The 57,671-nt window shown below is 43.5% G+C and carries 55 protein-coding genes (1 of these 55 running past the window's edge); 41 read left to right on the top strand and 14 right to left on the bottom strand.

Annotated elements, in window-relative coordinates; all coding sequences use genetic code 11:
• The first annotated feature begins 175 nt into the window (after positions 1-175).
• Genes EV207_RS04325 through EV207_RS04350 form a run of 6 tightly spaced genes read left to right on the top strand, consistent with a single transcriptional unit; the run spans position 176 to position 6,856 of the window.
• Entirely contained in the window at positions 176-1,555 is a 1,380-nt protein-coding gene (locus EV207_RS04325; protein ID WP_132744028.1) for an alpha-L-fucosidase, read from the top strand.
• Between the two features lie 58 nt (positions 1,556-1,613).
• On the top strand, positions 1,614-2,576 hold the full coding sequence (locus EV207_RS04330; RefSeq protein WP_165886830.1) for a Gfo/Idh/MocA family protein: 963 nt from the start codon (positions 1,614-1,616) through the stop codon (positions 2,574-2,576).
• A complete protein-coding gene (locus EV207_RS04335) occupies positions 2,573-3,559 on the top strand; it encodes a Gfo/Idh/MocA family protein (RefSeq protein WP_132744031.1) in 987 nt (328 codons plus the stop codon). The genes EV207_RS04330 and EV207_RS04335 overlap by 4 nt, the downstream gene beginning before the upstream one ends.
• Positions 3,560-3,578: 19 nt before the next feature.
• Positions 3,579-4,457, top strand: a complete 879-nt coding sequence (locus EV207_RS04340) for a sugar phosphate isomerase/epimerase family protein (RefSeq protein WP_132744033.1) — start codon at positions 3,579-3,581, stop codon at positions 4,455-4,457.
• Entirely contained in the window at positions 4,457-5,557 is a 1,101-nt protein-coding gene (locus EV207_RS04345; RefSeq protein ID WP_132744343.1) for a Gfo/Idh/MocA family protein, read from the top strand. The genes EV207_RS04340 and EV207_RS04345 overlap by 1 nt, the downstream gene beginning before the upstream one ends.
• A gap of 24 nt (positions 5,558-5,581) precedes the next feature.
• Positions 5,582-6,856, top strand: a complete 1,275-nt coding sequence (locus EV207_RS04350) for an alpha-L-fucosidase (RefSeq protein WP_132744035.1) — start codon at positions 5,582-5,584, stop codon at positions 6,854-6,856.
• A 22-nt stretch (positions 6,857-6,878) separates the two neighbouring features.
• Here the strand turns inward: EV207_RS04350 and EV207_RS04355 are convergent, their stop codons facing one another.
• On the bottom strand, positions 6,879-8,105 hold the full coding sequence (locus EV207_RS04355; RefSeq protein WP_132744037.1) for a CynX/NimT family MFS transporter: 1,227 nt from the start codon (positions 8,103-8,105) through the stop codon (positions 6,879-6,881).
• A gap of 17 nt (positions 8,106-8,122) precedes the next feature.
• On the bottom strand, positions 8,123-8,797 hold the full coding sequence (locus EV207_RS04360; RefSeq protein WP_132744039.1) for a FadR/GntR family transcriptional regulator: 675 nt from the start codon (positions 8,795-8,797) through the stop codon (positions 8,123-8,125).
• A gap of 342 nt (positions 8,798-9,139) precedes the next feature.
• On the opposite strand from EV207_RS04360, the gene EV207_RS04365 reads away from it, so the two are divergent.
• From EV207_RS04365 to EV207_RS04390, 6 genes are all read left to right on the top strand, one after another.
• The gene (locus EV207_RS04365; RefSeq protein ID WP_424511346.1) at positions 9,140-9,967 is read left to right on the top strand and encodes a 5'-nucleotidase, lipoprotein e(P4) family; all 828 of its coding nucleotides are present in this window, start codon (positions 9,140-9,142) and stop codon (positions 9,965-9,967) included.
• A gap of 62 nt (positions 9,968-10,029) precedes the next feature.
• The gene (locus EV207_RS04370) at positions 10,030-11,211 is read left to right on the top strand and encodes a NupC/NupG family nucleoside CNT transporter (protein WP_132744041.1); all 1,182 of its coding nucleotides are present in this window, start codon (positions 10,030-10,032) and stop codon (positions 11,209-11,211) included.
• A gap of 253 nt (positions 11,212-11,464) precedes the next feature.
• Positions 11,465-12,841 (top strand): ABC transporter substrate-binding protein, encoded by a 1,377-nt coding sequence (locus EV207_RS04375; RefSeq protein WP_132744043.1) that lies wholly within the window; start codon positions 11,465-11,467, stop codon positions 12,839-12,841.
• A gap of 87 nt (positions 12,842-12,928) precedes the next feature.
• Positions 12,929-13,846 (top strand): carbohydrate ABC transporter permease, encoded by a 918-nt coding sequence (locus EV207_RS04380; protein WP_132744045.1) that lies wholly within the window; start codon positions 12,929-12,931, stop codon positions 13,844-13,846.
• A gap of 17 nt (positions 13,847-13,863) precedes the next feature.
• Positions 13,864-14,688 (top strand): carbohydrate ABC transporter permease, encoded by an 825-nt coding sequence (locus tag EV207_RS04385; RefSeq protein WP_132744047.1) that lies wholly within the window; start codon positions 13,864-13,866, stop codon positions 14,686-14,688.
• A gap of 242 nt (positions 14,689-14,930) precedes the next feature.
• The gene (locus tag EV207_RS04390; protein ID WP_132744049.1) at positions 14,931-16,034 is read left to right on the top strand and encodes a GntR family transcriptional regulator; all 1,104 of its coding nucleotides are present in this window, start codon (positions 14,931-14,933) and stop codon (positions 16,032-16,034) included.
• A gap of 156 nt (positions 16,035-16,190) precedes the next feature.
• On the opposite strand, the gene EV207_RS04395 is transcribed toward EV207_RS04390, so the two are convergent.
• Positions 16,191-17,222, bottom strand: coding sequence for a HoxN/HupN/NixA family nickel/cobalt transporter (locus EV207_RS04395; protein ID WP_132744051.1), 1,032 nt, complete (start codon positions 17,220-17,222; stop codon positions 16,191-16,193).
• A gap of 29 nt (positions 17,223-17,251) precedes the next feature.
• A complete protein-coding gene (locus EV207_RS04400) occupies positions 17,252-17,893 on the bottom strand; it encodes an AmiS/UreI family transporter (RefSeq protein ID WP_243646945.1) in 642 nt (213 codons plus the stop codon).
• Positions 17,894-18,091: 198 nt separating this feature from the next.
• Here EV207_RS04400 and EV207_RS04405 point away from each other — a divergent pair, with 198 nt between their 5' ends.
• From EV207_RS04405 to EV207_RS04445, 9 genes are all read left to right on the top strand, one after another.
• A complete protein-coding gene (locus tag EV207_RS04405) occupies positions 18,092-18,301 on the top strand; it encodes a hypothetical protein (protein ID WP_132744053.1) in 210 nt (69 codons plus the stop codon).
• A gap of 251 nt (positions 18,302-18,552) precedes the next feature.
• Positions 18,553-18,855 (top strand): urease subunit gamma, encoded by a 303-nt coding sequence (locus tag EV207_RS04410; RefSeq protein WP_132744055.1) that lies wholly within the window; start codon positions 18,553-18,555, stop codon positions 18,853-18,855.
• 21 nt (positions 18,856-18,876) lie between these two features.
• Complete coding sequence (locus EV207_RS04415) at positions 18,877-19,200, top strand: urease subunit beta (RefSeq protein WP_132744057.1); 324 nt, start codon at positions 18,877-18,879, stop codon at positions 19,198-19,200.
• Positions 19,197-20,909 carry an urease subunit alpha gene (gene ureC / locus EV207_RS04420; protein ID WP_132744059.1) on the top strand — a complete coding sequence of 571 codons (1,713 nt, stop codon included), beginning with the start codon at positions 19,197-19,199 and terminating at the stop codon, positions 20,907-20,909. Before EV207_RS04415 ends, ureC begins: the two co-directional genes overlap by 4 nt.
• 12 nt (positions 20,910-20,921) lie before the next feature.
• Positions 20,922-21,377: an urease accessory protein UreE gene (gene ureE, locus EV207_RS04425; protein ID WP_132744061.1), complete on the top strand. Its 456-nt coding sequence runs from the start codon at positions 20,922-20,924 to the stop codon at positions 21,375-21,377.
• The gene (locus tag EV207_RS04430; protein WP_132744063.1) at positions 21,370-22,059 is read left to right on the top strand and encodes an urease accessory protein UreF; all 690 of its coding nucleotides are present in this window, start codon (positions 21,370-21,372) and stop codon (positions 22,057-22,059) included. Before ureE ends, EV207_RS04430 begins: the two co-directional genes overlap by 8 nt.
• Positions 22,060-22,079: 20 nt before the next feature.
• Positions 22,080-22,691 (top strand): urease accessory protein UreG, encoded by a 612-nt coding sequence (ureG, locus tag EV207_RS04435; protein ID WP_132744065.1) that lies wholly within the window; start codon positions 22,080-22,082, stop codon positions 22,689-22,691.
• 1 nt (position 22,692) lies between these two features.
• Positions 22,693-23,517: an urease accessory protein UreD gene (locus tag EV207_RS04440; RefSeq protein WP_132744067.1), complete on the top strand. Its 825-nt coding sequence runs from the start codon at positions 22,693-22,695 to the stop codon at positions 23,515-23,517.
• A 185-nt stretch (positions 23,518-23,702) separates the two neighbouring features.
• Positions 23,703-24,311 carry a PadR family transcriptional regulator gene (locus tag EV207_RS04445; protein WP_132744069.1) on the top strand — a complete coding sequence of 203 codons (609 nt, stop codon included), beginning with the start codon at positions 23,703-23,705 and terminating at the stop codon, positions 24,309-24,311.
• A gap of 141 nt (positions 24,312-24,452) precedes the next feature.
• On the opposite strand, the gene EV207_RS04450 is transcribed toward EV207_RS04445, so the two are convergent.
• The 6 genes from EV207_RS04450 to EV207_RS04475 all read right to left on the bottom strand — a co-directional run bounded on the left by EV207_RS04450 (position 24,453) and on the right by EV207_RS04475 (position 31,005).
• Positions 24,453-25,316 carry a LysR family transcriptional regulator gene (locus EV207_RS04450; protein WP_243646946.1) on the bottom strand — a complete coding sequence of 288 codons (864 nt, stop codon included), beginning with the start codon at positions 25,314-25,316 and terminating at the stop codon, positions 24,453-24,455.
• Positions 25,317-25,546: 230 nt separating this feature from the next.
• A complete protein-coding gene (locus EV207_RS04455) occupies positions 25,547-26,755 on the bottom strand; it encodes a M20 metallopeptidase family protein (RefSeq protein WP_132744071.1) in 1,209 nt (402 codons plus the stop codon).
• A 21-nt stretch (positions 26,756-26,776) separates the two neighbouring features.
• On the bottom strand, positions 26,777-28,258 hold the full coding sequence (locus EV207_RS04460) for a sodium:solute symporter family protein (RefSeq protein ID WP_132744073.1): 1,482 nt from the start codon (positions 28,256-28,258) through the stop codon (positions 26,777-26,779).
• Positions 28,255-28,464, bottom strand: coding sequence for a DUF3311 domain-containing protein (locus EV207_RS04465; protein ID WP_132744075.1), 210 nt, complete (start codon positions 28,462-28,464; stop codon positions 28,255-28,257). The genes EV207_RS04460 and EV207_RS04465 overlap by 4 nt, the downstream gene beginning before the upstream one ends.
• 473 nt (positions 28,465-28,937) lie before the next feature.
• On the bottom strand, positions 28,938-30,044 hold the full coding sequence (locus EV207_RS04470; RefSeq protein WP_132744077.1) for a M24 family metallopeptidase: 1,107 nt from the start codon (positions 30,042-30,044) through the stop codon (positions 28,938-28,940).
• A 70-nt stretch (positions 30,045-30,114) separates the two neighbouring features.
• A complete protein-coding gene (locus tag EV207_RS04475) occupies positions 30,115-31,005 on the bottom strand; it encodes a LysR family transcriptional regulator (protein WP_132744079.1) in 891 nt (296 codons plus the stop codon).
• 166 nt (positions 31,006-31,171) lie between these two features.
• Here EV207_RS04475 and hpaI point away from each other — a divergent pair, with 166 nt between their 5' ends.
• The 12 genes from hpaI to EV207_RS04535 all read left to right on the top strand — a co-directional run bounded on the left by hpaI (position 31,172) and on the right by EV207_RS04535 (position 44,411).
• Entirely contained in the window at positions 31,172-32,095 is a 924-nt protein-coding gene (gene hpaI / locus EV207_RS04480) for a 2,4-dihydroxyhept-2-ene-1,7-dioic acid aldolase (protein WP_132744081.1), read from the top strand.
• Between the two features lie 41 nt (positions 32,096-32,136).
• Positions 32,137-33,612 carry a 5-carboxymethyl-2-hydroxymuconate semialdehyde dehydrogenase gene (hpaE, locus tag EV207_RS04485; protein WP_132744083.1) on the top strand — a complete coding sequence of 492 codons (1,476 nt, stop codon included), beginning with the start codon at positions 32,137-32,139 and terminating at the stop codon, positions 33,610-33,612.
• A gap of 20 nt (positions 33,613-33,632) precedes the next feature.
• Positions 33,633-35,108, top strand: a complete 1,476-nt coding sequence (hpaB, locus tag EV207_RS04490) for a 4-hydroxyphenylacetate 3-monooxygenase, oxygenase component (protein WP_132744085.1) — start codon at positions 33,633-33,635, stop codon at positions 35,106-35,108.
• Between the two features lie 18 nt (positions 35,109-35,126).
• Positions 35,127-36,110, top strand: coding sequence for a 3,4-dihydroxyphenylacetate 2,3-dioxygenase (gene hpaD, locus EV207_RS04495; RefSeq protein WP_132744087.1), 984 nt, complete (start codon positions 35,127-35,129; stop codon positions 36,108-36,110).
• Between the two features lie 81 nt (positions 36,111-36,191).
• Complete coding sequence (locus EV207_RS04500; RefSeq protein ID WP_132744089.1) at positions 36,192-37,634, top strand: aldehyde dehydrogenase family protein; 1,443 nt, start codon at positions 36,192-36,194, stop codon at positions 37,632-37,634.
• Positions 37,635-37,665: 31 nt separating this feature from the next.
• Complete coding sequence (locus tag EV207_RS04505; protein ID WP_132744091.1) at positions 37,666-38,349, top strand: fumarylacetoacetate hydrolase family protein; 684 nt, start codon at positions 37,666-37,668, stop codon at positions 38,347-38,349.
• On the top strand, positions 38,346-39,107 hold the full coding sequence (locus EV207_RS04510) for a fumarylacetoacetate hydrolase family protein (RefSeq protein WP_132744093.1): 762 nt from the start codon (positions 38,346-38,348) through the stop codon (positions 39,105-39,107). Before EV207_RS04505 ends, EV207_RS04510 begins: the two co-directional genes overlap by 4 nt.
• Positions 39,108-39,121: 14 nt before the next feature.
• Positions 39,122-39,505: a 5-carboxymethyl-2-hydroxymuconate Delta-isomerase gene (locus tag EV207_RS04515; RefSeq protein WP_132744095.1), complete on the top strand. Its 384-nt coding sequence runs from the start codon at positions 39,122-39,124 to the stop codon at positions 39,503-39,505.
• Between the two features lie 19 nt (positions 39,506-39,524).
• On the top strand, positions 39,525-39,983 hold the full coding sequence (locus EV207_RS04520) for a flavin reductase family protein (protein WP_132744097.1): 459 nt from the start codon (positions 39,525-39,527) through the stop codon (positions 39,981-39,983).
• A gap of 23 nt (positions 39,984-40,006) precedes the next feature.
• Positions 40,007-40,840, top strand: coding sequence for an adenylyltransferase/cytidyltransferase family protein (locus EV207_RS04525; RefSeq protein WP_165886831.1), 834 nt, complete (start codon positions 40,007-40,009; stop codon positions 40,838-40,840).
• A gap of 75 nt (positions 40,841-40,915) precedes the next feature.
• Positions 40,916-42,748: a XylR N-terminal domain-containing protein gene (locus EV207_RS04530; RefSeq protein ID WP_132744101.1), complete on the top strand. Its 1,833-nt coding sequence runs from the start codon at positions 40,916-40,918 to the stop codon at positions 42,746-42,748.
• 142 nt (positions 42,749-42,890) lie between these two features.
• Positions 42,891-44,411: a 4-hydroxyphenylacetate 3-hydroxylase family protein gene (locus EV207_RS04535; RefSeq protein ID WP_132744351.1), complete on the top strand. Its 1,521-nt coding sequence runs from the start codon at positions 42,891-42,893 to the stop codon at positions 44,409-44,411.
• Positions 44,412-44,497: 86 nt separating this feature from the next.
• On the opposite strand, the gene EV207_RS04540 is transcribed toward EV207_RS04535, so the two are convergent.
• From EV207_RS04540 to EV207_RS04550, 3 genes are all read right to left on the bottom strand, one after another.
• Entirely contained in the window at positions 44,498-45,973 is a 1,476-nt protein-coding gene (locus EV207_RS04540) for a sodium:solute symporter family protein (protein ID WP_132744103.1), read from the bottom strand.
• Positions 45,970-46,170 (bottom strand): DUF3311 domain-containing protein, encoded by a 201-nt coding sequence (locus EV207_RS04545; RefSeq protein ID WP_132744353.1) that lies wholly within the window; start codon positions 46,168-46,170, stop codon positions 45,970-45,972. Before EV207_RS04545 ends, EV207_RS04540 begins: the two co-directional genes overlap by 4 nt.
• A 64-nt stretch (positions 46,171-46,234) precedes the next feature.
• Positions 46,235-47,365, bottom strand: coding sequence for a M42 family metallopeptidase (locus tag EV207_RS04550; RefSeq protein ID WP_132744105.1), 1,131 nt, complete (start codon positions 47,363-47,365; stop codon positions 46,235-46,237).
• A 255-nt stretch (positions 47,366-47,620) separates the two neighbouring features.
• Between EV207_RS04550 and EV207_RS04555 the strand changes: the two genes are divergently transcribed.
• The 7 genes from EV207_RS04555 to EV207_RS04585 all read left to right on the top strand — a co-directional run bounded on the left by EV207_RS04555 (position 47,621) and on the right by EV207_RS04585 (position 54,504).
• Positions 47,621-48,271: a GntR family transcriptional regulator gene (locus EV207_RS04555; protein ID WP_132744107.1), complete on the top strand. Its 651-nt coding sequence runs from the start codon at positions 47,621-47,623 to the stop codon at positions 48,269-48,271.
• 103 nt (positions 48,272-48,374) lie between these two features.
• Positions 48,375-49,310 carry a malonate decarboxylase subunit epsilon gene (gene mdcH, locus EV207_RS04560; protein WP_132744109.1) on the top strand — a complete coding sequence of 312 codons (936 nt, stop codon included), beginning with the start codon at positions 48,375-48,377 and terminating at the stop codon, positions 49,308-49,310.
• 38 nt (positions 49,311-49,348) lie between these two features.
• Positions 49,349-51,010 (top strand): malonate decarboxylase subunit alpha, encoded by a 1,662-nt coding sequence (gene mdcA, locus EV207_RS04565; RefSeq protein WP_132744111.1) that lies wholly within the window; start codon positions 49,349-49,351, stop codon positions 51,008-51,010.
• Positions 51,011-51,012: 2 nt separating this feature from the next.
• A complete protein-coding gene (locus tag EV207_RS04570; RefSeq protein WP_132744113.1) occupies positions 51,013-51,858 on the top strand; it encodes a triphosphoribosyl-dephospho-CoA synthase in 846 nt (281 codons plus the stop codon).
• Positions 51,859-51,888: 30 nt separating this feature from the next.
• Positions 51,889-52,200, top strand: a complete 312-nt coding sequence (locus EV207_RS04575; RefSeq protein ID WP_132744115.1) for a malonate decarboxylase subunit delta — start codon at positions 51,889-51,891, stop codon at positions 52,198-52,200.
• Positions 52,181-53,887 carry a biotin-independent malonate decarboxylase subunit beta gene (mdcD, locus tag EV207_RS04580; RefSeq protein WP_132744117.1) on the top strand — a complete coding sequence of 569 codons (1,707 nt, stop codon included), beginning with the start codon at positions 52,181-52,183 and terminating at the stop codon, positions 53,885-53,887. Before EV207_RS04575 ends, mdcD begins: the two co-directional genes overlap by 20 nt.
• Positions 53,878-54,504, top strand: a complete 627-nt coding sequence (locus EV207_RS04585; protein ID WP_132744119.1) for a malonate decarboxylase holo-ACP synthase — start codon at positions 53,878-53,880, stop codon at positions 54,502-54,504. Before mdcD ends, EV207_RS04585 begins: the two co-directional genes overlap by 10 nt.
• Positions 54,505-54,555: 51 nt before the next feature.
• Here the strand turns inward: EV207_RS04585 and EV207_RS04590 are convergent, their stop codons facing one another.
• The gene (locus EV207_RS04590) at positions 54,556-57,381 is read right to left on the bottom strand and encodes an AfsR/SARP family transcriptional regulator (protein WP_132744121.1); all 2,826 of its coding nucleotides are present in this window, start codon (positions 57,379-57,381) and stop codon (positions 54,556-54,558) included.
• 213 nt (positions 57,382-57,594) lie between these two features.
• Here EV207_RS04590 and EV207_RS04595 point away from each other — a divergent pair, with 213 nt between their 5' ends.
• Positions 57,595-57,671, top strand: the 5' portion of a protein-coding gene (locus tag EV207_RS04595) for an aldehyde dehydrogenase family protein (RefSeq protein WP_132744123.1). 1,396 nt of this gene lie beyond the right edge of the window; only the first 77 of its 1,473 coding nucleotides appear in the window; it begins with the start codon at positions 57,595-57,597; the stop codon falls past the right edge of the window.

The following is a 57,671-nucleotide window of genomic DNA, read 5'->3' on the forward strand; positions in this document are numbered from 1 at the left end:
AAGGACAATTTGGCATAAATGGAAGGGATAGATGTAGGACACAAATACACAAATGTGTGCGTTTTTAAAGTGTCTACTTGACAGGGGCATGTTCATACGAAGAGGACGCAGTCGTCGCCCAAAAGGACGCAGTATTCAAAACTTCAACCGCAAATCTCTAAAATTGGAAGGAGTGATGAAAATGACAAAAGATTCACAGGAACTTGCAGTCGAACAGGGTGTGCATAATTACAGCGCGGAGGAAAACTGGGTAAAACCTGATGAACCGCTGCTGTTGGAACGTCTTGAATGGTTTAGGGACCAAAAATTAGGCTTAATGATGCATTGGGGGCCCTATTCCCAACTTGGTGTAGTAGAGTCATGGGCGTTAAGTGATGAAGATGCCGATTGGTCTCGGGAGGGCATTGACTGGGAAGAAGATGGCGAAGAGTTGAAGCGTCAGTATTTTAATCTTAACAAAACGTTCAACCCGGTACGATTTCAGCCGGATGTTTGGGCTGATTTGGCTGCTGAGGGTGGATTTAAATATTTAATTTTCACGACGAAACACCATGACGGCTTCAGTATGTGGGATACCCATGCGACCGATTATCGTGTAACAGGTGCGGAATGCCCTTTTCACACCCACAAGTATGCTGATATATGTAAGCATCTTTTTGACACTTTCCGCAGTAAGGGATTGGGCATTGCGGCTTACTTTTCCAAAGCGGACTGGCATTCTTCTTATTATTGGACTCCTGGTATGGCGCGGGGCAGGCAAGCGTGGCGCGGCCCCTCTTATGATCCGATAGAATATCCATGGTTGTGGAATAAGTTTGTACAGTTTACCCATGAGCAGATTATGGAATTGATGACACGATATGGCCGTATTGATGTGTTGTGGTTAGACGCCGGTTGGGTCGGCAAAAGGGAACAAGATATTCAACTCGGGGAAGTCGTGGCGAAAGCCCGTGAATGCCAGCCATGGTTGATTACGGCTGATCGAACTATAGGAGGGCCGTATGAAAATTATGTGACACCCGAGCAGACAATTCCTGAGCACCCGATGAGTGTCCCGTGGGAGAGCTGCATCACACTCGGAACGTCGTTTTCATTCAAGTTTGGGGATAAATATAAGTCTGCGCGCCAAATCATACACACATTGATTGAAGTGATTTCGAAAGGCGGAAATTTGGCTCTTAATGTTGGACCACAGCCTGATGGGCGTTTGCCTGAAGAAGCCATTGCCAGAATGAAGGAACTTGGCGCTTGGTTGAAAGTAAACGGTGAAGCTGTATATGGGACACGCATTTGTGCCCCTTACTTCAATGGGGATTTCGCTTTTACACAAAAGGAGGAAACGGCTTATTGTTTTCGCTTGTACAAAAGTGATGAAGAACATTGTAGAAATGAGTGGGTTACGATTCCGTATTCCGAAACAATCAATCGTGTTGATTTATTAGGTATCGAAGAAGAGCTAGTGTATAGACAAACAGACGAAGGATTATCCGTAAAGTTACCCCAGTCGCTATTAGATGAAAAAGAGCCAATCGCCCATGTCTTTCGATTAACGTAAAGGCCAATATTAAACTATTAAACTTTCGTTCACTTGCAGCAAAGGCGGGATGAGAAAAATGATCAATGTTGTGATTGTCGGTACAGGCAGACTTGGATTGGAGCATCTTAATGCTTGGTCGGCGATTAGCCAAGCAAGAACAGTCGGGGTCGTCTCCGCGGACCATAATCAATTAAAAGAGATAAGAAAGCGGCATGAAGTTCTGACTGCATCAGACTTGAATGACTTATGCCGTCAAGTGGACGTAGATGTGGTGGATTTCTGCGTTCCTGTCCATCTGCATTTGAATGATGTGGAGCTAGCTGCACATGCTAAGAAGTATATTATTTTCAGCGGACCATTAGGGATGGATATGAAAGACTACGAGACGATAATTGACAGATGCCAGGAAAATCATATCCAGCTTCATGTCTGCCAGTCGCTTCGATTTTCTCCTGAATATGTTGATGCCCGGGAACGGGTCCTAAATGGCGCAATCGGAAATCCAGGAGTGATTCGCCTTAGCCATCGTGGCCCAAGATTGTTAAAGGAAAAGAGAGGCATTTTCTTCGATTTGGGCATTTACGAGTTTGATTGGTTAAGGTGGACATTTGGTGATGTCAAACGAGTGATGGCAAAGCGGGTGAGTCGATCGGGAAGGGGTGAGCTCGAGTATGCTCTTGTGACCCTAAGGATGGAAAATGGCGTGATCGCACATGTTGAATTGTCGCAAACAGAAGACTCACTTTTTGAAACATCCTTTGAGTTGGCAGGTGATCAGGGCATGATCACAAATGACAGCAAGTCCAGCTCTCCCATAAGTTTACAGTCTATGGGAGTGGCTTCCGCAGTTGGGGAAGATATTCTAGTTAAAACACCCTGCCAACTTCATTTAGAATACGTTGTGGATAGTGTCTTAGCTCATGATCAGGATAGATCCATTTATGATGTCAAACAGGCGGCAATAATTGCCGATGCTGCTAAGCAATCTGCCGAAACAGGTCAACCAGTCCAAGTCAAACAAAGCGGGGGTGTGCTATGAAGACCGGGATGATTAGTTTTGCTCATATGCATGCCCATACCTATGCTGACTTTTTGAGCCAACGCTCTGATGTAGAACTCACTGCCATTTGGGATGATGATGTTGCAAGGGGAAAAGAAATGGCACAACGCTACAACTGTCAGTATTATTCTGCATTGGAACAGTTTTTACAAACAGATATTTCTTCAGTTATTATTTGCTCCGAAAATGCCAAACACAGGGACCACGTCATCGCGTCGGCAAAAGCAAAAAAACACATTTTATGTGAGAAGCCGATTGCTACTGAAATTGAAGATGCGAAAGACATGATCAAGGCTTGTCAGGAAGAAAACGTTATTCTTCAAGTGGCATACCCTGTTCGATTTGCACCCGCCATGGTAAGGGCAAAAGAAATGATACAAGCGGGGACTATTGGGGAAGTGGTCGCTATTAACGGAACGAACCATGGCCAAATGCCGGGCGGATGGTTTGTTAAGAAGGAATTGTCCGGAGGAGGCTGTGCGGTCGACCACATTGTTCATGTCATGGATCTCATTCGCTGGATTGTAAAGGATGAAGTGAAAAGTGTATATGCTGAACTTGACACAAGATTTTATGATATCGATGTTGAGGACTGCGGGATTGTGACGTTGGAACTAACCTCCGGCGTGATTGTGACAATCGATCCCAGCTGGTCCCGGCCGAAGACATTTTCGACTTGGGGGGATGTCACGATGACAATAACCGGAACGAAAGGCACCTTGTCAGTGGATGCTTTCAAACAACATGCCTTATATTACAATGATCGAGAAAATCGAGTGCAGCAATTGCCTTGGGCTGAAAATATGGATCAGCAGTTGATAGATGACTTTGTGCAATGTGTTCTAGAGGGAAGAGCCCCATCTATTAGCGGTGAGGACGGGCTGCGGACATTGGAAGTCGTCAAAGCTGCCTACAGGTCTAATCTATTAAAAAAGCCTGTTTTACTCCACGACCCTAGGTGATATTGAGGAGGGGATTATTTTGAAAATAGGTTTAAGCTCCTACAGTTTGCTTTCGGCGCTTCAATCAGGCGAGATAACGATCTTGGATGCGATACAGTGGACAGCTGATCAGGGCGGAGAGCACATTGAATTGGTCCCGATGGGTTTCAGCCTTGAGGAAGACCCGAGTTTGATTGATGCGATTCGTCAAAAGGCGGAAGAGGCGGACATTGATATATCGAATTATGCCATTAGCGCGGATTTTATTAAAAATGGAGAAGGATTCGAAAATGAAATCAGCCGGGTAAAAAAACAGGTGGACATCGCGCATCAGCTTGGTGTTAAGCTGATGCGCCATGATGTCGCTTGGCGTTCGCCAAACGAAGCGACGGCCAGTCAATTTGAATCGGATTTACCGAAATTAGGTGATGCCTGCGGACAAATTGCCGATTATGCCAAACAATATGGGATAACGACAAGCATTGAAAATCACGGTTTTTATATACAGGCTAGCAGAAGGGTTCAGCGTTTGATTGACGAGGTGGACCGCAGCAATTTTAAAACGACCTTGGATGTCGGGAATTTTATGTGTGTCGATGAAGATTCAGTCGCTGCGGTAAAAAGAAATATATCCTATGCATCAATGGTTCACTTAAAGGACTTTTACCTTCGGGCAGCATCCAGAAATCCAGGAGAAGGGTGGTTTCAAACGGCGGCTGGGAATCATTTAAGAGGCGCGATTGTCGGCCATGGGGATATTGATATGCGGAAAGTCATTAGCGCGGTCAAGGCATCGGGCTATGATGGGTATATATCAGTAGAGTTTGAAGGCCTGGAAGACTGCCGTAAAGGATCAAGGATTGGCATGAATAATGCACGAAGACTATGGGAAGAAGCAACACTCGAGGAGGGGAAATGATGGTTGCATTAAAAGTAGGCATCATAGGTGCCGGGTCTATATCAGATATGCACCTGCAGTCATATCAAAAAAATGAGCGGGTGACGATTGAGGCGATATGTGACTATAATGAGGCCCGTGCCAAAGAGCAGGCTGTTAAATATGGCGCGGCGAAAGTGTATAACAGCTATCAAAGACTTTTGGAAGACAAAGAAATCGATGCTGTCAGCATTTGCACTTGGAACAACACGCATGCGGAAATTGCCATCGCCGCACTGAATTCGGGAAAGCATGTTTTAGTCGAGAAGCCGTTAACGACAAGTGTTGAAAAGGCCCAAAAAATTAAGGAGGCAGTTAACGCAAGCGGCAAACAGCTCCAGGTTGGATTTGTCAGAAGATATGATGCGAACGTGCAAATGCTGAAGCGGTTTATTGATTCGGGTGAATTAGGCGGCATCTATTATGCTAAAGCTTCTTATTTGCGCAGGTTTGGAAACCCTGGGGGATGGTTTGCGGATAAAGAACGGTCAGGCGGCGGCCCTTTAATTGATATCGGTGTTCATGTCATTGATGTGTGCTGGTATTTAATGGGGTGTCCAAAAGTTGCATCTGTGAGCGGAAATACCTATCACAAACTTGGAAACCGCTCCAATGTAAAAAATCTCTCAAGTTATAAGTCAGCGGATTATGACCCAGATAAAAATAATGTTGAAGATATGGCTAATGCCCTGATTCGTTTTGAAAATGGTGCCTCCTTAGTGGTAGATGTCAGTTTTACACTCCACGCAAAAAATGATGAAACGTCCGTAAAAATTTATGGGGATAAAGGCGGTGCGGAAGTAGAGCCTGAGCTAGCTATCATTACGGAAAAACATGACACAATTTTAAATGCCACCCCGCAGATCGATCATCATTCATTTGATTTTGTTAAAGGCTTTCAAAATGAAATTGATCATTTTGTTGCTTGCTGCTTTGGTGAGAAGGCAACATTAAGCCCAGTTGAAGACGGCGTAGAGATGATGAAGATGCTGTCGGGAATTTATGAATCCGCAGAAAAGGGAACAGAGATCCAATTTAATCATGAAGTAACAACGACATTTGGCGATTTGGAAAAACATTAAATTGGGCAGAAGAGGTGGAAAAGAATGAAAAGCAGAGAAGAAAGAACGAAGTGGTTCTTGGATGATCGTTTCGGCTTGTTTATTCATTGGGGATTATATGCGATTCCGGCAAGGGGAGAATGGGTAAGAAGCCGTGAAAGGCTCAGTATTGAAGATTACCAGCCTTTCTTTGACGAATTTAACCCGATTCATTACGATCCCCGTGCTTGGGCAAAAGCGGCAAAAGCAGCCGGGCAGAAGTATGCGGTATTGACGACAAAGCATCACGATGGTTTCTGCTTGTTTGACAGCAAATTGACGGATTATAAGGCAACAAACACTCCTGCAAAACGGGATTTAATCGAGGAATATGTCGAAGCTTTCCGTTCAGAAGGACTTAAAGTGGGTTTCTATTATTCGATCATAGACTGGCACCATGACCATTATCCAAAGTACGGAGACCGCCAGCATCCTATGAGGGATAACGAGCATTACCGGGGTGAGAAGATCGATTTTAACCAATATCTCGAATATATGCACGGCCAAGTAAGGGAGCTGCTTACAAACTACGGAAAAATTGATGTCATATGGTTTGACTTTTCATATGACGAGATGACCGGAGAGAAATGGAAGGCAACGGAGCTGATTGAAATGATCCGCTCTCTTCAGCCGGATATTCTGATAGATAATCGGCTCGGGGGCAACATTATGGCAAATGAGCCGGAAATTTACGCAGGTGATTTTTATTCTCCAGAACAAATCGTTCCGCCTCAAGGGATTTTAAATGAAAAGAATGAGCAAGTGCCTTGGGAAGCCTGCATTACCTTGAATGATAATTGGGGGTATGCGGCCCATGATAATAACTATAAATCTCCAAAACAGGTTATCCATGCATTGGTAGAGTGTGTCAGTAAGAACGGAAACATGCTGTTAAATGTCGGACCTAATGCGAAGGGTGACATCCCCGAGGAATCGTTAGATATCTTAGAGGCAGTTGGGAAATGGATGCGGCAAAACGGGGAAAGCATTTATGGCTGCGGGGCATCTTTCCTGTCAAAACCTGAATGGGGCCGCTATACTCAAAAGGGGAACTATCTTTATGCACACGTCTATGACCGCGGTATAGGACCGATATACTTCCAAGGGTTAAAAGGAAAAATCAAGAGGGCTCGTCTATTGGCTGATGGATCCGAGTTAAAAGTACAAACACCATGGATGGCCGAGCAATATTCTGATATTGCAAACGGCGCATTTATTGATTTACCCGGAGCAGAACTTCCTGACGAATGGGACACGGTTATTGAATTAGAATTGTTATAGGAAAGAGGGGCATTGCCCCTCTTCAAGACGATACATATTTCTTTTTCCCTGCACCGTAACCAAAAACTAGAATAAGAATGGAAGCGATGATGAGCATCCAGAGCGGCAGAGTCCAGTTGTGTGTGAGATCATGCAGGGCACCGAATAAAATCGGACCGATGGCAGCCAGCAGATAACCGAAAGATTGCGCCATACCGGATAGTTCCGCCGCTTCATGTGTTGTTTGTGTCCGCAGGTTGAAAAACATCATGGCGACGCTGAAGGCTGAACCTGCGCCGATACCAATCATAATCACCCATAATGGCATGAGGACAGTTCCGCCATAAATAATGCCTGTTGTTCCAACAACTAATAGGATCGCGGTAATAACAACCAAGAGGCGTTGATCCCTCATGCGCCCGGCTAGAATCGGCACAATAAATGTAAAAGGGAGAACTGCGAATTGGATCAATGACAGCATCCAGCCGGCAACATTCGAGCTAACGCCTTGCTGCTGAAGGATCTCGGGGAGCCACGCGACAACTGTATAAAAGATCAGCGATTGCAAGCCCATAAAGAAGGTCACTTGCCAAGCTAACCTGGATCGCCACATGCTAACGGATTTTTGCGCCGCTGATGTTTGGGATACGGTTGGTTTATGACGGAACCGGATTTGCGGGATCCAAAAGAGAACCGCGATCATAGCGAAAATACTCCAGTAACCGAGAGAACCATGCCAGCCAAATTTTGATAAAGAGGCGACAGGAACACTTAAGCCGGAGGCGATGGCTCCGCATAAGTTCATAGAAACCGAATAGACGCCGGTCATGATGCCAAGATTTTGTGGGAAACTTTGTTTTATTACGCTGGGTAATAAAACATTGCAAACAGCGATTGCTAAACCCACAAGGATGGTTCCTGTAAATAACGTCCCGACACCAGCGAGCGGCCGCAGCACGATCCCAATAGTTAATAAGATCAGTGAGAGAAGCAGCACCATTTCCATCCCAAACCGCCGTGCGAATGTCGATGCAAAGGGAGACAGCAGAGCAAAAGCGATGAGCGGCACCGTTGTCAGCGTCCCGGCTGTTGCATTCGATATCCCTAGGCTGTCACGAATGGAAGCGATGAGCGGGCCGACGGATGTTATGGGAGCCCTAAGGTTGGCGCCAATAAAAATGATTCCGATAATAAGCAGCACAATACCTGATTTTGTTTGTAACTCTGACTGGTTTTTTCCTTGATGTGTTGAAGTTTGTTGTAATCCCATGTTATTTCCTCCGTATCTTACTCTAAAATCCTCTTGAATTGTGCAATGTAGTCATTAACTGCTTCTGCAGCCCGATCTGTCTTCTGTTCCGAAATGGCCTCGACCAATTTCCGGTGAACATGATGATGCCAACAACTAGGAGCATCTTCGACAAGGTTATGGACAGAATCTTGTAAAGAAGCGGACATATGTTCATACAAATCAATCAATATACTATTATGTGATGCCGCAACAATCGTTTGATGCAGCTTGAGATCCGCATTCACATAAGCTGCACTGTCATTTTTCCGGATCGCCGACTGACATGCTTCAAGCAGTAATTGTAATTCACGGATATCTTCCTCATTGCGTCTAATTGCAGCCAATTGTGCCGCTTCCCGCTCCAAGGCATGCCGAACCTCCAATGTTTCTAAAAGGTTAGCCTTCTGAATCCGGCGCTTAAGCGCAGCGCCAAGAACACTCGACGAACTGACATACGTCCCGCTGCCTTGCCGGGTCTGCAGGAGTCCAGCATGGACAAGCGCACGAATCGCTTCTCGTAATGTATTACGGCTGACATCAAATTGTGTCATCAAATCAAATTCTGGCGGAATACGGCCGCCAACCGGCCATGTTCCGGATTCAATAAGGGATTCCATTTGTGCCACGATTTGTTCAACAAGAGATAAACGGTTTGTTTTTAATATTTCCATATTATATGCCCGCCTTAAAATTTGTAGGATGATTGGTCCATTGGTTAATATACCATATTTATATGAAAGGGTAAATTCATGATTTCATATCAAATGCTTACGAAGACGCTATTGTGGGGTTGGGTGAATAATTAGAATTATCAATAAAAAATGCTGATTTTTTGTTGACAAATATTAAGGAATAGATGTATTCTGAAAAAGGTTACTTATAAAGTAGTAACTAAAGCAATGCAATCATAGGCCCAAATATGTAACCGGTTACTTAACCAAAGGGAGGGGAAGATTTTTTGATATAAGATGGGACCGCTTTTAAAAAATAGTTTACAGGAGGAGAAAATTAAAATGAAAAAAATTGCAGGAGTAGGTGCTTTGATTTTATCTTTTTCCTTAGTCGGATGCAGCAGTCAAACGACAACAAGTCAAGATGTTAAGCATTCAACTAAGGCTGCGGCTGCGAAAACGATAGGTGAAGAAGCTATTATGGCTGATGATTGGTATCAGACATCAGGTGAGGCCGAGGCATTATACTATCAGGGCTATAATATTGGAAAAATGAAGTTGGATGAAGCTTTAAAAAAGGGTACAGGGAAAAAACCTGCTATTATTCTCGATTTGGATGAAACGGTAATTGATAACAGCCCGTGGGACGCGTATGTCGCTAAAGAGGGAAAATCTTTCCCATACAAATGGGATGAATGGGTAAATGCAGCAAAAGCAAAAGCTGTTCCGGGAGCGGTGGATTTCCTGAACTATGCAGATAAGAAAGGTGTAGATATATACTATGTTTCCGACCGTTCGACTGATCAATTAGATGCGACAATTAAAAACTTAAAGCGTGATCATATTCCACAGGCAAACAAGGACCACGTATTTTTAAAAGATCATAATGAGCATGGTAAGCAAGCCAGACGAGATAGAGTTGCCAAAAGCCATGACATTTTATTATACTTCGGTGATAATTTGTCGGATTTCCCAGGGTTCGATATGAAATCTTTGAAGGGCAGAAATAAAGCAGTAGAGGATGAAGGAAATAAGTTTGGCGATAAATTTGTTGTTTTTCCAAATCCAATGTACGGCAATTGGGAAGATGCGCTATACGGTTTTAAAGATAAGAGTGCTAAAGAAAAAATCAAAGACCGTAAAGACCATCTAAACTATTTTCAACCATAACTTATGTGCAATACTTAGCTGTTAGATGCGATGGGGAATATTTTATATAGGGGGGTTTTTTTATGAAAATAGTAATGTTTATCGTAGGTTTGTTAGTTGTATACTTGCTTGCGCTTCTTGTAAGCAGTGATCGAAAAAGAATTAAATATAGACCTATTATTATCATGATTGTCATTGAATTAATTCTTTGTTTTATTTTATTAAATACGACATTCGGAGCATTTATAGCAAAGAGCTTATCTGATTTCTTTGCAAGTTTGTTAGCAGCTGCGGGTGAAGGGATTAATTTTGTTTTCGGCGGATTGGCTAACAAAGGACAAGCACCATTTTTCTTGAATGTTTTACTGCCAATTATTTTCATAGCGATCCTCATTGGGATTTTACAATATTTTAAGATTTTGCCGATGATTATTAAGGGAATTGGTTATTTATTGAGTAAGGTGAATGGATTAGGAAAATTAGAATCATATAATGCTGTAGCAGCTGCGATCGTTGGTCAAGGTGAAGTATTTATTACTGTAAAGGATCAATTAAGTAAGCTCCCCAAAAAACGTTTATACACGCTTTGTGCCTCATCAATGTCAACCGTTTCCATGTCAATTGTCGGTTCCTATATGAAAATGATTGAACCAAAATATGTTGTCACTGCGATTGTTCTTAACTTGTTCAGTGGTTTTATCATTGTTCATATTATTAATCCATATTCTGTGAGTGAAAAGGATGATATTTTAGAAATTAATGAAGCTGAAAAACAATCATTCTTTGAAATGTTAACGGAATATATTTTATTGGGCTTTAAAATGGCGGTTATAATTGCTGCGATGCTTATTGGATTCGTGGCATTAATGGCAGCTGTAAATAATATTTTTTCGATTATCTTTGGCATCTCATTTCAATCCATTTTGGGCTATGTCTTTTCGCCAATTGCATTTATTATGGGGATTCCAGCTTCAGAAATTGTACAAGCGGGAAATATTATGGCTACGAAGCTAGTGACCAATGAATTTGTTGCCATGCTTGACCTTACGAAAATACAGGATAATTTATCCCCGCGGACCGTTGGGATTGTCTCCGTATTTCTAGTTTCGTTTGCGAACTTCTCATCCATTGGTAATATTGCTGGTGCGACAAAGGGAATTAGCGACAAACAGGGAAACCAAGTGGCACAGTTTGGCTTGAAATTACTATACGGCGCAACATTAGTCAGTGTGTTATCTGCGATCATTGCAGCTGTTATTATATAAGGAAAATAAGGGGCCAAGACTGGGCTTTTAGTCCCAGGATTGACCCTTGTTCATTCCGAATATTTATAAAATTTAGTAAAACATATTGACATATAACATATATATCAACTAGAGTGATTTATATAACATCATGGTTAAGGGGGTTGGTATGATTGACGAATGGGTAATAGGAAGGGAAGACTCTGGTTTTTCTAGTTAATGTAATCGATTACAAAAAAGCTTCAACCAATTTTATGGAACTGGAGGGACTTAAATGGGTATAGGCCGTTTGAAGAAACTGGCAGCAGCATCACTCGTTGCCGGGTGCATGCTAATCAGTACAGCATGTTCCGATGGAAGCTCTGGCACGAGTGATGGCAATGATAAAGTCATAAGCATCACTTTCCGCTCAAGCGGGGGGACAAATACCGGTTTAACAGATTGGTTAAAACAAGATATCATTCCTCAATTCAAGAAAAAGCATCCGGATGCAGAGGTGAAGTTAACCCCCATTCAAGCTTCAGAAGGTAATTATTTTGCAAAAGTAGCTCTAATGTTGAAGTCAAAAAATACCGCGCCCGATATCGTGACGGAAGATACCTTTATGATTAATTCCGATGCTAGCGCGGGTTACCTTGAACCGCTGGACAATAAGGTTAAAGGGTGGAGTGACTGGGATAAGTTTAACGAAAAAATAAAGCAAGGGGTCATTGCTCAAAATGGCAAGGTATATGGCGTTCCTTATAATACAGATTCCCGCGGGCTTTGGTATAACAAAGACCTGTTTAAAAAAGCAGGGCTTCCAATACCTTGGGAACCAAAAAATTGGGAGGATATCTTGCAAGCAGCAAAAACAATTAAGGAAAAATTCCCTAAAGATGTTGTTCCGCTTTGGATGAATTCAGGGAAAGCGACAGGAGAAGCGACCTCGATGCAAACCTTCGAAATGCTTCTATATGGGACAAAGGATCCGCTCTACGATAAAAAGTCGAAAAAGTGGATTGTCAAAAGTGATGGACTTCTGGACACGTTTAAATTCATTGATAAGGTATACGAGCAAAAATTAGGGCCGAGCCTCTCCAAAGTTTTAAATGGTCAGGGCGGGCAAATCGCTTATCAGCAACTCATGCCAAAAGGAAAGCTTGCTATCGGCCTTGACGGCATTTGGCAAACTGGGACATGGCGTAAAGGCGGCCCCGCACCGTGGCCTGAGGCATTTAATGTAGTAGGGTTTGCGCCAATGCCAACCCAGCATGGAGAAGCTCCAGGCAAAACGACAATGTCTGGCGGTTGGGCTTGGTCCATTCCTAAAAAATCGGACAATAAAAAATTAGCATGGGAATTTATTGAATTCGCATCAAGCAAGGAAAACAATCTCAAACAACTTTTAAAAGAGCGAAGCTTGACCCCGCGTGAAGATGTGGCAAAGGACCCTGAATATAAAAAGATACCAATGTTTAAAGAGGCGACTGAACTTTTGAAATATGCACACTTCCGACCTGCCGTAGACAAATATCCGTCTGTTTCCACACAAATTCAATCACTTGTTGAAGGTGTCGTCACAGGGAAGTTAAGTCCGGAACAAGCTGCGAAACAGTACCAAAAAAATGTAACAAGAATTGTCGGTAAAGATAATGTAACGACAAGATAAGGTGACTTGCTTCCTTTCAGTAGATTTGAAAGGAAGCGATTCCTTTAAATATGAATGGCTTGGATTAAAAACTGAGGAGGGTGTTTTGTGAAAACAAACACTGCCGTTTCAACGTCTGTCGCACTTAGCAGATCTAAGAGAGACCACAAATTTTTAAGATCTATACTCTTTTTGCTTCCATCATGGATATTGCTCCTAATCTTTTTTGTAGGGCCCGTCATTTTAACCTTTTATTTTTCATTCACCAACCTTTCATTAACGGGGACAGCAGCCCAAGGAATAGAATTTGTAGGTTTCCAAAACTTTAAGGTTATGTTCCATGATCCGAACTTCCGGATCAGTATTATAAAAACCATTTTATTTCTCCTTTTTTCTGCAATTATAGGCCAACAAGTACTGGGATTTATATTGGCTGTGCTAATGAAAGAGAAAAACAAGACATTTCGCCGGATCATCGGGATTATTGTTATTGCTGGATGGGTCACACCGGAAATTGTCGTTGCTTTTTGCTGGGTAGCCTTTCTAAGTGACAACGGGACACTTAATACCCTGCTGCAAAGTGTTGGCTTAAAGTCTGTTTCGTGGCTATTTACTTTTCCGATGGTCAGTGTCATCATCGCCAATATTTGGCATGGTACAGCCTTTTCCATGCTAGTGTATCAGGCGGCATTGGATGATGTGCCAAAAAGTATTGAGGAAGCGGCAAGGATTGATGGCGCTTCTCGCTTGCAGTCTCTTATTAGGATTGTGCTGCCAATAATTAAGGGTTCCATTGTTACAAATATGGTGTTGGTGACTTTGCAGACATTAGGTGTGTTTACATTAATTTATACAATGACCGGGGGAGGACCGGGAACAGCTACACAAACATTGCCAATCTTTATGTACAATCAAGCGTTTGTCAATTATCAGCTTGGCTATGGTACAGCGATCTCGCTCATTTTATTAATCATCGGGATCATTGCGAGTCTTCTTTATATCCGGTCCATGAAAGCCACTATATAACAAAGGAGGCAAAACTCATGAATCGTTTCAAGCTCGAAAGGAAGGTATCATACATCGTTCTTGCACTGATTGGGATATTATTTTTGTTGCCGCTTTTATGGGTGCTTTTTGCATCATTTGATCCAAATGCCCAACAATCATTAAAAATTCCCCATTCATTTACATTTAATAATTTCATCAGCATTTTGACTGACCCGGCAACGCTACGATCATTTGTTATAGGTCTGATTATGTCACTTGGCCAGGCATTTTTGGTTGTGATTGTCGCCGGGCTCGCGGCCTATCCCTTATCAAGATATCAACTTAAGTATAAGAAACCGTTTATGTACACCATTCTGTTCATGACTTCCCTGCCGATCACGGCTGTGATGGTTCCGGTTTATCAGCTTTTTATGTTTATCAAATTACAAGATTCAATATTAGGTACGATGCTTTTCCTGACAGCCTCTGGTTTACCTTATGGTATTTGGATGTTAAAAAATTTTATGGACGCTGTTCCCCTTGAATTGGAAGAATCAGCTTGGGTGGACGGCGCTTCAGTATGGGCAGGATTAAGAAAAATTGTTACACCTTTAATGATTCCCGGAATTTGTACTGTTGCCATTTTCACGTTTTCAGGAAGTTGGGGGAATTTCTTCGTCCCTTACATTTTGATTCAAAGTCCTGATAAGTTTCCGGCTTCTGTTACGATATTCCAATTTTTTGGAAACTATGGCCTTGTTGAATATGGAAAGCTTGCGGCTTTTTCACTTGTTTATACTTTTCCCGCTGTTATTCTTTATATCTTCTCACAGCGGTTCATGTCTAAGGGATTTAGTTTTGGCGGTGCATCCAAAGGTTAATTGTCTATCATGCGAAGGAGATGTTCAGTATGTTTTGGACCATTGAAAAACGGATTAGGGAATTGAATCAAACCGTTATGTTAATATACAGAGAAAGAGATACAGATTAGAAAAAGAAAAGAGAACCTTTCGCCTTTGAAATGAAACCTTATGAAACTAAAACATTTACTGCTCAATTGACCAATAAATAACGAGCCTAAAGGGCTGATTATAAATGTAACAGATTATTCGAGGTGTCGTCTATGAAAGCTCTATATCTGCAAGTATACCAATCATTAAAAAAGGATATCATTGACGGAAAATATACTGCCGGTGATCGTGTCCCTTCTGAAAAGGAGCTATCGGATTTTTTTCGTGTCAGTCGAATTACGAGCAAAAAGGCTTTAGGAAAACTCGTTGAGGATGGTATTGTGTACAGACAACGGGGTAAAGGGACCTTTGTAGCCGACAATTGGGGTGCAAAAGACGAAGAATCCGTAGGTAAGAAACCTGTTTTTGGCCTCATTGTAACAAATTTTGACGATAGTTATGGTTCAAAATTGCTCTCAAGTATAGAAAATGCATCGGATGAAAAATGCTTTATCATCTTAAAGCGCTCATTAGGATCCCCTGACAGGGAGGAAAAAATAATTAAGGAGCTGCTGGATCTCGGAGTGGATGGGCTTATCATTTATCCCGCTCAGGCTGAACATTTCAGTTCTGAAATCCTTAAAATGGTTGTTAATAGATTTCCTCTCGTCTTAATTGATCGATATTTTAAAGGTGTTGCTGCCGCTTCCGTTTCCACTGATAATGCCGGTGCAGCAAAAAAAGGCATTGAATTTTTGTTTGATTTAGGTCATGAACAAATCGGGGTTCTCTCACCGCGGGCAATGGAGACAACAACGATTGAAGAAAGATTTGGCGGTATCGTTCAGGCCTATGCGGAAAGAAATGTGATAGCCAACCGGGAATTATGGTGTACGGAAATCAAAAGCACCCTTCCTTCACCTAAAGCAACAATTGAAGAAGATATAGAGACAATTATTAGACACCTTAAAAAAAAACCAAAGATAACAGCATTGTTTACCCTTGAATACAACATTGCTTTGTTAGCAAAAAGAGCCGTCAAACAACTCGGGTTACGGGTTCCTGAAGACATGTCAATCCTTTGTTTTGATGGACCCGAAAATGACATGATGGGATGGAACTTTACCCGTCTTCAACAGGATGAAGATACGATGGGACGCGTGGCAATAACCCGGTTGTTGGATATGAATGATGGTAAATTTTCAATCAAAAAAGAGCGTTTTTCTGCAGCCTTAATTGAAGGCGACTCTACCCTTCGCCTCATAAGAAATAATTAATGACTAAAACACCAAACCCGTCTTTATTATAAAGGCGGGTTTGTTAAGTTAATCAGAAAGTATAACTTTCTGACGCACATAAGGGCAACTAAGCCTCTGGCTACGCCTATTAAAGGCTTGTCAATCGGCAAGTTTTCTTTATATTGTTTCACAGCCCTAATCGCGATGAAGTGTCTGTTGCCACCGTCTTTCAATCCGAAAGAATTTCCATATAATAAAGGAAGTGCCCCAAGTTAAGAGCAGCAACAAAACAAGGATATAGCCAAGCCAGCTAAGGTTCAAACTATTAATCCATCCCCAGACTGGGTTATGAAGGTGCAATTTAGAGGACATCACTTGCATCAGTTCGACCACCCCTATTAATAAGGCGGCTGCTACAGATATCACTGTCACAGTGAGATTGTAGTAAACCTTTCTTAGCGGTGTAGAAAAGGCCCAGTTATAAGCGCTTTTCATAAAGATCCCATCCGCGGTGTCCATCATACTCATCCCCGCTGCAAATAAAATAGGGAGGGCCAATATACCGAGAAATGGGACATGATCTTTTGCGGCCCCCGCGGACACTGCTAACAGGGCCACTTCACTTGCTGTATCAAAACCAAGGCCAAACAGAAAGCCTAATGGATAGACATGCCAACTTTTACTGACAAATTTAAAAAGTGGGCCAATCAGCCGGGAGACAAAGCCGCGGGACATAAGCAGATGTTCCACCTCATCTTTATCATAAGCCCCATGCCGCATTCTTAAGAATACTTTAAACAACCCTAATAAAACAGCAAGATTCATTAAACCAATAATGATTAAAAAACACCCTGATACAATCATGCCGATAAAGCCGCCTATTTCTTGCATTTGGGGCATGTTCGTTTCTGCCCATTGGACAGAAAAGGCTAGAATAACTGCCATTATAAAGACAACACTAGAGTGGCCAAGGGAAAAATAGAAACCAACACCCGTTGGATTTCTTTCTTGTTGGACAAGCTTCCGTACAGTATTGTCGATCGCAGCGATATGGTCGGCATCAAAGGCATGACGCAACCCTAACGTGTAAGCCACAAAGCCTATACCATACAGTAAGGAATGGTGCCTTGCGCTTAAAATTAAAAACAATATGCCTATAACATGCAGCATGGCTACTATGAAGACATAGGGGATCCATGACTTTTTTTCTTGTAATCTTTTAGACATCTCCTTAGCCTCCTAATTCTAATTGAAAATTAAACAAACTTACCCTCAAATGTGTTTTTTTGGCTTTTGGACTTGATATAAAAATACAGCCAAATATAAGCGACCACTGAAGCGATTGTTACACCCCATGTGATGAAAGGACTTAAATTGTTCCATTGGCCGATCAGTGTTAAAAAGGCAGGAATTGTCGCGGTGATCCACGATTGAATTAGTGCAACCCAACCGGTAAAGGTATCAATTTGACGCTTTAACCCCATCTGAATGAAGAATAACAGCCATAAGAACGACCACATTAGCCAAATGATGCCATGTTTTTCATCCCCAAGCGCGAAGTTAACACAGCCATAGCCAATAGCAAGAATTGAGACCCATAATGAATACCATCCAACCCCCGATCCTTCAATACCTGTTAAATTAGTGATGCCGACATAAAGGTAGGTAAATCCGAACAGGAAAATCCCGGCATCGTTAAAAATCAGCCAGTGGCTGGCCGTCGTTGCCGAATCTGTTGAAAAAATCAAATGAAATGGCGTGATCACTTGCATCACACCGACGAAGATGTTGAATATACCCGCACTTTTGGGGGTGATGCATTTTAACAAAGATAAACCATTAATAAAAAGAACAGCACCGACATACATGAGCCCGACTGTAGACATATTTATGTTCATTTTTTCATCTCCTAAGGTTTGTTTTTAAGGATCCTCACCGTCTCTTTTAGTAATTACTCTTAGAATTGGGCGAATTCTCATCAAATTTTAATTTTACTTTCATTTCGTTTTCATTTTCGATGGTTAACATAAAAAAATAAAGGACACCATAGTTATGTAATCAACAGCTTGTAAAAAATTTAAATGGGAGGCTTTCACTTGTTTAAAAACTTTGAAAAACAGGAACCGATATTTGGCCACTTACCCCATGGCTATCAGCGCTTTTCATTGGAAATAGGTGATAATACCTATTCGGGTCTTCTCAGTAATAAAGGTGACATTCAATGGTTCCATCCGCAGCCTCAGGTTCACCAACCCGATGTCGATCTCAAGGCTGTCGAATCCGATATTCAGGAATTGATGTCCTAGAAATGTATTCCTAAAAGAAAATATCAACTTACATGTGAGACAGCTTATGCTGTCTTTTTTTCTATATATAAATATTCTACGTTATTCCTCCTTTTCACATTGAGAATGTAAAAATAATTATATAATTTGCGATATATATAAATTAAGATATATGATAATGATGTCGGAATCAACAGAATAAAGTCTTATATTCTCTAAAACTATGTTTGATTGGTTTATGGAAACTACTTAAGAGATGGGAGGAATAATAGGTGCATTTGTTGCCTCGTGAACAGGAAAAGTTAATGATTGTTGTTGCCGCTGATCTGGCTAGAAGGCGAAAAGAGCGGGGGTTAAAGTTAAACCATCCGGAATCCGTTGCCCTCATTACATATGAAATTATGGAAGGGGCGCGTGACGGGAAGAGCGTATCTGAATTAATGGCATTTGGAGCCAACATATTGAGTAAAGAGGATGTCATGGATGGTGTGGCTGAGCTCATTGATGACATTCAAGTCGAAGCCACATTTCCTGATGGGACAAAACTCGTCACGGTACACACTCCGATCAGATGATAAAAGGAGGAAAAGAAAATCATGAAGCCAGGGGAACTCATTCTAAAAGATGAGGATATTATTTGTAATGAAGGCCGGGATACGAGGAAAATAACGGTTACGAATATTGGAGACCGCCCGATTCAAGTTGGTTCGCATTTTCATTTCTATGAAACGAATGAAGGGCTGAAGTTCAACCGGGACGATGCTTTTGGTTACAGGCTTAATATTCCGGCCGGGTCGGCTGTCCGTTTTGAACCGGGGGACCCTAAGGAGATTGAGTTAGCAGCCTTCGGAGGAGAGCGCCGCGTCTACGGACTCAATAACAAAACAGAAGGGCTATTAGACGGGAGGGAAAAGAAATGAGCTTTCGGATGTCCAGAAAACAATATTCTGATATGTACGGACCGACGACTGGTGATGCCATTCGTCTAGCAGATACTGAATTATTTATTGAAATTGAAAAGGATTATACACAGTATGGTGATGAAGTCGTTTTCGGAGGCGGTAAAGTCATAAGGGAAGGCATGGGAATGAACCCGTTAGTGACCCGCGGTGAAGATATTCCTGATACCGTCATTACGAATGCCACTGTCGTAGATTATACAGGCATCTATAAAGCGGATATCGGTATTCGTGACGGTAAAATTTCCGGCATAGGCAAAGCGGGCAATCCCCTTTTGATGGACGGCGTTGATATCGTGATCGGCGCGGCAACAGAAGTGATAGCCGGGGAAAGGAAAATTGTTACGGCAGGCGGGATTGATTCTCATGTCCATTTTATTAACCCGGCACAAGTGGAAACGGCTCTCACATCTGGTCTGACAACATTAATTGGGGGCGGGACAGGCCCTGCGGAAGGGTCGAAAGCGACAACGGTTACGCCTGGGGAATGGCATATCCACCGCATGCTCGAAGCCGCTGAAGGATTGCCAATTAATGTTGGCTTTTTGGGGAAAGGACAAGCGGCAACCGAGGAACCGCTTGCTGAACAAATCCGTGCCGGCGCAATCGGATTAAAGGTGCACGAAGATTGGGGGGCAACAGGATCTGCCATTGATCATTCGCTCCGGATTGCTGATGAGTACGATGTTCAGGTTGCACTTCACACGGATACATTGAATGAAAGCGGATTTGTCGAAAATACCGTGGCCGCCTTTAAGGACAGAGTCATCCATACTTATCATACAGAAGGGGCAGGCGGAGGCCATGCGCCGGATATTATTAAAACAGCAAGTTATCCGAATGTCCTTCCGTCGTCGACAAATCCGACTTTGCCATATACAGTGAACACGATCGATGAACATCTGGATATGCTTATGGTCTGCCACCACTTGAATCCGGACATTCCTGAGGATGTCGCCTTTGCTGATTCGCGGATTCGGGCCGAAACGATCGCGGCGGAGGATATTCTTCAAGACATGGGTATATTCAGCATGACGAGCTCTGATGCCCAAGCGATGGGCCGGATCGGTGAAGTGATCATCAGGACATGGCAAACAGCCGACAAAATGAAAAAGCAACAGGGGAAATTAGAAGGCGACCATGGGCCTGGAGATAATAACCGTGTCAAAAGGTATATCGCAAAATATACGATTAACCCTGCTATTACACATGGTATAGCAGATGCTGTCGGGTCTATTGAAGTTGGAAAAACAGCGGATCTTGTCCTGTGGGACACCCGGTTCTTCGGTGTGAAACCTGACATGGTTATCAAAAGCGGAATGGTTGTTAACAGCCTAATGGGTGATGCCAACGCATCGATTCCAACACCACAGCCTTACATTTACCGTCCTATGTACGGCGCGTATGGCAAAGCTTCATACAAAAGTTCAATCACCTTTGTTTCCCAAGCAGCTTTTGATTCGGGCATTAAGGAAGAACTCGGTTTGGAAAGAAATATCCTTCCTGTCCATGGCATTCGCAAGCTGACAAAAAAAGATATGAAGCACAATTCGGAAATACCTGATATTACCGTAGATCCGCAAACATACGAAGTGCGGGTGAATGGCAAGCTGCTGACTTGCGAACCTGTTGATAAAGTGCCAATGGGGCAACGCTATTTTCTGTTTTGAGGTGAAAAGTTAATGATTATTGAAAAAATCGCGGCAAACATTGATCAATTTAATAAAGAATACTTAGAAAAGTACCATATTGAAAAGGTTTATTTAGAAAGCAGTGATCTGGTCAAACGGATCCAACGCGTGAATTCAGATCATTCAAGAGAAATTGGCATTCGCTTACAAGAAGCAAAAGATCTCAAGCCCGGTGATATTTTATTTATGGATGATAACAATATGATCGTCATCGACGTGATGCCTGATGATCTATTAATTATAAGTCCGCGCAGCATTCAAGAAATGGGCAATATAGCGCATCAATTGGGAAACCGCCATCTTCCTGCACAATTTGAAGGTGATAGGATGCTTGTCCAGTATGATTACTTGGTCGAAGCTTTATTAAAGGAGCTTGGCGTTCCATATGACCGTGAAAAGAGGAAGTTAAAAGAGGCGTTTCGCCACATAGGGCACAGCCATGGATAATTATCTTTTATCATTAATTCAACTGTGTGATTCTAACCTGCCAACCGGCGCTTTCAGCCATTCGTTTGGCCTTGAGACGTATATCCAAGAAGATCGGGTTTTTGATAAGAAGACGTTTTCTAATTGGTTGAAAGTCTTCTTGGAAGAACAGCTTGTCTATTCTGACGGGTTTGCCTGCCGTCTTACTTATGACATGCTTGAGGAAGGAAGGGACTTTCAGGACATTTGGCGGCTTGACCGAATGATAACGATGCAAAGTCTCCCCAGGGAAACAAGAGAGGCGGGGCAAAAAATGGGGGAGCGCATGTTAGTGCTAGGGATGGCCTTGTATGATTTTCCTGAGCTTTCTTTATATAAAGATCGGATCGATAAGATGCTGTCGTTTGGTCATCCAGCAATCGTTTTTGCAATGATCGCCCGCCATCTTGGTGTCCCCAAGTTCACGGCAATGTCAACTTTCTTATATTCTACTATTTCAGGGCTTGTCCAAAATGCGGTGCGCGGGATCCCTTTAGGTCAAACCGCCGGACAACAAATTTTAATAGAATCTCAAAGTCACTTAGTTGATGCAGTTAAGAAAATTGATTCGTTGTCGGAAGATGACTTCGGTGTCACGTCACCAGGTCTTGAATTATCACAAATGAAACATGAACGGCTTAATATAAGAATATTTATGTCCTAATCTAGGGAGGAAAAAATAAGATGGAACCGATAAAAATTGGAATAGGCGGCCCAGTTGGGGCTGGTAAGACCATGCTCGTCGAGAAGCTGACACGAGTGATGGATGGTGAGATCAGCATGGCTACCGTGACGAATGATATTTACACAAAAGAGGATGCCGAATTTCTTATGAAAAATGGTGTGCTGCCTGCAGACCGCATTATAGGTGTCGAAACAGGCGGGTGCCCTCATACGGCTATAAGGGAAGATATATCTATGAACGCCGCAGCTATCAAGGATTTGGAAAGGCGGCATCAGGATGTTGAACTTATTTTTGTTGAAAGCGGCGGCGATAATCTCGCAGCAACGTTCAGCCCTGAACTTGTAGACTTCTCTATCTATATTATTGATGTCGCGCAAGGGGAGAAGATTCCGCGCAAAGGCGGACAGGGCATGATCAAATCTGATCTCTTTATCATCAATAAAATCGACCTGGCACCATATGTCGGAGCAAACCTTGATGTAATGGAATCTGACACGAAAGTGTTCCGCGGGGATAAACCTTTCATTTTTACTAATTTGCAAGACAATACCGGGCTTGACCAAGTCGTGGATTGGATTAAGAAGAATGCCTTGCTGGTAGGCTTGAATTAATATGGTCAATTGGACAGGCATCTTGAATTTGAATGTTGAAAAAAAGGAAGATAAAACGATAACAAAAGATGTCTATTTTCAGGGTGCCTTTAAGATCATGCGCCCGGCATACCTTGATAAAACAGGGCAAGCTTGTTTTTATATCATTAATCCCGGCGGCGGCTACTTAGATGGGGACCGCTATAGCATGTCATTTACGCTGGACGAGCATGCTGAACTGCTTTTAACGACCCAATCGGCTACGAAAATATATAAGACCCCAAATCAGCCGGTTGTTCAAGAGACGGAAATCTTGCTGAAAGCCGGCAGTGTGTTGGAATATATGCCCGATCCGCTGATTGCTTATCACCGGGCGCGATACAAGCAAAAAAATGTGGTGCGGATGGAGAAAGGCTCAACGTTGATCTATACAGACATCATGACACCCGGGTGGTCACCTGATGGCGAATGGTTCAGTTATGATTCAGTTCAGTTAAAGAATGAAATTTATATGGAAGATAAACTCGTTGTCTTTGACCATATGAAACTTGAACCGGAGTGCCAGAATATGCAAGGGATTGGGCAAATGGAGGGTTTTACCCATTTAGGATCTATGATTGTTGTCAGTGAAAAGGCAGCTTCTGATTTTCTCGACATGTTATATGAAACAATCGACATGACATCACAGACCTATAAAATAGGGGTTTCTAGCCTCTCCATCCCAGGATTTACGCTCCGGGTCTTAGCAACATCAACCCAGCAAATTGAAGAGATATTTATGGCATGCCATCGATTGATCCGCGCCAATTGGTTTGATAAACAGCCTATTTTTCTCAGGAAATATTGATGTTTAACCCAGCAGCTTTTCTAGTTTGCTGGGTTATTTTTAAGGCTGGATATTGGGTATGGGTTATGCTGACACGGTTAGAATAAGGGAAAAATAGGATGTTTGGTAATGGTTGATTATGACTAGTTGAAACCGATATTATTATAGTAATAATCGTTTCCATATTAAAGACAAGGAGACATAAGATGAATACATTGGCATACGCAATTCTTAGCACGCTTGCAAATCATCCTTGTTCTGGGTATGAATTAGCAGAACACCTGGATGCATTATGGCCGGCAAAACATAGTCAGATTTACCCTCTGCTAAAAAAGCTGCATCAGGACGGCCTATTGACCTTCGAACATGTCATGCAAACCGATAAACCGAACAAAAAAATATTTTCGATTACGGAAAAAGGGAAGAAGGAACTTGAGAATTGGATCGCAGAGCCTCCCGCTATATCGGTGACCAGGGATGAATTTTTTATCAAGATGTACGCCAGTTGGCTGGTAAATGAAGAGGACACAAAAAAGTTGATTAATGAGCGGCTCACTGAAATGGAGCACAAAATAGCCTTGCGCAAGGCATCTCTTTCCAAGGCGGAGTATAAGGATGGGGAGCAGGACCCAAATAAGTTATCCAAACATTTTGGACCATATATTTTGCTTAATCGAAAGCTGCGCCTTGAAAAAGAAGAGTTTGAATGGTGTAAATGGGTTTTGACATTACTAGAGAAAATGAGCTTTAACACCCTATTATTTTGGTTTATATCCGGTAAGTTCTCGGTTATTAAGGAAATGGCTTTCATATAATCGAATTAACGTGGGGAATTTGACAGGGTAAGGCGGAATGTCCGCCTTCATTTAGTTAATCAGAAAGTATAACTTTCTGACGCACATAAGTGCAACTACGCCTCTGGCTTCGCCAAAGGCTCGCCAATCGGCGAGTTTTCTTTATTTGCCCCACATATCTTTTATTAACTGGAAAAGGGCGTTGATAGCAGTTTCTTGTTTGCGGTTCTTGAAACAGATCATTGAGGTTTCCAATTTTTCCGAAAACCGATGCAACACGATGAGATCGCCTGATTTTAACTCATCCTCTATCGGTTTTGTACCCATGATGCACGTTCCCATTTGATTCAATACGGAACGTTTTATTGCCTCTTCACTGCTGCATTCAATCACTGAACGAGGGGCATAATTGATTTCCGAAAGAGAGCTGCCGATCATGCCTTCAACGTTTTTATCGACTAAAAAGGGATAGTTTTCAAGCACATAAGCAGTATCATGGTTTTTCAGAAGTTCCGGCGATGCGACGAGAACGATATCCTCCGAATCAATGACCGTTGATTCAATTTCGGACAGCTCGGATGCCCCCGCAATGATTCCCACGTCTGCTTTGTCTGAGGAAACCAGATTCAAAGCTTCAATGCTGTTGCATGATTCCAGTTTGATCTTAACCTGGGGATGGCGTTCTACAAAGCTTCTCAATATAAAAGGCAAATAATTGGCACAGTAAAATTCCGGACTGGCGATGACAAGGGTACCGTAAAAATGGTCGAGATTTTTGAGATCCCGCTCCATTTCCTGCATCACTTTAAAAATGTTATCCGTATGTTTCTTCAACAGCTTTCCCGTTGGCGTAAGGATGGTTTGTTTGCCGACATGGGTAAGAAGCGGGTAACCAATTTCTTTTTCCAACGCCTTGATTTGGACTGTTATGGTCGGTTGGGTATAACCCAGCTGTTTGGCTGCCTTCGTTAAACTTAAACATTCCGCCACGGTCTGAAAGGTTTTCAAGTTCCGTAATTCCATCATGACACTCGCCTTTCTTTTGCACCAAGAATGAATCGATCTATTTTAAAGTGTACCAAAACCCCCATTTCTCCGCCAACTGCTAAAGAAAACTTTGCTTATCGCCAAGCTTTAATGGCGAAAGCCTTAGTTGCACTTATACTTTATTCCGCTTTTTCGCTTTAGCGAACTTAAACATTCTTAAAGTACAAAAAAACAGCACAACCAACGTGAGATTGTGCTGCTTGCAATCCTTATGGCGTCTCTACTAATTCAGGGCTGACATTCCCATCGAAAAGATAGTTTAAAACCGTAGCGATAAATGTTTTGCTGATCATTAACATTGACCGCTCGTCAACATCAAATTTTGGATGGTGATGCGGATAGACGGCATCCAATTCTGGATTTCCGCCGCCAACCATAAAGTACGCACCTCGCACGGCTCTTTGGTAATAGGCAAAATCCTCGCTGCCCATCATCGGTTCCATTTGAATGACTTGGTCTTCACCGAAAACCAATGCTGCCATCTCTTCTACTCGCGCTGCTTCTTCAGGATCATTCCACATCGAAGGGGCGTCTCTAACATAATCAATCCTTGCCGTTGCACCTGCACCGTCACAAGTGGCGGTTGTGATTCTTTTAAGTTCTTCTTCAATTAAATCACGGACATCGTCATCAAAGGTGCGAACAGTCCCCTTAATCGTTGCTGAATCAGGAATGACATTTGTTGTTTCACCGCTGATAAATGAGCCGACGGTGACAGCAGCTGATTTCAATGGGTCCACCCTGCGGCTGACAATGTGCTGCAAATTCAACACTAATTGGCTTCCGACAACCAAAGGATCAACAGTCAAATGCGGCTGTGATCCATGGCCGCCTTTCCCAATAATCTCGATCTGAAAATCATCTTGGGCTGAGGAAGCATAACCCTCCCTCACGCTCACCGTTCCAAAGGGGTCAACCGACATAACATGGGCGCCATAAATGACATCAACGCCGTCCAAACAACCGTCTTCGATCATTGCTTTTGCTCCTCCGGGAGACAACTCTTCAGCAAATTGGTGGATAAAAACAATGGTGCCCTGAAGCTGATCCCTCACACCGCTTAATACTTCAGCAACGCCGAGGAGGGCAGCTGTGTGAATATCATGGCCACAGGCATGCATGGCCCCGGGGACCTGGGATTTATAATCCACATTCTTTTCGTCTTGAATCGGCAGCGCGTCAAAATCTGCACGCAAAGCTACCGTTTTTCCCGGTTTCCCGCCTTTAAGAATGCCGACGATGCCCCTTCCGCCAACACCTTCTTTTACTTCAATCCCGAGCGCAGTTAAGAAATCAGCGATCTTCCTGGGAGTGTTCACTTCTTGAAAGGAAATTTCGGGATACATATGAAGGTCCCTTCGAAACGCCACCATTTTTGGATAGATGGCTTCAAGCCTTGTAAATAAGTTATCAATCATTGTCATGACCTCCTTATGTTTCTATGCGGTCTTGGCCGCTGCTTTTTTGTCCTTAAGCGAGGCGATGCCCCCTGCCACTAGGCTAATGATAATGGAGACAACCACGTTTAAAATTAAGGCAACAATGCCGACATCGAGATCTTTAATCGCTTGTGGAAATGCTGGAAACATAGTCCCGATTGTGGCATTAGTGACGGTTGTGTAGGCAACCGTTATCACGCCGGCAATCATGCCTATGGCTGCCCCGTATTTGGTTAAAATATTTTTCTTGAACAAACTGAAAACGAGTGGAGGAAGCAATTGTGCGGCAAAACCATAGCCCACCAATAATAACGTGACAATGTCATTTCCTCCATAAATGGTAATAAATGCAGCAACAAGTGAAATTACAGGCACCAAATATTTAGCAAGATGTAAGACAGATGTGTTTGACGCGGAAGGAACCAGGGCTTGATAGACATTCTTTGATAATGACGTACAAATTGATGTAAGCAACAACGACCCCGGAACTAAGGCCGTTAGCAGCCCGGCAGCGCCAATCACACCGATAAACCATGGATCAAATGTTTTTAATGACAGGTGAAGCAATGCGGAATCCATTTGCGCGCCCTTCAGACCGGGAACTTGCAAAATAGCGGTAAATCCCACAAAAAATACAAAAAGCAGCATGAGCGAGTAGATGGGTCTCATGATGGTGCTGCGGCGAATATCCTTCTCACTTTTTGATGAAAAAATTGGACCGAATAAATGCGGCCAGGCCAAACCGCCTATCGCACTTAAAAAAGAGGCCGAAATAAACCAAGAAATACTTAAGCCTTTATCCGGGATTGTAAGGAAACCCGGTTTCGCTGCATCGACAACTTCAAACATCGGCTGGATGCCGCCATAATAATGGATGGGCAAATATATCCCCAAGAATAAGACAATGAAAAAGATCATAATATCTTTCAAAGCAGCTGTCCATGCTGAACCGTGAATGCCTGAAATCATGACGTAAATGGACATGGAAACGGCCCCGATCAATATTGCAGCATTGGAAGAAATGGCGCCATAGGATGCCACGGAAACGATAATGCCCAAACCCTTAAGCTGCAGGATAAAATATGGAAACATAGAGACAGCGCCGATAACCGCGGTAAGGATACCAAGGTTTTTGCTGTTGTATTTGCTGGCAAAAAAGTCGGGTTGGGAGACTAATTGGTGCTTTTTTGCATACCTCCAAACCGCGGGGGCGAACCAATATGTCAATAGCGTGGCAAGGGGCAAGTAAATGATCATATATGCCGCCGGTCCTCCATTGCCATAAGCCCAGCCGCTCCCGCCCAGAAAGGTGAACGTTGTATTCGCTTCACCTGCAATCAATAGGAAAACAAATAGAGCACTGAACCCGCGGCCGCCAACAGCCCATTGGTCAAGGTCCATTTCTCTGCCTTTCCTTGCTTTAATCCCCAGATAAAGCGCTATCAATAAAAACCCAAAAATGATAACTAATGCGATCGTCATTCGCTGTCACCCTCCTTATTTGCCGGGTCAATTTTGTATATGATCCCGAGGATGCAGGTAATCAATACTGTCCATAGTACCATCCAAAAGAAAAGAAAAGGCATGCCCAATACATATGGTGTCACTTTGTTGACAGCGGGTAAAAATCCTAAACCGCCTATAAATGGAATTATTCCGAGAATATAGATTGCGACTTTTGATGTCATCTAGGAAACCCCTCACTTTTGTATTTATAAATAAGGTTACTATATCGCTCAGAATTTATTAAATTGAAAGTTTATATAGGATTCATTAAGAAAATTTATATGAAAATTGATTTTTCTTAAAAAAGAGGGAGAGGGGAGAATTGGGCTTCGGAATGAAGCGGAATATTGATCCTTTTCAAGTGAAAAGGTCGATGAAAGCCCGAAGTCGGTAAAAAATCGTGCTTGAGGTCGTTCATAAGGTCGATGAAAGCCCGAAGTCGGTAAAAAATCGTGCTTGAGGTCGTTCATAAGGTCGATGAAAGCCCAAAGCCAGTAAAAAATCGTGCTTGAGGTCGTTCATAAGGGAGATGAACGCCAAAATAGGTAAAAAGTTGGTAAAACACCCTTCATAAGAAACAGTGGAATTCAATCTGCAGTTTATTTAATGCCTTGCTAGACCCCTTGTGGAAATGGACACAAGGGGTCTAATGTCTTTACAAAACTTGCAATTCTTTTGGGAATGAAGTGAGTACCTCAACTTCCCCGTCTTCGTTAATATATACTTCATCCTCAATCCGGACACCGCCAAAGTTAGGGATATAAATGCCGGGTTCGATCGTAAACAGTAAGCCGTTTTCTGCGATTTGTTCATTATTTTCATGAATGGAGGGTTCTTCATGCACTTCGATCCCAAGGCCATGTCCCACACGGTTATTGAAATACTCGCCATAACCACTGTCATTGATTACTTTTCTCGCCTCAATATCAAAGTTCTTGAGTGGAACGCCTGCTTTTACAGCATCTACTCCTGCTTGATTTGCTTGACGAACAATACTGTAAATGTCCTTTTGTTTATCGGTTGCTTCGCCAATAATGAAAGTCCTCGTTGTATCTGAACAATACCCGCCTTTCGTGACGACTCCAAAATCAATTAGTAAAAAATCTCCGTTTTGAAAAGCACGGTCACCTGGTGTGCCATGTGGCAAAGCGGATTTTTCACCAGATAGGACAATTGTTGAAAAAGATGGGCCAGCCGCCCCGAATTTTTTCATGAGATATTCCAATTCAGCAGTTAATTCCGCCTCGGTCATCCCAATTTTCACCTTTTTTATTCCTTCTGTAAGAACCTTTTCGATGATGTCAACAGCTTCTTGCATATATATCCATTCACTTCTGGATTTTTTTAAACGCTGTTTATTAATAAACGGCTCGATATCATCGTAGGTGGCCTTTGGAAAAGCAGTTTTTAAATGATTGTGACGGTACATGCTGACGGCCTTCATCTCTAGTCCAAACCGTTCAACGTTTTTCCCAAGCTCATCTTCCAGTTTGGCAAAAGGGTCCTCTTCATCAGAAATCGGAATAATATTTTTTACGAACGACTCGGATTCAGCGATCTCTTTATCTAATGCTGGGACAAAAAGGACAAATTCTTGTTTGCGGTTATCCAACACCAAAGCCATAAACCTTTCGTGTGGATCAGAATTAAACCCAGTGTAATAGAAAACATTTGCTGGTGAGGTGATCATCGCGATATCGATATGCTGGTTGCTTAAATCGATTTGCAGCGCTGTTAACCTGCTTTGGTAATCAATTGTCATATTAAAACCTCCAATTATGTTTCCCATTCAGTGTAACATGAAAGCGTTATGCGATCGCCAATGCCAGCTTTCACTTTAATCCCTTTCTAAACGTATCAATAAAGCGAACAGCGCATTTGGAAAGATAACGGTCTTTAAGCCAAATAACGGCTGAGTCAGAATGAATATTGAAGTTTTCTATATCAAAAATTTTAAGATCTGTTGTGGGCAGGGATGATAGTGTTGACTTTGGCAAAATGGTGGCCGCTACTCCGGACGAGACAAGCCACAAAAGTAAAGCGGCATCAGGACATACGCCGAACACATTAGGTTCAATGCCGCCGCTTCGACATTGATCAATAATCATTTCATCAAGACCGCTGCCATTTAAGCGCCGCATTAATAATAAAGGGAGCGTTGACAATTCCTTTAATTGTATAGCGTTTTCATTTACAGGATGAATATTCCAACTTTTGGGCGTGACTAATACAAACGGCTCTTTAGGCAAAGGAATGATGTCAAATGTGTTTGCATCAAAGGGAGGATGGGCGATCGCAAGTTCAATCTCTCTATTTGTTAATTGCTCCTTTAATCGATACGAATCACCCTCCCTTAATTGGAAGGTGACAAGCGGAAAGCTATCCCGGAATAATCGAATTCTTTCTGGCAAATATGAAAAACAAGTGATGACCGTGCCGATAGATAGATTTCCCTTAAGGCCCTCCCCCATTTCCTTGACCTCTCTTGCAGTTTCATCGAGCTGTAATATAAGCTCATTTGCCTTTTTGAATAATAGTTTGCCAGCAGGGGTCGGCTCGATATTTCTCCCGTTCCTTTCTAGTAAAAGGACATCCAGTTCTTGTTCAAGAAGTTTGATTTGCTGGCTCAATGGCGGCTGTGCCATATGCAGTTTTTTTGCCGCCCTGGTAAACTGGCCTTCTTGTACGACAGTATGAAAGTAGCGGAGTTGTTTTATATCCATAGGAAACCTCCTTGTCATAATTATTCGAAAATCATATACAAAACCAATTTAATAAATATTTTATATATAGTTTAACTGATGTTAAGCTATTTTTGTAGGACATTTCAGACAAATGATTTAATTTTAAAGATTAATAACAACTAGAATCCATAAGGAGGAAACGAAGTTGGCAAACTATGAAGACGTCAAACAAAGATTAAGAGGTTCGATTGCACCGATTATTACACCCTTTAATGATAGCGGTTCCATCGATTTCGGAACATTGAAGGATTTGATTGATTGGCACATTGAAAGCGGCAGTCACGGCATTTCGGTTACAGGAACGACGGGGGAGCCAAGTTCACTCACTACAGAGGAACGCGTTCAAGTGATGGAGGCTGCCTGCAAAGCTGTCAACGGGCGGGTGCCATTTGTTCCGGGGTCTGGTTCAACAAATCATGAAGAAACAATATATTTAACGAAAAAAGCACAAGAAATCGGCGCGGACGCTGCTCTTGTCATCGTTCCTTATTACAATAAGCCTTCACAGCATGCGCTTTACAAACATTTTAAAAAGGTTGCCGACTCTGTAGACATTCCGATCATTGTCTATAACATTCCTGGCCGAACGGCAGTCAATATGGAAGTCAAGACACTTGCCCGACTAAATGAGGATTGCCCTAACATCATTGGTGTAAAGGAATCCAACAAAGATTTTGAACACGTCAACCGTGTGTTATTAAATTGCGGCCGTGACTTTCTGCTTTACTCGGGCATTGAGCTCCTATGCTACCCAATGCTTGCCATCGGCGGTGCGGGGTATATCAGCGCAACGGCAAATGTTGCCCCTAAGGAAGTTGCTGAGCTGTACGATGTTTGGGCAAAAGGTGATGTTAAGCGTGCGCAGGATTTGCACTTTGACTTAATGCCGTTAAATGATGTGCTTTTCAAGGAAACAAATCCAGCACCGTTAAAAGCTGCTTTAGGGATGATGGGCAAAATCAATCCGGCCATGCGGATGCCGATGGCTTTGCCGGAACAGCCATTGCAAGATGAGATTCGCGACTGCATTAAGAAATATGTCGAACTTCCAGCAGGAGTTGCCAAATAAACTAAATTCCCGCCATAAATGCACTAAGGAGGAAGAAAAAAATGACGAACATTGAAGATGTGAAACTATATATCAACGGCGAATTTGTCAATGCTGCATCAGGCAAAACATTTGAAAATCTTAATCCATTCACAAATAGCGTCATCAACCAGATTGCAGAAGGCGACAAGGCCGATATCGAAGCCGCTGCCAAAGCAGCTAAAAGCGCTTTCCATGGTGAGTGGGGAAAATTGAAGGTCAATGATCGGCTGAATTACATTTATAAAATCGCTGACCTAATCGATGAGCATATCGAGGAAATCGCTCCTCTAGAATCATTGGATACGGGCCTGCCAATCAGCCAAACCAAGAACATGGTCAAACGTGCAGCGCAAAACTTCCGCTTCTACGCACAAATGGTGTCGACTAGTTTGGTCGGAGAGGCTTACAAGGTTGACGATGACTTTCTGAATTACACGATTCATAAACCTATTGGTGTTGCGGGGCTTATTACACCATGGAATGCCCCTTTCATGCTGGAAACGTGGAAAATCGCACCAGCACTTGCTACCGGCAATACTGTTGTTCTGAAACCGGGGGAATGGTCGCCGCTGACAGCCAACAGACTCGCAGAAATTATCGACAAGGCTGATCTGCCAAAAGGCGTCTTCAACGTCGTTCACGGTTTTGGTGAAACAGCTGGCGCATCACTTGTCGCCCATCCGGACGTGAAACTGATTTCTTTTACGGGGGAAACGACAACAGGCTCCGAAATTATCAAGAATGGTGCTGATGACTTAAAGCGTGTGTCGGCTGAACTTGGCGGCAAATCACCGTTCATCGTATTTGATGATGCCAACTTTGACCGGGCGCTGGATGCTTGCACATGGGGAATCTTCTCCTTTAATGGTGAGCGCTGCACGGCCAACTCGAGACTGTTTATCCATGAATCGATCTACGATGAGTTTGTAAGCGCTCTTAAAGAGCGGATCGAAAATATCGTCGTTGGCGATCCAATGGATGGTAAGACTGAACTCGGACCGCTCATTCATATTGAGCATTTCAATAACGTCAAGCGCTACTTGGAGATTGCTAGAGAAGAAGGGGCCGAAGTATTCAGCGGCCATGTTCCTGAACAATTCCAAAAAGGCAACTACATTCCGCCGACATTGTTGTTGAATGTCACAAATGACATGCGTGTCGCTCAAGAAGAAATCTTCGGACCTGTCATGACGGTCATGACTTTTAAAGACGAGGAAGAGGTTATTCAGCTTGCCAACGATGTCCGATATGGCTTAGCAGGCTACGTATGGACGAATGATATCCAGCGCGGACACCGTGTGGCACAAGCGGTTGATTCAGGGATGCTTTGGATCAATTCCCAGAATGTCCGTGACCTAAGAATCCCATTCGGCGGCTCCAAACACAGCGGGATGGGACGTGAAGGCGGTCACTACGCGTTTGAATTTTATACTGAAACACAAGTCATTCATGTGGCTCTTGGCGACCATCACATTCCACAGTTTGGTAAAAAATAATAACAAAGGAGGAATCAGATATGCCTGCAAAAACAGGAAAAGAATACATTGAACGTCTAAAAAAAGCAAACAACAATATTTATATCCATGGCGAAAGGGTGAATGATGTTACCGAACATCCTGCCATGAAGAATGTCGTTAAATCAATGGCGCGTCTGTATGATGTCCAGCATGAAAAGGCTGACAAGATGTTATACACTTCCCCGGCAACGGGCAGCCAAGTTGGCATGACCTTTTTGCAGCCGAAAACGATTGATGATCTTATCGCGAGACGTGAGGCGATCACAGAATGGGCAAAAACATCAGGAGGGATGATGGGGCGCTCCCCTGATTATCTCAACGCCGAAGTCATGGCGATGGGGGTTTCCAATGAGCTGTTTGCCGAATCTGATCCGATGTTTGCTGAAAATGCAAGAAAATATTACGAGTTTGCACGTGAGAATGATATCAGCTTGACACATACCCTCATTCACCCCCAAGTAAACCGGGCTAAAGCACAGCATGAACAGAAGGATGCCAACGTTGCCCTGCACTTAGTGGAAAAAAATGAGGACGGCATTATCGTAGACGGCATCCGCCTATTGGCAACCCAAGGCGGGATCACGGATGAAATTCTCGTTTTCCCGTCGACTGTGAAAAAAGCGGGAGAAGAAGATGACCCCTATTCGCTTGCCTTTGCGATTCCAAATAACACGCCGGGGCTTAAGTTTATCAGCCGGGAATCCTTTGATTACGGTAAAAATCATTGGGATCATCCGCTCGGTTCCCGCTTTGAGGAAGGCGACGCCATTGTTTCTTTTGAAAATGTCTTTGTCCCTTGGGAGCGTGTCTTTGTTTGCGGGAACTCATCCATTTGCAACCGCACCTTCCGGGAAACGAATGCTGTCGTTCACATGTCACATCAAGTGGTTTCCAAAAATGTCGTCAAAACGGAATTCCTGCTTGGCGTTGTCCTAAGTCTAATGGATGCAATCGGCATCGACCAATTCCAACATGTCAAGGATAAAGGGACGGAAATTATGCTCTCCCTTGAAACAATGAAGAGCCACCTTTATCGTGCAGAACATAATGCTGCCATTGATAAATGGGGCACGATGACACCGGACTTCCAAGCTCTCGATGCGGCCCGTAACTGGTATCCAAGGATCTATCCGCGTCTCGTTGAGATTTTGCGGATCCTTGGCGCCTCAGGTCTAATGGGCATACCGACTGAAGCGGATTTCCAAAATGAAGAGATCGGTCCCATTATTCACCGCGGCTTGCAAGGAAAGAATCTTGAAGGCTATGAACGTGTTCAGCTGTTCCGCTTAGCTTGGGATTTGACGATGAGTGCTTTCGGCAGCCGTCAGATGCATTACGAATATTACTTCTTCGGCGACCCAGTGAAAATGGGCATGAGTTATTTTGATTCATATGACAAAGAGCCTTTCAAAGCATTTGTCAAAGACTTTCTTGGAAAAACCGGAGCCGTTAAACCGGACTTTATGAATGTATAAAAGAGGGGGAGGATTAGGGTGGCATTTGATATTATCCGTACAGCAAGAGCTGTTCTAAACGTTACTGATTTGGAGGCATCACGGCGCTTTTACGTTGATGCATTGGGGTTAATTGAGACGGAGAGCGATGACAGCACAATCTATTTAAGAGGCCTTGAAGAGCATAATCATCACAGTCTTGTTTTAAAAAAGGCGGACACAGCAAGTGTTGAGGTCATGAGCTATAAAGTGCAATCTGAAGACGATTTGGAAGTGTTGTCAGATTTCTTTAATAGCAAAGGGTTAAGAACAACGTGGGTTGAAGAAGGCAGGCAAAAAGCAATCGGGCGCACCCTTCGCGTTCAAGATATTTCCGGCTTGCCATTGGAATTCTTCGCAAAAATGGATACCGTTGACCGCCTGCTGCAGCAGTATCACTTATATAAAGGTGCGCGTATTCAGCGGATTGACCATTTTAATTGCATGGTGCCTGACGTTCAAAAGGCATACGATTTCTATACTGAAAGTCTTGGCTTTGTATGCTCGGAATATACGGCAGCTGAAAATGAACAAGTCTGGGCGGCATGGCTGCACCGCAAACCAAGTGTCCATGATGTTGCCTTTATGAGCGGTGACGGTCCGCGCCTGCATCATGTTGGTTTTTGGCTAAGTGATCAATTAAGCCTCATTCACACTTGCGATGTGCTGGCATCCTTAGGATACGGACCGAGCATCGAACGCGGTCCGGGACGTCATGGATTGTCCAATGCCTTTTTCCTTTATCTGCGTGATCCCGACGGACACCGCATTGAACTATATAATGGCGACTATTTAACGAGTGACCCTGACTTTAAGCCAATCAAGTGGGATCTAAATGACCCGCAGCGGGGAACTTTCTGGGGACACGAAGCGCCGGACAGCTGGTTCCATGAAGCTTCGACAGTTCTGGATGTCAATACGGGCGAGGCAATCAGCACAGACCAGCCTAAATTAAAACAGCGAAAACCAATGTTTGTTATTTAATCCAAACGAAAAGGATAGGAACTGCTGCGGGACGGCTGTAGTTCTTGTCCTTTACATCTGGGACGGAGGTGCAAGATTAGCATGGCATCAGTCGGCACGGCTATCAAAAAGAATTTATTTATCAATGGGAGCTGGGTGGAAGCGGAAAAAACCGTTTCTTTGAAATCTCCTTATAACGGTGAGACCATTGCGGAAATTCCCTCCGCAAATGAACGAGAGGTTGATAAGGGCATTCAGGCAGCTTATGACGCACGCCGCACAATGGCAACAATGTCTTTGCATCAACGGGCAGCAATTTTAGAGAAGTTGGCTCATTTATTGGAAGAAAATAAGCAAAAGGCCGCTAAGATTATTGCGCTAGAGGCAGCCAAACCGCTGTCGGCAGCACTTGGGGAAGTAGAGCGGACAGTCCAGACTTACAAGTTTGCTGCGGAAGAGGCGAAGCGCATCCATGGCGAAACCTTGCCGTTAGATGCAGCGCCCGGGGGAGACAATAGAATCGCCTATACAAAAAGGGAACCGATTGGCGTGATTGGCGCGATTACCCCCTTTAACTTTCCTATGAATCTCGTTGCACACAAAGTGGGCCCGGCGATTGCTTCGGGTAACACTGTTATTTTAAAACCAGCCTCGCAAACACCGCTTTCTTCGTATTACCTGGCGGAATTGTTGACGGAAGCGGGATTGCCTAAGGGTGCCTTGAATGTTGTCACTGGAAGCGGCAGAACGATCGGCGACAAAATTGTAACAGATGACCGCATCAGCATGATTACTTTTACGGGAAGCCCGGCTGTCGGAAAAGCAATCCGGAGCAAAGCTGGATTAAAGCGGGTGACGTTGGAACTTGGCTCGAATTCGGCGGTAATCATTGATCGGGGCACGCCAATTGATAATATCGTTCCCCGTTGTGTGACAGGCGCCTTTTCATTTCAAGGCCAGGTCTGCATTTCGCTGCAAAGAATTTATGTCCATGAACAGGAATACGATACATTTGTTGAGAAGTTTATAGAAGCGACAAATAAATTAACAATCGGTGATCCCCTTGATGCCAATACGGATGTTTCAGCGTTAATTTCTGAAGCTGATGTCAAGCGGGCAGAGGAATGGATCAAGGAAGCGAAGGACGGCGGCGCTGTTGTGGCTGCCGGAGGCAAAAAAGAAGGCAATGTGCTGCAGCCGACGGTGTTGCTTGATGTCGATCCATCAATGAAAGTTTCTTGCCAGGAAGTCTTCGCCCCGATTGTATTAATCAGCAAAATTTCTTCAATTCCAGAAGCGGTTGATCTTGTGAATGATTCTCGTTACGGCTTGCAGGCAGGCATCTACACAAATGATATTAAGCTAGCTTTTGATGCCGTGGATGATTTGGAAGTGGGCGGGGTTTTGATTAATGATATTCCGACATTCCGCGTCGACCATATGCCTTATGGCGGTGTAAAGGAAAGCGGCATTGGAAGAGAAGGGATTAAATATGCTGTTGAGGAAATGACAGAAATGAAACTCGTTGTGTTTAATCGTAACTGAAGGAAGATCGACGAATAGAGGAGTGACATGTATGAGCAAGGCATTACCACCAGTCTCGGGAACGGTATATGGTACGCTTCTTAATTATAAGGGAGAACTTGATGCCTTAGGGGATGCGGTAAATAGACCACCTTATCAGGCACCGCCGCGAGGCCCGATCATGTATATCAAACCGGTCAATACTATCATAGGCTATGGGAAACCAATCCCGTTGCCAGAAGATGTGCAGGAATTGTCAATGGGTGCTGCCCTGGGAATTGTTATCGGCAAAACAGCGACCCGTGTCAACGAATCTGAAGCATTGGATTATATTGCGGGCTACACAGTGGTTAATGATGTGAGCATTCCGCACAGCAGCGTGTACCGTCCTGCCATAAAGCAAAAGATTCGTGATGGCTTCTGTCCCGTGGGTCCTTGTGTGATCGAACGGGATGCTGTTGACAACCCAGACGACCTCACTGTCAGGGTCAAAATCAATGGTGACGTGCGGCAAGAAAACACCACCAAGCATTTGATTCGTCCTGCAGCCAAGTTAATCGCTGATGTCACCGATTTTATGACACTTAGTGCCGGAAATATATTGCTTGTAGGAGTGCCGGAAAATGCGCCACTGGCAAAAGCGGGCGATCGGGTCCGGATTGAAATCGATGGTGTTGGATGTGTGGAAAACACGGTTGTACGTGAGGATGAATTGAAAAGGGGGAAGAAGCAATGAAAACAGCACGTGTCGCATACCTTGGTGCCATTCATCATGCCACAGAAGCGGATGGCCGTCTCAAATTGGATGACGGGCGCCTTGTCGGCGAGGATGATGTGGTCTGGCTTCCCCCAGTCGAACCTAAAACGGTGTTTGCGCTAGGCTTGAATTACAGTGATCATGCAAAGGAATTGACATTTAAAGCGCCAGAAGAACCGCTTGTCTTTCTGAAGGGGCCGAACACCTTTATCGGTCACCGGGCGGAGACCCGCCGGCCAGCGGATGCCACAAATATGCACTATGAATGTGAATTGGTTGCCGTGATTGGCAGGAAAGCCCGCAATGTCAAGCGTGAAGATGCTTATGATTATGTTGCCGGTTACACCGTTGCCAACGACTATGCCATCCGTGATTATTTGGAAAACTACTATCGGCCTAACCTAAGGGTGAAAAACCGTGATACATGTACGCCAATCGGACCATGGTTTGTTGATGCTGAGGATATAGCGGATCCGATGAAGCTTGGTTTGAAGACCTATGTGAACGGGCAATTGACTCAGGAAGGAACGACACAGGATATGATTTTCAGCATTCCTTTCCTGATCGAATATTTAAGCGGCTTTATGACATTAAATGAGGGTGACATGATTCTGACCGGAACGCCTAAGGGTACGGTAAATACGGTCGTGGGCGACGAGGTGGCGACGGAGATCGAAGGGATTGGCAGATTGGTCAATACAATCGCCGGCGATGATGCATTTAATATCTCAAAGTAAAAGGAGGAAAACTCTTGCCTCATTTTATCATCGAATATACCGATAATCTCAAAGAAGACGGCGATATACCGGGATTGCTTAAGAAAGTCAATGACGTCCTGATCGCGCGCGGGGACACCTTTCCAATAGGCGGCATTCGTTCAAGAGCGATTGAACTTCATGATTACCGTGCAGCTGATGGAGCGGAAGATGACGCTTTTGTCCATGCGGCCTTAAAGATAGGGTCAGGGCGGACCGAAGAACAAAAAAAGGAAGCTTGTGATGCGCTGTTTGACGTGATTAAATCACACTTTGCAAGCCTTTTTGAGAAACGCTATTTGGCGTTATCAATGGAGCTGATCGAGTTTAGCCATGCAACGTATAAATACAACAATATTCACAGCCGATTTAAAAAATAATTAGAGGAGGCGTTTTACAATGGATGATCGGATGTTTCGAAATGCCATGGGGAAATTTGCAACTGGTGTCACTGTGATCACCACATCGGTCGATAATAATGTTCGCGGCATGACCGCCAACGCATTTATGTCCGTTTCCCTCAATCCTAAGTTAGTTCTAATTTCAGTTGGGGAAAAGGCGCATATGAATGAGCTTATTAAGGAGACTGGAAAATTTGGTGTCAGTATATTAAATCGTGAACAGCAAGAGATGTCCATGTGTTTTGCCGGACAGCTCAAGGAAAATCGCGATATTGATTTTGAATGGGTTGGTGGCGTGCCTGTTATTAAAAATGCTATCGTTAATTTAACGTGCGATGTGTACAATTCACATCGAGCAGGCGATCATACCCTTTTTGTCGGTGAAGTCAGCGATATCCTTATGCAAGAAGGCGAGCCTCTTGGCTTTTATGAAGGGAAATATACTAAAATCAGTTAGCTTTAAAGGGGTGGATGGAATCGATGGAAACGATACATGTGCAGCACCCATTGAATATAGAACGTGTGAATAAAGAGCCATGTGTGATGGCTCTTGGTTTCTTTGATGGCCTTCACATCGGCCATCAGGAAATCATTCGAACAGCCAAAAAGAGAGCAGAGGAAAGAAATCTTGCACTCGCCTTGATGACGTTCAGTCCACATCCAAGTCAAATCATCCCTATGAAGAAGAAGGTGGATCATTATTTATCGCCGCTGGAAGCCAAAAGGGGGATACTAGCAAAGCTGGGCGTGCAAAAATTGTATGTGGTGACATTCGATCATGCCTTTGCAAAACTCACGCCTGCTGAATTTGTCGACCATTATCTTATCGATCTGCAATGCCGTCACGCCGTGGCTGGCTTTGACTTCAGCTTCGGCTTTAAAGGGCAAGGAAACATGGGGAATTTGGCCGAATTCGGTAAAGGCGCGTTTGGGGTGACAACCGTTCCGAAAGTTGAGCGGCAAGGTCAAAAGGTCAGCTCCACGCTCATCCGCAGTCTGCTTGCATCGGGTAATGTCAACGGCATCCCTGAATTCCTGGGTGACTTTTATAAGGTGACAGGGCAGATTGCGAAACATGGAGACAGCGAATGCCACGAGGTGCGGATAGAAGACTATTTGCTGCCACACAAGGGGATATATGAGATATCGGCAGAAATGGCTGATGCCGTCTATAACGGCGTTTGTATGATAGAAGATGATCCAATCAAGGTGTATGTTAAGCTGTTTAACAGCGTGAAAGCTAGACATAAGGAAACCATCCAAATTAAATGGATAAAAAAAACGTCCAGTCATCGTATGCTTCAGCCTGTCTGATTAGGAGGCTGCTGCCATGCCGATGGCTTCTTTTTTTACACTAAATCTTGAGAAGCGAAAGGAGGCGCCGCTAATATGTCCTTTAATATTGCCGATCAAAGTGGCACCATTTTTCTAGAAAATGAGCGGATGATTTTAACGTCATCATCAGTTTTCGGCATTCTTCGGAGAGATCTTATTGAAAATATCGGCATGGAGCGGGTCAAAGGGTTTCTGCTTCGCTATGGCTGGAATTTAGGTGCGAATGATGCGAAAAAGATGCTTAGTAAAGGTCTGTCATCAATTGATGATGTTTTAAAACAAGGGCCGGTTTTGCACATGATGAAGGGCTACACTAAGGTCAAAACAACGGGTCTGCAGCTTAAATATCATCAGGACGGCTCGGTTCAATCCGTTCATGTTGAAGGAATATGGACCAATTCTTATGAAGCGGAGGAGCATATCCACCAGTTCGGTTTTTCGGAAAATCCTGTCTGCCACACCCTTATCGGCTATGCCAGCGGTTACTATTCAGAAATCTGTCAGCACACCGTCATTTTTAAAGAAGCAGATTGTAAAGGAACGGGTGACAGTGAGTGCCGTTACATTGGCAAATCACTTCACGATTGGGACGGGCAAATCAATGACGAAAGGCTGTATGATGAAAAGCCGATTATAAAAGAATTGGAAACAACCTATGAAAAGCTGCTTGTGGAACGGAATCAATTATCGCGGACGTTAGCTATTCATAAAAGATTGATGGATGAGCTCGTTGAAGGCAATAATCTGCAATCAATCGCCAAGGTTGTTCATGATGCAATAGCTTTGCCGGTAGTGATTGAAGATTTAAATTTGCAGCCTGTGGCTTATGCGGGCTTGGATTTGGAACGGTTTTCCGAGCTTGCGGCAGAATTAAGCGACGGTTGGCATGAGATCATGTCTAACCGAACGCATAAGGTGTCTGGCATTAATCATCAGCGGATGACGACACCAATCGTGTTAGAAAAAAAGGTGTTTGGCTATTGTTCATTTGTCTATGGCAATGAATCGAAGGCATGCAATGACGCTGACCAAATGATATTGGAAAGGGCGGCAACGATTTGCTCGCTTCATATGTTAAATGAAAAAAATACTTTTGAAGCCGGGGAAAGGATGAAGGGCTACTTTTTGGAGCAAATACTAAGCGCAAGCTTTGCGTCCAAAGGGGAAATCTTAAAACGGGGAAGTTATGCAGGGCTTGACCTTGAGCAACCCTACTACATTACGGTTCTAAAATATAGTTATCAGGACAAGGATGCCAAAAACGAGCTGCTTTTCCATGACCAGGTGATGGAGGAGACCCGCAACTATTTTAAAGACAGGAATGTGCTAATCGGGCAGCGGGACGGCCATGTTATCCTTCTCATTCAAGCTGATTTGCCTAAAGGAAGAATATCACGGTTATTTGCCCATTTTATCAATCATTTAACCAAAGGTTTTCCGAAACGAACGTTCAAAATCGGTGTCAGCACCGTGGCCGAACAGATTGAGAAGGCGCAGGATTATTATGATGAAGCGATGACGGCATTGAAGATGTGCATGAAATCTAATAACCTTGTCCTGTTTGATGATTTGGGTGTTGTCGGGATTCTTATGCACTCTCATAATAAGGATGCTTTTAAACAAAAAGCAAAACATCTTTTGGGGCCTTTATTTGAATACAAAGCGGACCATGTTGAGTTTATCAAAACACTCTATGTCTTCTTAACGAATGGGGGCAATCTTGAAAAGACCAAAAACGACCTTAATTTGTCAATGAGCGGGTTGCGCTACAGAATTGGCCGAATCGAAACACTTCTGGGCCAAGACCTCCGGAACCCGGCGTCAGCCTATCAGCTATTATTGACTTTACAGGTTTTAGCAGCTGAAGGGGAGATACTAACCGAATAGGGGAGGGAAACTGACAAAATGTATTGAAATAAGTGCTTAATAATAGACACCATTTGTCGTAGAAACCCTTATCACTTATTCGCTATGATTGGACTAAAGATTCCAACATAAGAAAATCATAGGAAGGGTGAAGGTGTTTAATATGATGAATGGCAAAGAGTATTTAGAGAGTTTGAGAGACGGACGGGTTGTTTACTTAAATGGGGAAAAGGTGGAGGATGTCACGGCACATCCAGCTTATCAAAATGCTGCAAGGTCGATTGCCAGATTATATGATGCTTTGCATGATCCGGAAAAAGCGCCGATCCTTACAACTGAAACGGAATATGGCTTTAGAACACATAAGTTTTTTAAAGCATCAACAAGCGCGGAGGAATTATTGGAGGCTAGGGATGCGATGGCTGAGTGGTCCAAATTGAGCTATGGATTTATGGGCCGAACACCGGATTACAAAGCGGCCTTCATCGGTTCTTTAGGACCGTATGCTGACTTTTATAAGGGTTTTGAGGATAATGCCAGAAGGTGGTATAAGAAAGCCCAAAAGGATGTGCCATTTTGCAACCATACGATTGTTAATCCGCAAATGGACCGCGATCAGCCGCTTCACAAAAATAAAGACGTCTTCGTCCGTGCGGTAGAAGAACGGGATGACGGCGTTATTGTAAGCGGTGCCAAAATGGTGGGGACATCTGCTGCGTTGACACACTATAATTTCGTTGCCAATTACTCGCCGGTTGACCTTGGGGAAGGGGATCAAAGCCACGCGTTAATTTTCTTTGTACCAATGAACGCGCCGGGGTTAAAAATCGTCAGCCGCCAATCCTATGAAGAAATAGCGACTAAGCTCGGAACGCCATATGATTATCCGCTTTCAAGCCGTTTTGATGAAAATGACGCTGTTATCGTTCTAGACAATGTATTTATCCCATGGGAGGATATTCTTACTTATAAGAATGTCGATGTAGCCAATGGCTTCAGACCGAAGACTGGCTGGGTGAACCGTTACACGTTCCAGGGTTGCACCCGTTTCGCTGTCAAACTTGATTTCATGGTTGGTTTGCTTCTTAAAGCAACTGAAATGGCCGGGACAAATCGGTTTCGAGGTGTGCAAGCCAACATCGGCGAAGTGATGTCTTGGAGAAATATGTTCTGGGCCATTTCAACGGCAATGGCTACTAATCCTGAAAAAGGGGCGAACGGCTGCGTCTTGCCAAACGGCACCTATGCCACAGCATACCGTGTTTTCGCGCCAATGGTTTGGCCGAAAATAAAAGAAATCTTTGAACAGGTCGCAGCAGGGGGACTGATCCAGCTGCCATCAAGCGCCAAAGACTTCTTGAATCCCGAACTTCGTCCTTATTTGGATCAATATTATAAAGGCTCAGGCGGTGTCAGCGCCGAGGAGCGCGTTAAAGTTATGAAACTCATTTGGGATGCGATCGGAACCGAATTCGGCGGCCGCAATGAGTTGTATGAAATCAACTACGCTGGCAATCACGAAGGCATCCGCCTTGACACCCTAAAATTCGCTGATAACTCGGGCCAAACCGACAAATTTAAAGACTTTGTTGACCAAGCCTTAAGCGATTATGATCTGTCAGGGTGGACATCAGAAGATTGGATTAATCCTGAAAAAGATCAGGTAAAGGCGGTGCGCAACTAATTTTTTGCAAAGGGCTTCCGGTTAATTAGGAAGCCCTTTATTACATGGGGGAATCGCCAGTTTTATAAAAAGATATTCTTTGAATGTTAAGTAGACTGGGTTTCTCCTTTTACATTGCTAGAAGCAGCTAGGTTTTTGGTCAATAGACTGACCAATAGCATAACGGCAATGTTTAAAATTAAGGCAATCATGCCGATGCTCAAGTCTTTCATGACCTGCGGCAAAAATGGGAATAGGGATCCCATTGTTGTTCCTGTAAGATTAATGATGGCTACGAGGAGTACTCCGACAATCATGCCCGCTGCTGCCCCGTATTTTGTAACAATGCCTTTCTTCATAAAGCTAAAGACAACAGGGGGGAGCAGTTGGGCAATAAAGTCATATGCCAGCAAAAGCAGCACGACAATTCCTTGTCCGCCGTTCAGGGTAAAATAAACACAAACAAGCGCAATAATAGGAATCAGGATCTTTGATAGATTTGAAATCTGTTTATCAGTAGTCTTAGGGAAAAGGACTTTATATACGTTTCTTGACAGCGAAGTAGAGGAATTGATTAATAGCATTGAGCCGGGCACCAAGGCCGTCAGCAATCCGGCTGATCCGATTAGGCCAACAAACCAGGGGTCAAAAGTATTTTTTGACATTGTCAATAATGTGAGGTCTGGATTATCCAAATTCGGGACTTGTAAAATAGCTGCGGTTCCAACAAAAAATATGAACAAGATCATTAACGTATACAATGGGTTGATAATGGCGTTCTTCCTGATCGTTTTTGCGCTTTTTGCAGCATAACTCGCCGCAAATATATGAGGCCAAGTGAAACTGCCTAATACCGTAACAATGACAGTGGAAATGAACCAGGACAGACTTAACCCTTTATCAGGAAGCACAAGGAATCCCGGCTTTGCTTCTTGAACAGTTCTGAACATGTCGCCTATACCGCCATAGTAATGAATGGGGATATATATCCCGATAAATAGAACGATGCCGAATATCATGATATCCTTGATCACAGCAGTCCATGCCGAGCCGTGAATCCCGGAGATCATAACATAAATGGTTACAACAATGGCACCAATCCAAATGGCAAGTGTGGACGAGATGGCGCCATAGGATGCCACTGAAACAATAAGCCCCAGCCCCTTTAATTGAAGGACAATGTAAGGAATCATTGACACAACAGCAATAACAGATGCAAGGACACCCAAATATGGGCTGTTAAACTTTTTGGAAAAAAAGTCAGATTGTGAAACTAATTTGTGTTCTTTTCCATATTTCCATACTGCAGGATACAGCCAATACATGATGACATAATATAAACTCAAATAAGCGAGTATATATAAGGAAGGCCCGCCTTTATCGTATGCCCAGGAGCTGGCACCGAGGAAAGTAAAGGTGGTATAGGCTTCACCCGCCATTAATAGGAAGACGAAGACCGTACCAAAACTTCGCCCTCCAACCGCCCATTCCTCCAAGTCCATTTTTTTCCCCTTTTTCGATTGAATCCCTAAATAAAGTGCCAGCAACAGAAATCCGAGGATAATGTAAATCGCAGCGTTCATTTAGAGTTAACCTCCTTGTTGCGGGGATCCAGTTTGTAAATAACGCCTATCACGACACTGGTAAGGATCACCCACAAAGCCATCCAAAACATGATAAATGGCATGCCTAACACCAAAGGTTCTACTTTATTTGCCAACGGCAGAAATCCCAACATGCCGATAAAGGGAATAAAACTAAGAAAATAGATAAGCTTCACCATTTGCCCTCCTAATGAAGATCGTTTTCCTTATTAATGTCCCGGATTGTATGCGCTCTCAATTTTAAATAAAATCCAAACTCTTATTCCCGTTGTCGCTAACAATCCCCTTTACAATTTTCAATACACCCTCGGCATCATTTAAATGGACGAGCTCAACAGGGGAATGTGAGTATCTCCTTGGTGTGGCTACGACGCCTAATGGCATGCCTTTGCCGGCCAAATTAAAATTGGCGGCATCTGTCACATATGCATCACCATTTAATGTAAGATATTGAACAGGTACATCTGCGTTTTCTGATTGTTCTTCAATCATTTCCCTAACTTTAGGGTGAATATAGGTGAAGAATCCCTCACCGCGAACACCATCCGATATAGGACAGGCTGGGCCTTTGCCAAGATAAACAGGAAGGTTCTTCTCAGTATTAATATCAGGTGTGTCACCTGCAGGTATGGTATCCAAAACAATGGCATAATCCGGTTCAATCACGTTGCCGATCATTGATGCTCCCCGGAGGCCGACTTCTTCCTGAACAGTGACAACACCATATAACGTTCCGGAAAAATCCGAAGCTTTAACTTGATTGAACAATTCTAATAAAATAGCGCAATTGATTCTGTTATCTACGGATTTGGTAGATATAAGATCTTTATCATGCATTTCCATAAAGTCACTTTGGAAAACAATCGCGTCGCCAATTTTGATTCCCATTTCTTCTGCTTGCATTTTGGTAAAGGCGCCAACGTCAATGTAACAATCCTGTGCGGACTTTACCTGCTTGCTTTCTTCTGAGGTTTGCAGATGCCCAGCCTTAATTCCAATAATTCCGGGTATTTTCTTGTTGGTTATCCACACTTTTCTGCCTTGCAGAAGCTGATCGGAAACGCCGCCTATCTTATCAAAAATGATATAGCCATCGGGAAGAATATTTTTAACACAAAAACCAATTTCATCAGAATGCGCTGATACCATAATCTTAGGTCCGGGTGCGATCCCATGTTTGACGGCGATAATGTTGCCGCTGTGATCAACCTTAACCTCGTCTGAAATGGGAGACAGACTTTCTTTTAAATATTTCACAACTTCTTGTTCCGAACCGGAAACACCAACTAGGCTTACTAAATGTCTAAGTTGTTCCCTAATTCTTTCCTTTGCGGTACCGGCCTCTTTTGTTAATGTCTTTGAATGGCTCATAATTCCAACTCCTTTAAATGATTGAATATTGTCAACTGTCGACAATTACTATTTTCAATTATAATTAAATTAAATATAATTGCAATAACTAATTAAAATATTTTGTATCTTCGAAATACATCCTTTAAAATTGACATGAGTTAATCATTATAAATATAAAGGTGATAGGGTTTATTTTCTTTATTGAAAAAGTTGAGTTATTATTTACAGTAAGAGGGTAACTTGGGCACATTCGTTTTATCAGGGGGCTTAAAAATGACTCAAATAGATTTAAGTAACAATTCATTATCAAATCAGATTGCAGAACGAATTACGGAACAAATAATTAAGGGAGAATTGAAACCAGGAGACAAGTTAGTTGAAAGCATGTATGCGGAGGAATTCGGTATTAGCAGAGCCCCAATCAGAGAAGCCTTTCTCTTGTTAACAATTGAGGGGCTGGTTGAAAAAATCCCCAGAAAAGGCACGGTAGTGAAAGGCTACACTGAACTTGAGATTTATGATTTATTAAAAATTCGCATGAACCTTGAGTCATTAGCGGTCGAACGAATCACAGAGCAAGGTGCTGATTCAGCCATTATTAGTAAAATGGAGGATCTATTGAAGTTAATGCAGAATGAAAAGGGAACGAGTCATTATGCACGCTTAAATCAATCGTTTCACCAATGTATTATTGAAATGAGTAAAAGCAAAGTCATTAAGGATATGTATGCAAGACTCGGACTCCCCCTTTTATCAATACAGCATGTTTCCTTCTCAAGAGAAGGCAATATTGAAAAATCCATTAAAGAGCATTCACTATTGATCAATTACCTAAAGAATAATCAAATGACAAAGTTGTCAGAGCTATTATATAAACATAATAATGATGTTCTTATTGGCATTAAAGAGAAGTTACATAATTAGCTGGTTCTATGATGTGTGTATAGAAAAATGGCCGAAACTATTGAAATAGGAGGATAGTGAGGTTAATATTAAATTGTCGACAATCGACGAAGGGGTTAGATCCATGAGTACCGCTTTTCTTTTTCCCGGGCAAGGTTCCCAGCAGCCAAATATGCTGCACAATTTGCCTGATCATACGGCAGTAAAAGAAACACTTGAGGAAGCATGTGATCTTCTGAGTGAAGATGTGCTCTTAATGGACACTGAAGAGAGGCTGCAGTCGACGATCACGGTTCAAATGTCTTTGCTAATTGCCGGTGTCGCGGCTGTAAGGGCTTTGAAGGCTGAGGGGGTCACGCCGGATTTGGTTGCCGGTCATTCTATAGGAGCATTTGGCGCCGCTGTTTGTGCTGGTGTGATGGATTTTAAAGAAGCATTATCTATTGTGAAGCTGCGCGGGGAACTCATGGAGAGGGCTTTTCCGAGCGGGTATGGCATGGGTGTCGTTCTTGGACTTAATGAAAGTCGGCTAGCTTCTATTATAGAAAAGTACTCAAGCTTGGAAGATCCAGTTTATCTGGCAAATATTAATTCACCGGATCAAATTGTTATCTCAGGAGCGATTTCAGGGATCGAGAAGGTCTTAAAGTCCGTGCATTCAAACGGTGCCCGAAAAGCGAAGATTTTGGATGTCAGTGTACCGTCGCATTGTAAATTGCTGAAGTCTGTATCGGAGGAGCTTTCGGCACGACTAAGAGGGGTTAATAGTAAACAACCGGCTGTACCTTATGCTGGAAACCGAAATGCCCGTCCCTTGCGTGACAAGACGGAAATTATAAAAGATTTGACTTTGAGTATTTCACATCCTGTCCGGTGGCATGATGCAACATCAGTCCTTTATGAATTAGGGGCGCGATTGTTTATTGAGATGCCATCTGGGCATGTGTTATCAGACTTGGCAAAAAGCGCGTTTCCGTATGCCCGCACGTTTGCCCTTTCAGAAGGAAGTATCACATCCGCAGTCATTTTATATGATCGAGAAAAAGGAACGAATGGGTAAAATGTTGAACCCTACACTTAATGAAAGGGGAAAATACTATGAGTCAATCGAACACATGCGGAAGCGCAACGCGTTCATGGACAACGCGCCGCGATGCAAAGCAGAAGCGTTTGCAAAAGGTAAAGGGATTAGCTGATGGGTGCATTATACCGACCGAAAAATGTGTTGAAGCACTTGAGAAGTTGATTTCACCTGGTGATCGGGTGGTGCTGGAAGGTGATAATCAGAAGCAGGCTTCCTTTCTTTCTACATCACTTACCCAGGTGGATCCAAATAAAATCAATATGTTGCATATGATTATGTCAAGTATTTCGCGTCCGGAACATCTAAGTATTTTTGAACAAGGCATAGCGGAAAAAATCGACTTTTCCTACGCAGGGCCCCAAAGCCTTCGCATCGCGCAAATGATTGAGGATGGAACGTTGAAGATGGGTGGCATTCATACTTATCTTGAGCTGTTTGGCCGGCTGTTCGTTGATTTAATCCCCAATGTAGCCTTAGTTGCTGCCGATAAGGCGGACACGGAGGGGAATTTATATACAGGACCTAATACAGAAGAAACACCGGCCATTGTTGAAGCGACAGCTTTCCGGGACGGCATTGTCATCGTTCAAGTAAATGAGTTAGTGGATGACTTGCCGCGGATTGATATTCCTGGATCTTGGGTCGATTTTGTCATAGAAGCGGACAAACCCTACCAATTGGAAGCTTTATTCACCCGTGACCCCCGGCACATTACAGAAATTCAGATTTTGATGGCGATGATGGCAATCCGGGGTGTTTACGAGAAGCATCACGTGCAGTCTCTGAACCATGGTATCGGATTTAACACCGCCGCGATTGAATTATTGCTCCCCACCTATGGTGAATCGCTCGGATTAAAGGGTGACATTTGCAAGCACTGGACGCTCAACCCTCATCCGACACTGATTCCCGCGATTGAAAGCGGCTGGATAGACAGTGTTCATTGCTTCGGGGGTGAAGTAGGGATGGAGAAATATGTTGCGGCACGTCCCGATGTCTTCTTTACGGGCCGGGATGGCAGCCTTCGATCTAACCGGGCGATGTCACAAGTTGCAGGTCAATATGCGGTCGATCTCTTTATCGGATCAACACTGCAAATGGATAGTAACGGCAATTCCTCAACAGTGACTTCCGGCCGGCTGTCTGGTTTCGGAGGGGCGCCGAATATGGGGCATGATCCCCGCGGCCGCCGTCATTCGACGCCTGCATGGCTTGATATGATTACGGAAGACGATCCGCTCGCCCGAGGAAAAAAGCTGGTGGTGCAGATGGTTGAGACATACCAAGCCGGAAATGTGCCTGTATTTGTCGAATCTCTTGATGCTATTAAAGTTGGTAAAGAAGCGGAACTATCCACCGCTCCTGTCATGATATATGGCGATGACGTCACACATATCATAACGGAAGAAGGTGTGGCCTATCTTTATAAAGCGCAAAGCTTAGAAGAACGCCGTCAGGCAATCGCCGCCGTCGCTGGAGTCACACCAATTGGCTTAAAGAGCAGTCCTAAACAAACAGAAACTTTGCGCCGAAAAGGGCTTGTCGCCCTCCCTCAAGATCTCAGTATCCGACGGACAGACGCCAAACGATCACTTCTGGCCGCAAAAAGTGTTGAAGATCTCGTTGATTGGTCAGGTGGTTTATATAACCCCCCGGCTAAGTTCAGAAGCTGGTAATTATGAAGGTCATCAATGATCAAAGAACAAACGAGGCAGCTCTAAGTGAATATTTCGCTGAAAAGGCAGTTAAAGCTCTAATTGAAGAAGCCGAACTGACACCTAAGCCCGGTCTTGTTGATCAAAATAACTCCGGATCTCATCATGATCTGAATATCGATTTGATGATTCGTTCTGCGAAGTCACTGCACGACACGTTTGCCGAAATAGGCCGCATATCGTTTAAAAGAGTGCCCGACCAATCGCTTCGCGAGGATATAGCAGCTATTGGACGTCATGGTGAGAACGTTATGTTTCAAGCCACGGGCGGAACGAATACGCATAAGGGCGCAATCTGGGCAATGGGACTGCTGACCTCAAGCGCCGCTATTCATCCATTAGGGACAACGCCGGAAAGAATCGCTGTTACAGCTGGTAAGATTGCCCGGTTTGCCGACCGGTTCGCACCGAAAAAAGCAACACATGGCACGGTCATTCAACAGCGTTTTGGTGCCCCTGGAGCAAGGGGGGAAGCGGAGCTTGGTTTCCCGCATGTGGTTGGGGCAGCTTTGCCAGCTTTATATGATGCAAGGAACAAAGGCATTCCTGAACCACTGGCGCGGATCGACACGCTTATTACTATCATTAGCCGACTTGATGATACATGTCTCTTGCATCGCGGCGGAATGGACGCCTTAAAGGCAGCAAAAGAAGGCGCAAAAACAATTCTTGATAAAGGCGGCTCATCGACTCAGGCCGGTTGGCGTTCCCTTCAGCAATTAGATGCCGTTTTAATTGAGCACAATGCTTCACCGGGAGGGAGTGCTGACCTCCTTGCTGCTGCATTATTTCTCGATAGTTTGCCATAAGCATTTTAAAATGTGATGGAGGGATCGGAATTGGAAACATTACACTATGAATATCAAGGAAACAAACCGCTTGAAAGAAGAGCCCATGTCGGTGTGGTGGCTTCGGGTGATCTGGAAATTTTGTTTGAACCGAGTGACGACTTGAGTACAAAAGTAAAGATAAGAACCGGAAGTGAAGGTTTTGCGGAAATATGGAAAAAAGTATTAGACCGCTTTTTCGCGATGAATGATGTCGCAGCCAGGATCGAGATTAATGACTTTGGCGCCACGCCCGGCGTTGTATCGATGCGGCTTGCACAGGCGTTGGAGGTGAGTCGGGATCATGAAAATAACGAAAAATAGTTTTATAGAACTTAACGGTCGTGAACGGGCTTACGCAGTGTTAGATAAAGGAACATTCAGGGAGCTATTAGGCCCCTTTGACCGGATGAAATCTCCTCATTTGGAGCCGCAAGGGATTGTCCCGGAAAATGACGATGGCATCATTGTTGCGCGCGGCACAATTGACGGAGAATCCGCTGTTGTAATCTCTATAGAGGGTTGTTTTCAAGGCGGAGGCATAGGGGAAGTGTCCGGTGCCAAAATTGCCGGGGCATTTGAACTTGCACTTCGGGATAACGAAAATGGGACAAAAACAAGACCCGTTTTATTGTTTAATACTGGGGGCGTCCGTCTGCAGGAAGCTAACTACGGCTTGCTTTCCATCGCTGAAATTTGCGCGGCGGTTGTCGCACTCCGCCAATATGTTCCAGTTGTCGGCGTCATACCCGGTATGATCGGCTCTTTCGGAGGTATGTCAATTACCGCCGGGCTGTTCAGCACACTTATTATTACCCGGGAAGGCCGCTTAGGGCTAAACGGCCCTGAAGTGATTGAACAAGAAGCCGGTGTGGAGGAATTTGACTCAAGGGATCGCAAGCTTATATACCAGACCATTGGCGGGACGCAGCGTCATGCTGCTGGGTTTGTTGATGTCCTAGCAGAAGATGAAAGTGATGAGATAACTCAGGCTGTCCAAGCCGCTTTTGAAAGAGGGTTGCAAGCTGCACCGCGCAGTTCACAAGTTAACCGTTATCTTAAACTTTTAAAAGCAGTCAACCCATCCAAGCCATTTGGTCCCGAAGATTTAAGGGCATTATGGAAAAAGGCAGAGGGGTCTAATGCGGAAATCGATGCCCATCAGTCAACATCAGCCACATCGACAGAAGCGAATCATACATCTAAAAACAGGGGGCGAAAATGGTTTGAAGCCTTAACTGGCATTGCGAACCCAACAAAAAGTGATGTGCCATCTGTTCTTTCAGCGGATGGCACCTTGGGCAATGAACGGGTCCGCTATATTGCAGTCGTTCCAAATCCCAAGAACCGATTTCCACGGGCCCGTGGCGGCGAAGTAGGGTTAGAGGAAGGTTGGTCGATCGCAAAATTCGTCAGAGATGCCATTGAAGAAGACCATGACGGCAGTCGCCGCGCCATCGTTGCTATTGTTGATACGCCAAGCCAAGCATACGGTTATAAGGAAGAATTATTAGGCATCCATCAGTCTTGTGCAGGGGCAGCGGATGCTTATGCCGCCGCGCGATTAGCTGGCCACCCGGTTATTGCATTGATTGTTGGCAACGCCATCTCAGGCGCCTTTCTGTCGCACGGTCTGCAGTCAAACCGTATCCTCGCGCTTAATGATGAAGGTGTCAACGTTCAAGCGATGTCTAAGGAATCCGCAGCGAGAGTCACACGCCGAACGATTGATGAACTTGAAGAGGCCACAAAGAAGGTACCGGCAATGGCCTATGATATCCGTTCGTTTGCGACGTTAGGTGCATTGCATGAGCTCATTGATGGGGTGAATGCTGATGATCCGCGGGAAAAGGACATCAAGGTGATTGTTGATAAACTATTAGGTGCTATTGCCGACACCCGTTCCGGATCGAACGATTTGCAAAATCGCTTGACCTCCTATGAAGCGTGCCATGGCGGACGCCTGGCATCGATTGACGTCCGGGAGAAGTTAAAAGACCAATGGAATTAATGCCGCATAATATATTGCAATTTAAGCATAAGGAGGACTTGGTCAGCGACTTAGAGCTTCCTGAATGGTCAGCTGAATCAATTGACCATGCACCCTTTGCGGTTATTCGCCGGGCACCTTTTAAGGAAAATCTGGTGCCAGTTGGCATACGGGGGAAAGAAAGAAACCAGCGCTTTGCTTCCTACTTGCCAATAGATAAGATTAAAACCTGCATTTCACCTCTGCGACTTGCTAAGGAGAAAGCTTGGAACAAAAACATTAGGATAGATGCTATAAAGGCATTAAGCGTTCTTCCCGCGCTTGACGGTATTATAAGTGCTTACGGCATGCCGTGGGGGCCAACTGGCAGTATCGGGTTCGAACTTGCAACCGGAATGCCTGCCGCAAAAGAGACAAGTGACCTTGATGCTATTGTCTGCCTTCCACAGGAGCTTCCACGGAAGAAAGCGAAAAGGCTGGCGGAAGAACTCAACGCATTGCCTGTGCCGGTTGACGTCCAGATTATGACGCCATTTGGCGGAGTGGCGCTGATGGAATATGCAAGGGGGGACAAACCGCTCATTATGAAAACAAATAACGGCCCCAAGTTTGTTGAAGATCCTTGGAGCGAAAAATGAGCCAGCAAATAAGCACCGTTCGGCATCCCGAACGGTGTGTTTTAATGAGTTTTATATTGTTATCTCGCAACGAAATGTTGAAAACAGCTTAAGCAGATGATCTTGTACCTTAATTCCCAGTTCCTTTTCTAAGTATTTAATCATTTCGTTGGCAACAGTGTTCGCCTTAGAGTGTAAATTTTGTTCCAGCAGCAATTCGATATATTCAAGGTAGGTTTGCTCGTGGTAAGGATCATTGTTTAGAATCTTTTCTAAGTGTCCAAAGCACTTGAAATATTCTCCTTGTGCTCGGTAATGCTGAGCTAGTAATCGATTGTTTTTTATGAATAAAAAGCGCATTTTCTTACGTTCCGATTCAAGAAAAGCGTCATATGGGTATTCTTCAAAATAATCCCCTTGATATAATTGATCTGCTTTAAAAAGTTTTTCGCTAGCGTCACCCCGTCCTTCCATTTCGCTGCCGCTAAGCTGCAAAAACTCCTCTGCATCAAGGTAAACCCTTTCTGTATCAAAATAATAGTGATCGCCGACACGCGTAATAAATTTGGAATGTGCTCCCGATTTCAGTTCAGGTTCCAATGATTTCCGCAGCGTAGACAGCGAAACATGGAACTGATTCTGAATGGCATCCGGCGAACCGTCCGGGAACACGGCATCAAGCAATATATCTTTATTAATCTTTTTATCCCTGTGTGTAATAAAATATTGCAGCAGGCGAAGACTGGACTTTCTTTTTATTGTTACGGGTTTGTTTTGATAAGCGATTTGAAAACTGCCGAGCACATGTATTACCAATGGCTGATTTGGCTCATCTCCTGCCGAAGCGGTTCCCTTCAGTTTCTTTTTATTTACCAGCCACTCATAGCCTTTATCTTCACAGATTTGCTGCCATTCCGTATGTTTTTGGGCTTCCCGCTTTCGGTCCCCTTTTCTTTGATATAAGTCTATTTGCGAACGGACGACCATACACCGATAATATGAAAAAAGAGAAAAGGCATGAAGAGCTTTCATCAGGCAATGTTCTGCATCCTCCCATTGCTGATGATCCAGAAAGCTTTGAGCAAGCTCTAAATTAGACCAGCCAATATCAAAATCACTATTGTAATTTTGGGCTAAGCCGGCCGCTTTCTTTCCCCATGTGATGGATTGCCGTAAATCTCCCTTCACACGCAACATTCTGGACATTGTCGTATACACAAACACTTGCGATGAAAGATCATATTTATTAGCTATTTGCAAGGCCTGTTCAATATAACGTTCTGCTTCGTCGACTTTCTTTTCATCGAGATAAATCGTCGCGATTGTATCGAGTGCATGAAGCTGTGTATGTTTAATATGATGTTTTTCCGAAATGAACAATGATTCTCGGACAGACCGAAGCGCCGCTTGCGGGTTCCCTAAATATCTGTCAATTTCGGCAAGAAGGGTTAAGTTTAAAGCTGCAATCGGATAGTCATGAAATTTCTTCGACCCCTCTAATGATTCAGAAAAGAGTTTCTTAGCTACAGTAATATCTCCCCGCATAAATAAAATCGTAGCCAGTCGATGCTGCATGCTGCAAAGCCATAATAAGTTCTTTCTTTCTTTTAATCTAGAAACTTCCCGTTCAAAGGATACAATTAAATCTTTTACTATCGATAATGGGATACAGCGAATTAAAAATAAGGTGTTATTGGCTAAAGACAGCCCTGGTGATATTTCTTCCAGCCATCCGTCTAAAAAAATGATTAATTCCACAGGATTATATCGGTTTCTGATCATTTCCATCACTTTCGCCGCGTTTGGATAATCTTTTCCTATTATAAAGTATGCGAAGGCATGGACATATTGATCCATCTCCAAATAAATTTCAGCGAGCATCAGATGGTCTTTTGTAACCGAGGCATTTCCAAATTGCTCCTTCGCCTTTTGATAAAGAAATCGGCGGAAAAGCCGGTGATAGCGAATCGTCCCTTGTTCATCACGATATATGAATAAATGTTGTGTTAAAAGGTAGTTTATGATTTTCTCTGAGTGGTCTATTCCTAAAAAGTTGTCGATGATACTTGGATCCAATTCGGACATTAAGCTGGTTTTATAAAGAAATGATTTAATTTCCTCTGATTGGGTTTCAAGTACTTCCAAAGAAAGATAATCATAAATATCCGAAACGTTTGGGAACTTTGCCCAAAAGAATTCGCGTTCGCTTTTGCTCATATTACCGATAATTCCAAGAATAAGCTGGTAACTGGCAACCCATCCTTCGGTTGTTTCATGAATGAATTGTATTTCATGGTTCTCTAGATTCAAATGGTGAGCGGCATTGAAAAACTTATCCGTTTCACTAGGTGTAAAAGCTAAATCAGAGGAATGGCATTCAATATATCGCCGCCGCATTTTTACTAGAGGCAGGTTTGGACGCACCCTGCTTATTATTATAAAGGTTACTTCTGGGGAGGCATGTAACAGCATCTTTCTAATAATCGGCTTAATTTCGGGACTTTGATCAACCCATTGGTAGTCATCCAGAACGATAAATAGGGGTTTTATCCTTTTTGATAAAAGCGAAACGAGATTATCAAGTTCCTTATCTGCATCATTTGGTTGTATGGAACCAGGCGGCAAATAGTCATCATTTATTAAATTGCAAATGCCGGTTTTTAAATAGGTAAGAAAAATATGTGAATAGCGATCCGTACTTTCCAATTGGTACCATACGGTCGGAATGCTTTTCTCATGAATATAACTTGAGATGAGTGTGGTCTTTCCATAACCGCTATCACCTGATATTGAGATAACGGTTGCCTGGCCGTTGTTATCCAGTTTAGAAAATAATCGGTTTCTTTTGAGATATGGCATGTAGTGAGGGATGGTCAGTTTGGACTGATTAATTTCCATGTTGCACCTCCACTTTTCAGATGGGACAAGTATCAATTAATAAAATGTTAACCGATTACATCGGCAATGAAAAGCAATTTGTAAGAAACAATTCGTATTTTGTAAGAATTCTGTAAGTGGGTTACTTTAAGATTCTATGTAAATTAAACATTTGAAAGATTCCAATGTTGTTTGAGTTTATTTTAGGTTTGATGTTATGAAAGGGGTTCCAAGATGAGTAAAGATTACAAGCTATTTATTGATGGCCAATGGGTTCGGGCCGGATCAGGAAAGACGTTTGAATCGATCAA

Origin of the sequence: Scopulibacillus darangshiensis, from assembly GCF_004341035.1 — a bacterium.
GTDB classification, from domain to species: domain Bacteria; phylum Bacillota; class Bacilli; order Bacillales; family Sporolactobacillaceae; genus Scopulibacillus; species Scopulibacillus darangshiensis.

Bases quoted from the DNA above. Each gene is read 5' to 3' on its own strand.
- EV207_RS04400 (WP_243646945.1), bottom strand. From the start codon at position 17,893: ATGAACATAAATATGTCTACAGTCGGGCTCATGTATGTCGGTGCTGTT.
- EV207_RS04335 (WP_132744031.1), top strand. From the start codon at position 2,573: ATGAAGACCGGGATGATTAGTTTTGCTCATATGCATGCCCATACCTAT.
- EV207_RS04395 (WP_132744051.1), bottom strand. From the start codon at position 17,222: ATGTCTAAAAGATTACAAGAAAAAAAGTCATGGATCCCCTATGTCTTC.
- EV207_RS04325 (WP_132744028.1), top strand. From the start codon at position 176: ATGAAAATGACAAAAGATTCACAGGAACTTGCAGTCGAACAGGGTGTG.
- EV207_RS04355 (WP_132744037.1), bottom strand. From the start codon at position 8,105: ATGGGATTACAACAAACTTCAACACATCAAGGAAAAAACCAGTCAGAG.
- EV207_RS04535 (WP_132744351.1), top strand. From the start codon at position 42,891: ATGATGAATGGCAAAGAGTATTTAGAGAGTTTGAGAGACGGACGGGTT.
- mdcD (WP_132744117.1), top strand. From the start codon at position 52,181: ATGAAAATAACGAAAAATAGTTTTATAGAACTTAACGGTCGTGAACGG.
- EV207_RS04550 (WP_132744105.1), bottom strand. From the start codon at position 47,365: ATGAGCCATTCAAAGACATTAACAAAAGAGGCCGGTACCGCAAAGGAA.
- EV207_RS04385 (WP_132744047.1), top strand. From the start codon at position 13,864: ATGAATCGTTTCAAGCTCGAAAGGAAGGTATCATACATCGTTCTTGCA.
- hpaE (WP_132744083.1), top strand. From the start codon at position 32,137: ATGACGAACATTGAAGATGTGAAACTATATATCAACGGCGAATTTGTC.
- EV207_RS04455 (WP_132744071.1), bottom strand. From the start codon at position 26,755: ATGATTGATAACTTATTTACAAGGCTTGAAGCCATCTATCCAAAAATG.
- EV207_RS04590 (WP_132744121.1), bottom strand. From the start codon at position 57,381: ATGGAAATTAATCAGTCCAAACTGACCATCCCTCACTACATGCCATAT.
- EV207_RS04530 (WP_132744101.1), top strand. From the start codon at position 40,916: ATGTCCTTTAATATTGCCGATCAAAGTGGCACCATTTTTCTAGAAAAT.
- EV207_RS04505 (WP_132744091.1), top strand. From the start codon at position 37,666: ATGAGCAAGGCATTACCACCAGTCTCGGGAACGGTATATGGTACGCTT.
- EV207_RS04440 (WP_132744067.1), top strand. From the start codon at position 22,693: ATGGTCAATTGGACAGGCATCTTGAATTTGAATGTTGAAAAAAAGGAA.
- ureC (WP_132744059.1), top strand. From the start codon at position 19,197: ATGAGCTTTCGGATGTCCAGAAAACAATATTCTGATATGTACGGACCG.
- hpaB (WP_132744085.1), top strand. From the start codon at position 33,633: ATGCCTGCAAAAACAGGAAAAGAATACATTGAACGTCTAAAAAAAGCA.
- EV207_RS04460 (WP_132744073.1), bottom strand. From the start codon at position 28,258: ATGACGATCGCATTAGTTATCATTTTTGGGTTTTTATTGATAGCGCTT.
- mdcA (WP_132744111.1), top strand. From the start codon at position 49,349: ATGAGTCAATCGAACACATGCGGAAGCGCAACGCGTTCATGGACAACG.
- EV207_RS04375 (WP_132744043.1), top strand. From the start codon at position 11,465: ATGGGTATAGGCCGTTTGAAGAAACTGGCAGCAGCATCACTCGTTGCC.
- EV207_RS04360 (WP_132744039.1), bottom strand. From the start codon at position 8,797: ATGGAAATATTAAAAACAAACCGTTTATCTCTTGTTGAACAAATCGTG.
- EV207_RS04465 (WP_132744075.1), bottom strand. From the start codon at position 28,464: ATGACATCAAAAGTCGCAATCTATATTCTCGGAATAATTCCATTTATA.
- EV207_RS04520 (WP_132744097.1), top strand. From the start codon at position 39,525: ATGGATGATCGGATGTTTCGAAATGCCATGGGGAAATTTGCAACTGGT.
- EV207_RS04585 (WP_132744119.1), top strand. From the start codon at position 53,878: ATGGAATTAATGCCGCATAATATATTGCAATTTAAGCATAAGGAGGAC.
- EV207_RS04345 (WP_132744343.1), top strand. From the start codon at position 4,457: ATGGTTGCATTAAAAGTAGGCATCATAGGTGCCGGGTCTATATCAGAT.
- EV207_RS04330 (WP_165886830.1), top strand. From the start codon at position 1,614: ATGATCAATGTTGTGATTGTCGGTACAGGCAGACTTGGATTGGAGCAT.
- mdcH (WP_132744109.1), top strand. From the start codon at position 48,375: ATGAGTACCGCTTTTCTTTTTCCCGGGCAAGGTTCCCAGCAGCCAAAT.
- ureE (WP_132744061.1), top strand. From the start codon at position 20,922: ATGATTATTGAAAAAATCGCGGCAAACATTGATCAATTTAATAAAGAA.
- EV207_RS04555 (WP_132744107.1), top strand. From the start codon at position 47,621: ATGACTCAAATAGATTTAAGTAACAATTCATTATCAAATCAGATTGCA.
- EV207_RS04570 (WP_132744113.1), top strand. From the start codon at position 51,013: ATGAAGGTCATCAATGATCAAAGAACAAACGAGGCAGCTCTAAGTGAA.
- EV207_RS04510 (WP_132744093.1), top strand. From the start codon at position 38,346: ATGAAAACAGCACGTGTCGCATACCTTGGTGCCATTCATCATGCCACA.
- EV207_RS04470 (WP_132744077.1), bottom strand. From the start codon at position 30,044: ATGACAATTGATTACCAAAGCAGGTTAACAGCGCTGCAAATCGATTTA.
- EV207_RS04370 (WP_132744041.1), top strand. From the start codon at position 10,030: ATGAAAATAGTAATGTTTATCGTAGGTTTGTTAGTTGTATACTTGCTT.
- EV207_RS04415 (WP_132744057.1), top strand. From the start codon at position 18,877: ATGAAGCCAGGGGAACTCATTCTAAAAGATGAGGATATTATTTGTAAT.
- EV207_RS04430 (WP_132744063.1), top strand. From the start codon at position 21,370: ATGGATAATTATCTTTTATCATTAATTCAACTGTGTGATTCTAACCTG.
- EV207_RS04390 (WP_132744049.1), top strand. From the start codon at position 14,931: ATGAAAGCTCTATATCTGCAAGTATACCAATCATTAAAAAAGGATATC.
- EV207_RS04445 (WP_132744069.1), top strand. From the start codon at position 23,703: ATGAATACATTGGCATACGCAATTCTTAGCACGCTTGCAAATCATCCT.
- EV207_RS04450 (WP_243646946.1), bottom strand. From the start codon at position 25,316: ATGATGGAATTACGGAACTTGAAAACCTTTCAGACCGTGGCGGAATGT.
- EV207_RS04525 (WP_165886831.1), top strand. From the start codon at position 40,007: ATGGAAACGATACATGTGCAGCACCCATTGAATATAGAACGTGTGAAT.
- EV207_RS04365 (WP_424511346.1), top strand. From the start codon at position 9,140: ATGAAAAAAATTGCAGGAGTAGGTGCTTTGATTTTATCTTTTTCCTTA.
- EV207_RS04350 (WP_132744035.1), top strand. From the start codon at position 5,582: ATGAAAAGCAGAGAAGAAAGAACGAAGTGGTTCTTGGATGATCGTTTC.
- EV207_RS04500 (WP_132744089.1), top strand. From the start codon at position 36,192: ATGGCATCAGTCGGCACGGCTATCAAAAAGAATTTATTTATCAATGGG.
- EV207_RS04540 (WP_132744103.1), bottom strand. From the start codon at position 45,973: ATGAACGCTGCGATTTACATTATCCTCGGATTTCTGTTGCTGGCACTT.
- EV207_RS04475 (WP_132744079.1), bottom strand. From the start codon at position 31,005: ATGGATATAAAACAACTCCGCTACTTTCATACTGTCGTACAAGAAGGC.
- ureG (WP_132744065.1), top strand. From the start codon at position 22,080: ATGGAACCGATAAAAATTGGAATAGGCGGCCCAGTTGGGGCTGGTAAG.